A 54,291-nucleotide genomic window follows, 5' to 3' on the forward strand; every position below is an offset into this window, starting at 1 on the left:
GCCGGCGCGTGGGCGCGCCGCCGCAGCGCCGTACGGCGGCCTCGCCGACGCCCGACGTTCCGGGCGGGCCTGGGGGTCCCGGCGGCCCGCCGCGCACGGGTGGCGGTGGGCGCGGCCCGGGTGGTCCAGGAGGACCCGGTGGCCGCGGTCCGGGTGGCCCCGGCGGCGGGCGTGGTCCCGGTGGTCCGGGTGGCCCCGGTGACGGTTTCTGGGACGAGACCGAGAAGCAGCCCCGGCGCGGCAAGGGCGGCAAGAGTGGCAAGGGCGACAAGAAGCCGTCCGCCAAGGAGGGCTGGCGTCGCTACGTCCCGTCCTGGAAGGTCGTGGCGGGCGTCTTCGGCGTGCTGGTGCTGGCCGGGTTCACGCTCCTCATCGTCGGCTACGTGATGACGCCCGTGCCGGAGAAGCCGCAGGACGGCGTCACGGCGCAGGGCTCGACCGTCATGTACAAGGACGGCACGCCGATCATCCGCATGGGCGCGCGCCGGGAGTCGGTGCCGCTCAGCAAGGTTCCCCCGCACGTCCAGGACGCCGTGCTGGCGGCCGAGGACCGCGACTTCATGAACAACTCGCTGGGGGTCTCGCCCAAGGGCCTGGCGCGCGCGGTCGTGAAGACGGCGACCGGCGGCGACGTCGAGGGCGGCTCGACCATCACCCAGCAGATGGCCCGCAACTACTACAAGGGCCTCAGCAAGGACCGCACGATGAGCCGCAAGTTCAAAGAGATCATGATCTCGGTGAAGCTGGGGCGCAGCGGCAACAAGAAGGACATCCTTGAGAAGTACCTGAACACCATCTACTTCGGTCGCAACGCCAACGGCGTCCAGGCGGCCTCGCGCGCCTACTTCGGCAAGGACATCTCCAAGGTCAACAAGGCCGAGGGCGCGCTGCTGGCGGCGATGATCCAGCGTCCCGCCTACTTCGAGACCAAGGGGAACGGTCCGAAGGCCCGCGCGTTGCAGGAGCGCTGGAACTACGTGCTCGACGGCATGGTCAAGATGGGCAAGATGACCGCGGCCGAGCGGCAGCAGGTGGGGCAGAAGTTCCCCACCACGACCACCAACTGGGACGACACCGCCGACAACCAGACCACCCAGACCGGCTTCGTCCGCGAGCGGGTCAAGTCCGAGCTCGGCCAGATCGACCCGGAGCTGGCCAACCTGGCCGAGTCCGAGGGCGGCATCCAGATCACCACCAGCCTGGACGCCGGCTGGATGCGCGACGCCTACATGGCGATGCGCGACGCCGGGGCCGGCAGCTGGCCCAAGAACATCAACGGCGGGCTGATCGCCGTCGATCCGCGCAACGGCGAGATCAAGGCGTTCTACGGCGGCAGCCCCAAGCGCAGCCAGGTGGACACCGTCTTCCACCCCGGCGCGCAGGTCGGCTCCTCGTTCAAGCCGTACGTGCTGGCCACGGCCCTCAAGGAGGGCCAGAGCATCAAGTCCACGATCACCGGCAAGTCGCCGCTGTGCATCAACACCAGCACCGGCGAGGCGCAGGCCAAGGGCACCGGCTGCTACGTCGTCAACAACGACGAGGGCGACCCGCCGATGAACGTCATCAACCTCGCGACGGCCACCGAGAAGTCGGTCAACACCTCCTACGTGAAGCTCGGCGTGAAGCTCGGCCTGGACAAGGTCGTCAAGACCGCCGAGGACTTCGGCGTCCCGCACGAGGACCTGAAGCCGCACCTCGGCAACGCGTCGTTGTCGCTGGGCGTGGCCAACATCTCGCCGGCCGTCCAGGCGGCGGGCTACGCGCCGTTCGCCAACGGCGGCCACACCGTCATGCCGCACCTGATCACCAAGGTCCAGAAGCGCAAGGGCGACAAGTGGGAGACCCTCAAGCTCCCCTGGGACAAGAAGGGCGCCCAGAAGCAGGTCCTGACCAAGGACCAGGCCGCGCAGGCCACCTACGCGCTGCGCCGGGTCGTCACCAGCGGCACCGCGCGCAAGGCGGCGCTGCCGGACGGCCGCCCCGTCGCCGGGAAGACCGGCACCACCGAGAAGAACGCGGCCGCCTGGTTCGTGGGGTACGTGCCGCAACTCTCGTCGGCGGTGACGATGTACAACATGAAGGGCGGCCAGCCCATCGCCAACATCCCCGGCTTCCAGGGCAACAGCATCTACGGTGGCACGATCCCGGCGCAGATCTGGAAGAACTTCATGGAGCGCGTCATCAAGCGCTCCAACATGGAGCAGCAGCAGTTCGACCTGCCGACCTACAGCGACACCCAGGCCAAGGCGTGGGACGCGCCGGTGCAGACCGAGCGGCCCGAGACGCCGACGCCGACCGAGACCGCGACGTGCACGCCGACCGAGCCGGGCGCCCCGCAACAACCCGGCCAGAACTGCCCGTCGGCGACGCCCACCGCACCCGCCACGCCGACCGCGCCGGCCACACCGACGACCCCGCCGACCGGCGGCAACCAGCCCTGCACCAGTCCCGGCGTTCCGGCGGGCTGCGATCCGAACATCCCGCCGACCGACAAGGACGCCCTGGAGCGTTGGTGCATCTCGCATCCGAACCATGCGGCCTGCCGGAAGCCCGGTGACGGCGAGGGCCCGAACGAGCCGAACCAGCCCAACAACCGGCAGCCCGCCCGCGAGGTCGACGGCAACTGACGCGGCGGCGCCCGAGCCCCGGTCCCGCCAGGACCGGGGCTCACGCCTTCGCCGACCGGAACGCGGCGGCCAATAGTGTGGTGACCATGCCGCCGCCCTCTTCCGCCACCGACGAAACCGCCGACGCCGGAAGCGCGCCCGGCCGCCTGGCCCGCCTGGCGCCGGTGCTGGCGGGCGTGACCGCGCTGGTGTGCCTGCTGGGCTGGTTGCAGAAGCAGCCGTGCGCCACCGCCGGGTTCGACTTCGTGAAGACGACGACGCGGGCCTGCTACACCGACATCTACCCGCTGTACTACGTGCGGGGGCTGAAGGACGGCCTGGTGCCGTACTTCGACTCCTTCCCGGGCGGCGGCGACCTCCGGTACGTGGAGTACCCGGTGCTCAGCGGCTTCTTCATGCAGCTGGTGGGCTGGCTGGTGCGGCCGTTCGGCGTCGAGGCGCGCGGCATGGCCTTCTACAACGTCACCGCGCTGCTCCTGGCGGTCCTGGCGATCGTGACGGTGCTGGCCACGGCGTACGTTGCCGGGCGGCGGTCGTTGCGCACCGGGCTGATGGTGGCGCTGTCCCCGGCGCTGCTGCTGACCGCCTACATCAACTGGGACCTGCTGGCGGTGGCGCTGTCGGCGCTGGCGCTGGCGGCGTGGTCGTCGCGGCGGCCCGCGCTGGCGGGCGTGCTGCTGGGGCTGGCGATCGCGGCGAAGTTCTACCCGTTGCTGTTCCTGGGGCCGCTGTTCCTGCTGTGCCTGCGCGCCGGGCGGTGGAGGGCGTTCGGACGTCTGCTCGCGGGGGCGGCGGGCGCGTGGCTGGTGGTCAACCTGCCGGTGATGGTGTTCGCGTGGGACGGCTGGGTCGAGTTCTACTCCTTCAGCCGGAAGCGCGGCATCGACTGGGGCTCGGTGTTCTTCTTCCTCCAGGACCACGGTGTGTCCGGCACGGCCGACACCGACAGGCTCAACCTGTACGGCACCGGAACGTTCCTGGTGCTGGCGCTGGGCATCGCGGTGCTCGCGCTCACCGCGCCGCGCCGCCCCCGGCTGCCGCAGCTGATGTTCCTGGTGCTGGTGGCGTTCATGCTGCCGAACAAGGTCTGGTCGCCGCAGTACGTGTTGTGGCTGCTGCCGCTGGCGGTCCTGGCCCGGCCGAAGCTCCCGGCGTTCGTGGTGTGGCAGGCCGGCGAGGTCGTCTACTTCTTCGGGATCTGGTGGTACCTGCTCCAGGTGTCGCTGGGCGGGATGGGCGGCGGTGGCGGCGCGTCCCTGCGCGAGACGGTGTCGGACGTGCTGAGCCTCAACGCGCCGGACGGCGGGATCAGCGTGGGCGTCTACCACCTGGCGCTGCTCGCCCGGTTCGGGACGGTGCTGCTGATGGCGCTGCTGATCGTGTACGAGATCCTGCGGCCGTCGGCCGACGCGGTCCGCGAGGACGGCGCGGACGACCCGGCGGGCGGCGTGCTGGACGGCGCACCCGACACGTTCGCGCTGACGCGGTGGCGCGCGGACCGGCGCACCGCGCCCGCCTGAGCGAGCAAGGTCAAGAACGCGGCGGGGCCGCATGAAACGCCAGGTCGCCGGGGTAGTCACCGATCATGCGGATGATCCTCGCCCTGCTCGTGCCGCCCGTCCTCCTGGCGTCCCTCCTGGCCCCGCCCGCCACCGCACAGACCGGTACGCAGCCCGTGGCCACGTCGCCCGCCACCGCGCCGACCGCCCCGCGCGGCGTCCAGGCGCGCGCCGCCTACCTCGCCGACGCGGGCACCGGCGCGGCGTTGTGGTCGCGGAGCCCGGACGTCCGCCGCCCGATCGGCAGCATCACCAAGGTGATGACGGCGCTGGTCGTTCTACGCGAAGGCGACCTGGACCGCCAGATCCGCATCAAGCGCAGCCACCTCGCCATCGCCGCCGCCAACGACGGTTCCACCGCCGGGTTGCGGCCCGGCGACCGCATCCGCGCCCGCGACCTGCTGAACGCCCTGATGTTGCCGTCCGGCTGCGACGCGGCCGACGCGCTCGCCGACGCCTACGGCCCCGGCCGCCGCGCGTTCGTGCGGAAGATGAACCTCACCGCGCAGTCGCTTGGCCTGCGGCGCACCCGGTACGCCGAGGCGTCCGGCCTGCCGAGCAAGACGGGCCGCTCCACCGCCCGCGACCAGGTCGCCCTCGGCCGGTACGCGCTGCGGCAGCCGGAGTTCGCGCGGATCGTGAAGCGGTCCCGGTACGTGCTGCCCGCCGGGGACGGCCACCGCCGCTACGTGTGGCGCACCACCAACCACCTGCTGCGCCAGCGCCCCGAGACGCTCGGCATCAAGACCGGCTACACGCGGGCCGCCGGGTACAGCCTGCTGTTCGCCGCGCGCCGGAACGGGCGGACGCTGGTGGGCGTGGTGCTGGACAGCTCCAAGACCCGGAACTCCGCCCGCTTCAAGGACGCCGCCCGGCTGATGAGCTGGGGCTTCGGCTGGTAGATATGACGGGACGAAAGGGGTGTCCGTGGATCTGCCGGACGACTGGGACGACCGTGTCCGCACCGTGCTCGCCACCGTGTCGCCGGACCTGGTGGACGCCCGGCTGAGCCCGCTGGGGGCCGGGCTGGACAGCGTCGCGCTGCTCGCCGAGACGCCGTCCGGCGCGTACGTGCTGCGGCTGCCCAAGGAGGAGGACGGCGCGGAGGGCATCGAGCGCGAGGCCCGGCTGCTGCCGGAACTGTCGCTGGACCTGGCCGTCCCGCGCTTCGCGTTCACCGCGCCCAACCCGCTGGGCCCCGGCCGCTTCTGCTGCTACCCGGTCGTCCCCGGCGAGTCGCTGACGCCCGACGAGTGGGCGGCGCGCGGTCTGCTGGAGGCGGACGCGCCGCCGCGCCAGATCGCCGCCGCCGTCGAGGCGATCCACGCCTTCCCCGTCGAGCGCGCCCGCGCCCTCGGCGTCCTCGACCGGGACCTGCGCGCCGACTACGCCGACGGCCTCGCGGAGACCCGCGCCGAGGTCGCGCCGCTGCTGCCGCCGGACGAGGCGTCCGCCCTGCTCACCGCCTGGGCGGACTACCTCGCCGACGACGCGAACTTCACCTACGAGCCCACGTTCACCCACGCCGACCTCAGCCTGGACCACCTGCTGGTGACCGGCGACCGGATCAGCGGCCTCATCGACTTCGGCGACATCGAGATCGGCGATCCCGACTACGACCTGTGCTACCTGTGGGCCGAGGCGGGTCCGGCGTTCGTCCGCCGCGTGCAGAAGCATCGGGGACGCGCCCTGACCCCGCGCCAGGAAGCGAAGCTGCGCTTCTGGGCGCTGGCGGAGCTGGCGCTGGACGTCGCGCACGGCATCGAGAACGACCTGCCGACGCTGCGCGACGACTCCCTGGCCGAACTCCGCGCCCTGCTCAGGAGCGGGCGCGCAGCGCCGCGATGAACCACTCGAACAGCGGCGTCCGTGTCGGGACGGGCGGCCAGCCGTTGATCGTCCCCAGCAGCTGCCAGTAACGCTCGGCGCGCCGGTCGTTGCCGATCTCCAGTCGGCCCAGCAGGTCGCGCCGGAACTCCGGCCCGTCGGCCTGCCCGAACGCCGCCGCGTACGCGCCCACCAGCTCGTCCAGCAGCGGCGCGGCCTCCGGCGAGTCCGGCCCGATCCCGGCCGCCAGCGCCCGCCCCACGACCTCGCCCGTGGTGTCCGCCAGGGCGGGCATCCCCTCGGGCATCTCGCCCTTGGCGACGGCCTCGGCCTGGTACTCGGCCATCTGCCGGACCCGGGCGCGGAAACCGGCGTCGCGGACCAGCTCGGCCAGCTCCACCCACGCCTCCACCTGCTCGGGCTCGGGGTCGTCGGGCAGCTCGGGCATCCCGGCGCGCATCTTCGCGACGAAGCCCGGGTCGGCGTCCAGGCCGCCGAACACCTCGTCCACGAAGTCGTTGATGATGTCTCGGCGCTCCTGGTCGGAGAGCCGGGCCAGCTTGTGCATCAGTTCCATCTCCCTGGGTCCGCTTCCGCGTTTGGCGACGGCCCGCAACACCGCCCGGCGCAGTCGCAACGTGCTGATCTGCACGTCCACCGCCTCCGCGTGCGCCGCCGCGACCTGCGCGAGCGTGGTCTCCCGCGCCAGCACCCGCTGGATCGTCGCGAGGTCCACGCCCAGGTCGCGCAGGGTGCGCACCAGGTCCAGGCGCGCCAGCGCGGCCAGGTCGTACAGCCGGTAGCCCGCGTGGGTGCGGCCGGTCGGCGGGACCAGGCCGGCGTCGGAGTAGAAGCGGATCGTGCGGACCGTCAGTCCGGTCCGCCGCGCCAGCTCTCCGATCGTGTAGAGGGTGTCGCCGTCCATGCGCCTCACTCTGCGGTCTCCAGTCACTGGAGACTCAAGCGGCTTTTCCCGGCGGAGGCCAGCGGCCACCCGGCGGGGCGGGTCATCACGAGGTCACCGCCATCGCCGGGTACGGCCCCAGGCCAGCGCGTCGCGGCCGCGCGCGGCGCACGCTGTGCCACCATCCCGCTCGGGAGGGATGCCGAGATGACCGCCACCACGAGGACGCTGCGAACGCTGGCGGCGTGCGTTCTGGGGCCGCTGCTCCTGCTGCCCGCGCTCGCCGGATGCACCGGCGGGGACCGGACGGCGGCCTCGCCCACCGTGACCGTCACGGTCACGGCGCCCGCCCCGACCGCGAGCGGGCCCGGGGCGACGGCCTCGCAGGGGAGCATCGGCGAGATCCCCGAGTCGCGGCTGCCCGCGGAGGCCCGGGAGACGTTGCGGCTGATCGAGGCGGGCGGCCCGTTCCCCTACCGCCAGGACGGAACCTACTTCCGCAACCGTGAGGGACTGCTGCCCCAACGGAAACTCGGCTACTACCGCGAGTACACCGTCCCCACGCCGGGCGCGAAGACCCGCGGGGCGCGGCGCATCATCGGCGGTGAGAGCGGGGAGCGGTACTACACCGCCGACCACTACCGCAGCTACGCGCGGGTGACCGAAGGATGAGACGGCCGGGGGACGACGAGATGGACGCTGACCGAGCGCTGACCGGACTGCTGACCGGACGGCTCAAGCCCGGCCTCTACCAGTGGCGCGCCCCGGCGACGGCCGCCGCGGGCTGGTGGGAGCGGGCCGCCGAGGAGGGCTGGCGGTCGTTCGACCTGGACGCCGGGAGCGTCCACGACAAGGAGGGCTTCCTGCGGCTGTGCGCCCGGGTGTTCGACTTCCCCGAGTACTACGGGGAGAACTGGGACGCCCTGGAGGACTGCCTGACCGACCTGTCCTGGGCGCCCGCCCGCCGGGGGCACCTGGTGGTGTTCCGGGGCTGGGACGGCCTGGCCGAGGCCGACCAGGCGTCGTTCCGCACGGCGCTGGACGTGTTCGCCGAGGCCGTGGAGTCGTGGCGGGACACCGGCACCCCCATGGCGGTCCTGCTGCCCACGGCGGGCGTGGAGGTCGCCGGTATCCCCCGGCTCGGCTGACCCGCCCGGCGGACGGCGGGCCAGCGGACCGGCGGGCTCGCTAGTAGGAGCTGGACGAGCTGCTGCTGAGCAGGGCCGCGAACAGGCCGAAGTAGATCAGCATGATGACCACCATGAAGACCGTGACGATGTAGCCGAGGATCAGGCCCGCCACCGCCATGCCCGAGCCGCCCTCGCCGGTGCGCTTGATCTGGCTCTGCGCCATGTGCCCGAAGATGATCGCCAGCGGGGCCGCGATACCGCAGAAGAACCCGGCGATGCCGCAGATCAGCGCCGCGGTGGCCATGCCGTTGGTCGGCGGGGCCATCACCGGGGCCGCGCCGTAGTAGTGGTGCTGGACCGGCGCGGGCTGGATGCCGTAGGGCTGCTGGCCGTAGGGATCGGCCTGACCGTAGGGGTCGTAGGGCGGTTGTGCCATGGGCTTCCCGATCGGTTCGCGCGCCCGCCGCCGCGTAGGATCGCGCGTGCGCTTGGGGGGTAAGGACTCCGGATTATGCCAGTGTGGCGCTATCAGGGGCATTTGCTCGGTGTGCCGAGCAGCGTCACGGAGTTAGATGCCGCCGCGGCCGTCCGGGTTCCCCAGCAGGCCGGACACACTGCGGACCGGCCACGGCGTATCCGCGATCCGGCCGACACCGGCCCCGATCGGGCCGGGAGCAAGCCGGGATCAGGCCAGGGTCAGGCCGGGATCAGGCCAGGTTCTCCCGCAACCAGGCGATGTCGGCCGCCTGCCCGTCGCCCGGCGTCTCCACCACCACCGGCGCGCCCGCCGACCGCACCACCGACAGGATCAGCTCCGGGTCGATCTCGCCGCTGCCCAGGTTGGCGTGCCGGTCGGCGCCCGACCCGAACGCGTCGCGGCTGTCGTTGCAGTGCACCAGGTCGATCCGCCCGGTGATCGCCTTGATGCGGTCCACCGCGTCGACCAGCTCCTCGCCCGCCGCGTGCGCGTGGCAGGTGTCGAGGCAGAAGCCGAGCTTGCCGTCCAGCCCCGGCACCCCCGACAACACCTCCCACAACCGCTCGATGCGGTCGAACCGGCGCGCCATCGCGTTGTCGCCGCCCGCGGTGTTCTCGATGTAGACCGGGACCGGGAAGTCGAGCCGCTCGAACACCTTGCGCCAGTTCTCGAACCCCGACTCGGGGTCGACGTCCTTCAGCACGTGCCCGCCGTGCACGATCAGCGCCTTCGCCCCGATCGACGCCGCCGCCTCCAGTTGCTGGGCGAGCAGCTTGCGGCTGGGGATCCGGATGCGGTTGTTGGAGGTCGCCACGTTGATCACGTACGGGGCGTGGACGTAGACCTCCACCCCGCCGCCGGCGGTCGCCGCCGCGCCCTCGGGCACCACGGGCTTCTTCCAGCCCTGCGGATCGCCCAGGAAGAACTGCACGACCTCGGCGCCCTTCTCGCGGGCGCTGTCGAGCGGGCTGGTCTGGTCGACGTGGGCTCCGATGCGCATGCCGACGAGCCTAGCCGCGCCCTACGACGAAATCCGCCGCGCTCAGATCGAGAACCCGCCGTGCCGCAGCGCGAACGCCGCCCCGACGAACGAGGCCACCATCCCGACGACGTTGAGCCAGCGCTCGTTGGTCGAGATCGACACCAGCTGCGAGTACAGGCCGAGCGGCAGCCCGATCACCCCGGCGACCGCGCCGAAGAAGTGGGTGGCCGGGATGAACCCCAGGACCAGGGCCGCCAGGCCGATCACCGCCGCGCCGACGGCCAGGACGCCGCCCCGGGCGCGCGTGCGGGCCCCGGCGTCGGCACCGAGGGCCCCGGCGTCGGCGCCGACCGCCCTGTGGCTGCTCCCCGCTGCGTGCTCGGGCATCGGGACACCCCTTCCGTCAGGTGGCTCGTGTCATGGTCGCGCGTGGTGTCCGCGCTGCTGGTGGCGCTGGTACGGGCCGTGCCCGCACCCCGTCCCCCAAGGGATTCCCGGGACCGCTGATGATCAATCAGGGGCGGCCGGGCGGAAATGTCGGCGCCACCCGGTAACGTCGAACATCGATTCGAGGATCGTCGCCTCGGATCGCCCCGAGGGGAAGCGGGGAGAGGCAGGAGGTGCCCGGTGAGGGAGAGCGAACTCGCGGTCATCGGCGACGCCGAGCTCGTGGAAGAGCTGTCGCTGCTGACCACCCAGGCCGCCCGGATGCGCGCCCGGATGGCCGACATCATGGCCGAGCTGGAACGCCGGCGCCGCACCGCGCGGCAACCCCCGGCGGCGTCCCGGCGGTGCTTCTGAGCCCGGCCCGACGCGACCGGCCGCGCGGCCGGTCCCGGCGCCGGACCCGGGAGCGGCCGTGACGCCGGTCGCGACGCCGTGCGTGACGCCGGTCGTGACGTCGGCCAACGCCGACCAACGGGGCCGCAACAGTTGGTAGTCTGTATCGGTCTCGCGGCCGGTGCCTCCGAAGATCGGGTGGTCACGGCCGCGACGGACGCAAGAGCCCTCCTGTCACGGAGAGACCGTGACCGCATCAGTCCAGAGGAGGTAGGGACACAGCATGCGTCGTTACGAACTCATGGCCATCCTCGACCCGGCCATCGACGAGCGCACCGCCGGCGCGGCCCTGGAGCCGTTCCTGAAGGTCGTCAAGGACGACGGCGGCAGCGTCGAGAAGGTGGACGTCTGGGGCCGGCGCCGCCTGTCCTACGACATCCAGAAGAAGTCCGAAGGCATCTACGCGGTGGTCGACCTGTCGGCTGAGCCTGCCACGGTCAAGGAGCTCGACCGTCAGCTCAACCTGAGCGAGTCGATCCTCCGCACCAAGGTCATCCGCCCCGAGGTCCACTGAGCCAGGCTCAGCCCTCACAGCAGCCGGAGCGAGCCCCATGGCAGGCGACACCGTAATCACGATCGTCGGGAACCTCGTCGAGGACCCGAATCTGCGCTTCACCTCCAGCGGCCAGGCGGTCGCTTCCTTCCGCATCGCCTCGACCCCGCGGTACTTCGACCGCCAGTCGAACGAGTGGAAGGACCGCGAGGCCCTGTTCCTGACCTGCAACGTGTGGCGGCAGGCGGCGGAGAACTGCGCCGAGAGCCTCACCCGCGGCATGCGCGTCATCGTCCAGGGACGCCTTCAGCAGCGCTCCTACGAGACCCGCGAGGGCGAGAAGCGCCAGGTCTACGAGATCGAGGTCGACGAGGTCGGCCCGTCGCTGCGCAACGCCACCGCCAAGGTCAACAAGACCCAGCGGCAGGGTGGCGGCGGCTTCGGCGGCGGTGACCAGGGCGGCTTCAGCGGCGGCCAGCAGGGCGGCGGTTTCAGCGGCGGCCAGCAAGGCGGCGGCGGTTTCGGCGGCGGCCAGCAGCAGGGCGGCGGCCAGCCCGCAGGCGACCCCTGGGCCACCAGCGGAAGCGGCGGGGGCGGCGGGTTCTCCGACGACCCGCCGTTCTAACCAGCACCACTGACAGACATCACGTCCATTCCCGCGTGAGCGGGGCTCTCATCAAAGGAGCACCACGATGGCGAAGCCACCTCCCCGCAAGCCCAAGAAGAAGGTTTGCGTGTTCTGCCAGGAGAAGATCTCCTACGTCGACTACAAGGACACCGTCCTGCTGCGGAAGTTCATCTCCGACCGCGGCAAGATCCGTGCCCGTCGGGTGACCGGCAACTGCACCCAGCACCAGCGTGACGTCGCCACCGCGATCAAGAACGCTCGTGAGATGGCGCTGCTGCCCTACACCAGCACCGCGCGCTGAGTAAGGGGGACAACAGATCATGAAGCTCATCCTCACTCAGCAGGTCTCCGGCCTCGGTGAGCCCGGCGACGTCATCGAGGTCCGCGACGGCTACGGCCGCAACTACCTCGTGCCGCGCGGGTTCGCGATCCGCTGGACCCGGGGCGCCGAGTCCCAGATCGAGTCGATCAAGAAGGCGCGTTCGGCCCGCGAGATCGCGACCGTCGAGCACGCCAAGGAGATCGCCGGGCGGCTGCAGGCCCTGAAGGTGACCCTGCGCACCCGCACCGGCAGCAACGGCCGACTGTTCGGCGCCGTCACGGCCGCCGACATCGCCGAGGCGGTCAAGGCCGCCGACGGCCCCGACCTGGACAAGCGGCGGATCGAGATCGGCAACCCGATCAAGACCGTCGGCACCCACCGGGTCAGCGTGCGGCTGCACACCGACGTCAGCGCCACGATCGACGTGGACGTCGTCGAGGGCTGACCGGCACGACCGGTGTGAGCGGCCGGGTCCCCGTCACCGGGGGCCCGGCCGTTCGCCTTTTCCGGGAACGCCCCCGAACCGCCCGGTCCTTGGTGATCCACTCGCCGACCACTACGTTCCGTGAGGAGGCGAAAACGATCCGAAGGGGGCGGGGTTGTCCGGGCACGCGGGGAGAGGACCCAGGCTGACGCGTCGCACGCTGCTGGGCGGGGCGCTCGGCTGGGGGCTGCTGGAGACGCTGGCCGACAATGAGGCCATGGCCGCCCCGCTCGCATCCGCAGCCGTGCAACAGCCGCGCGTCCACACCCGCCGGGAGTGGGCGGCGAAACCCGCCCGCAGGCCCGCGCGCGTCCTGCTCCGGGCCCCCGACCACATCGTGGTGCACCACACCGCCAGCCCCAACATCACCGACACCTCGCTCGCGCAGGCACGCGACCTGTCGCGCGCCATCCAGCGCTTCCACATGCGCACCCGCGGCTGGGACGACACCGGCCAGCAGCTCACCATCAGCCGCGGCGGCCACGTCATGGAGGGCCGCAACCGCAGCCTGGCGGCGATCCTGGCCGGCCGGCACGTCGTCGGCGCGCAGGCCCTCAACCACAACGAGCACACCATCGGCATCGAGAACGAGGGCACCTACAGCGCCGCCAACGTCCCCGAGGCGCTGTGGGAGTCGCTGGCGGACACCTGCGCCTGGTTGTGCGAGGCGTACCGGCTCAACCCCTACGACGCGATCGTCGGGCACCGCGACTACGTCGACACCACCTGCCCCGGCGACGTCCTGTACTCCCGCCTGCCCGAGCTGCGCCACCACGTCGCCCAGCGCCTGGGCCTGCCGCCGCAGCCGGACGACGGGCTCGCCAGCAAGGGCAGGCGCGTCGCCAAGCTCGCCCCGGCGGACCCGTACGAGGCCCCCGACCTGAGCGGCATCATGCCGGGGCGCGACCACCGGTAGGGCCTTAAGGCGGAGCGAAGTGCCGTCCAAAGTCGGTACCGGGCCCCTACCAGGGCATCTGGTGACGGCCGCCCGCACCGCGCCAGCATGGGAAAGGGCGACGGCACGACTCGGGGGCGATGATGAAGACGACGCGCAAGCTGCTGGCGACCGGCATCGTGGCGGCCGCCGCCGTGGGCCTGCTCACCGCCGGACCGGCGGCCAGGGGCGGCCACGCCTGCGGCTTCCACGAGCTGGGCGGCCAGTCCTGGTACACCGGCTGCGGCGACCGCCGGGAGGTGTACGTGCGCTACCGCTTCCAGCCCAACGGGCACCTGTGCGTGGGCGCCGGGGAGACCCGCCGCCTAGGCTGGACGGGCAACGTCGCCGGAGCGCGCCCCGTCGCCGCCTGCTGACCCCCGCTCAGTTCTCCGGCGGGCTGGACCGGGTGCGGCGCCGCGCCACCTCCAGGTCGATGCCCTCGACCAGCGACCAGATGCCCGTCACCCGTTCCACCAGGGTCTCCGGCGGCAGGCCGGCCAGCCCCTCGGCCGCCAGCTCGTCGATCGCCTGGGACAACCGGGCCAGCCGCTCACCATGAATGGAACACATGTTCGAATAGTAGCGCCCGGGGCCCCGGTGGCGCAGGAGGTCGCGCCTATCAGTGCCGAACGGCCCCCGTCACCAGCCACGCCTCGCCCCGCGCCCGCAGGCCCAGCGTCAGCAGCCGCGTCCCCATCCACAGGCCGATGGCCAGCCACAACCAGACCAGCCCGCCGCCCGATGTGTACACCAGTAGGGCCGCCGGGAGGAACACCACCGTCGCCACCAGCGTCGTCCACGCCAGATAGCGGCCGTCCCCGGCACCGATCAGGATGCCGTCCAGCACGAACACCACCCCCGCGACCGGCTGCAACAGCGCCACGACCAGCAACGACGCCAGCAGCAGGTGCCGCACCTGGTCGTCCTGGGTGAACAGCCCCGGCAACCACGGCCGCACCGCCACGATCCCCAGTCCGAACACCACGCCGCAGCCCACGCCCCAGCGCACCATCCGCCGGGTGGCCTCCCGCGCCCCCACCGGATCGGACGCCCCCAGGTAGCGCCCCGTGATCGCCTGGCCCGCGATCGCGATCGCGTCCAGCGCGAACGCCAGCAGCGTCCACACCTGGAACCCCACCTGGTACGCCGCGATCTCCGGATCGCCCATCCGCGCCGCGATCGACGTCCCGACGATCAGCACCGCGCGCAGCGCCGCCGTCCGCACCAGCAGGCTCACCCCGGCCGTCGCCGACGTCCGCAACCCCGCGAGATCCGGCCGCACCGCCGCCCCGTGCCGGCGCGCCGCCCGCAGCACCACCGCCACGTACACCGCCGCGCTCGCCGTCTGCGCGATCACCGTGCCCCACGCCGACCCCGCGATGCCCCACTCGAACCACAACACGAACACCACGTTCAGCAGCAGGTTCAGCCCGAACCCGCCGATCGACACCACCAGCGGCGTCCGGGTGTCCTGCAAGCCGCGCAACACGCCCGTCCCGGCCAGCACCACCAGCATTCCGGGAATGCCCAGCAGGCTCACCCGCAGGTACGTCTCCGCGAACGGCGCGACCCCGGCCGAGGCCCCGAACAACTCCACCAGCCACGACACCAGCGGCCAGCCCGCCACGATCAGCAGCGCGCCGATCGCGACCGCCAGCCACATGCCGTCGACGCCCTGCCGCACCGCGGCCCGCAGATCGCCCGCGCCCACCCGCCGCGCCACGCCCGCCGTCGTCCCGTACGCCAGGAACACGCACAGGTAGACCAGCGTGCCGAGGATCTGCCCGGCCACGCCCAGCCCGCCGAGCGGGGCCGTGCCGAGATGCCCGATGATCGCCGAGTCCGACAGCAGGAACAGCGGTTCGGCGACCAGCGCGCCGAAGGCGGGGACCGCCAGGCGCAGGATCTCCCGGTCGCGGGGGGAGGAAACGAGCTTCACTCCCGCCACGCTACCAACCGGTAAGCGATATAGGTACTTTGTCGCTTACATGGCTTCTGTGCCCTCCGCGGGCCAACTTTCTTTCCCACACACCCCGTGGATGAAGTTTCCCCAGCTCAAGGATAGGCTTTCCCGGCACGGCCGGTGAATATCCACAAGGTTGTCCACAGCTCGTGCACAACCGAACCGGCGTGTCTGCACAGCGACTCCACACCCTTGTCCACAGTTCCCTTTGCGTGGCACCGCAGAATGTCAGACCCTTCGGATAGACGTGGGATGAACGATCGGCGACGTGGCGGACGGGGACGCCGGTGGCCGAGTTGAAGGGGGTGCCAAGGTGAGCGTGACCGATCTCGGGCAGCACGAGCAGGAGTTCGAACGCACCCCACCGCACGACATCGCGGCGGAACAGGGCGTGCTCGGCGGCATGCTGCTGTCCCAGGACGCCATCGCCGAGGTCGTCGAACTGCTGCGCACCGGCGACTTCTACCGCCCCGCCCACCAGATCATCTGGGACGCCGTCCTGGAGATGTACGGCCGCGGCGAACCCGCCGACGCCGTCACCATCTCCGGCGAGCTCACCAAGCGCGGCGAGATCACCCGCATCGGCGGCGCCCCCTACCTGCACACCCTGATCTCCTCGGTCCCCACCGCCGCCAACGCCGGCTACTACGCCAAGATCGTCCGAGAACGCTCGGTCCTGCGCAAGCTCGTGGAGACCGGCACCCGCATCGTCCAGATGGGCTACGCCGCCGACGGCGCCGACGCCGACGACATCCTCGACCGCGCCCAGGCCGAGGTCCTCGCCATCGCCGAGAAGCGCGCGGGCGAGGACTACGTGCCGCTGAGCGAGATCATGCCGGGCGCGCTGGACGAGATCGAGGCGATCGGCTCGCGGGGCGGCCAGATGACCGGCGTCCCGACCGGCTTCGCCGACATGGACGCCCTGACCAACGGCCTGCACCCGGGCCAGATGATCGTCGTGGCCGCCCGCCCCGCGATGGGCAAGGCATTGGATCTGTCCACTCTCGTCCCAACCCCTACGGGTTGGACGACGATGGGAGAGATCCAGGTGGGCGACCACGTCATCGGCGCGGACGGCAGGCCGACCCGCGTCGTCGCCGCCACCGAGGTGATGCGCGGCCGCCCCTGCTACGAGGTCGAGTTCTCCGACGGCGAAGTGATCGTCGCCGACGCGCAGCACCAGTGGCACACCACCACCCGCGCCGACCGTCACCGGCAGACGGGAAACAAGGCGTCCTCGCACTCCTGGCCCCAGGAGGCGATGGCCGAGGTCGGAGCCGGATTTATAGACGCGCTCCACACGATCACCAGGGAGCTGGGCCACCGAGGCACAGCAGACCAGGCCATCCCCAAGCGCCGACCCCGCCACGAGCCCACCAGCCCCTACCGGGGCCTACTGGGCCGCGCCGCCCATCCCAAGAACGCCGCGACCAAAGCCCAGCACCGCCCCATCAAGACGACCGAGCAGATCGCCGCGACCCTGCGCTGCGACGGCGACAACCGCCCCAACCACGCCGTAGCGGTGGCCAAGCCCTTCCAACTGCCCGAACGTGACCTGCCGATCGACCCCTACGTCCTCGGCACTTCACTGGGCGACGGCGGCAGCGCCGATGAGCACATCCCCGCCGCCTACCTGCGCGCCTCCGAGCCCCAGCGCCGGGCGCTCCTCGCGGGCATGCTCGACACCGACGGCCACGTCTCCGAGATCGGTCAGCTCCAGCTCGACTTCGTCAACAAGCGACTGGCCGACGACGCCCACGAGCTGATCCTGAGCCTGGGCCACCGGGCGACGATGACGACCAAGCCGGTCGAGGGCCGTTCGCCGGTCCATCGGATCGACTTCACGGCGGCCGAGCCGGTGTTCCGCCTGCCGCGCAAGGCGGCGCGGCAGCGTAAGGCCGTGGACCCGAAGGCCAAGGTCCGCCACATCGTGGACGTGCGCCCGGTCGAGAGCGTGCCGGTCCGGTGCATCCAGGTGGACAACGCCGACCACATGTACCTGGTCGGCCGCTCCTGCATCCCCACGCACAACTCGACGCTCGCGCTGGACTTCGCGCGCGCGGCGTCGATCAAGCACGGCCTGACCTCGGCGTTCTTCAGCCTGGAAATGGGCCGCAACGAGATCACGATGCGCCTGCTGTCGGCGGAGGCGCGGGTGGCGCTGCACGCGATGCGGTCGGGCACGATGCAGGACGAGGACTGGACGCGGCTGGCGAGGCGGATGAGCGAGGTGGCCGAGGCCCCGCTGTTCATCGACGACTCGCCGAACATGTCGATGATGGAGATCCGGGCCAAGTGCCGCCGGTTGAAGCAGCAGCACGACCTGCGGCTGGTCGTGATCGACTATCTGCAGCTGATGACGTCGGGCAAGCGGGTGGAGAGCCGCCAGGTCGAGGTGTCGGAGTTCTCCCGGTCACTGAAGCTGCTGGCGAAGGAACTCCAGGTCCCGGTCATCGCCCTGTCCCAGCTCAACCGTGGCCCCGAGCAGCGGACCGACAAGAAGCCGATGGTGTCGGACCTGCGCGAGTCGGGTTGTGTGCCGGCCGGAACGCGGCTCATGCGGGCCGACACCAACGAGGAGATCACCGTCGGCGAGCTGATCGAGAGCGGTGCCCGGGACGTTCCGGTGTGGGCTCTCGACGATCGGCTCAAGTACGTGCCGAGGACGCTGACCCATGCCTTCTCCAGCGGCCGCAAGGAGGTTTTCCGGGTCACGCTGGCATCGGGCAAGCAGGTGGAGGCGACCGCCAACCACCCCTTCCTGACCTACTCGGGCTGGACGGCTCTGGGTGAGCTGGGGCCGGGCTCGCGAGTCGCGTCGGTCCGCCATGTGCCGCCGCCGCTGGAGATCAAGCCTTGGCCGGAGGAGCGCGTCGTCATGCTGGCGCACCTCATCGGCGACGGTTCGTTCGTGAAGCGCCAGCCCATCCGTTACGCGAGCAAGGACGAGGCGTGCCTGTCGGCGGTGACCGAGGCCGCCGAGCACTTCGGCATCACGGCGGTGCGCGACGAGTACGAGGCGGCGCGCGTCACCACGCTTCGCCTTCCGGCGCCTTACCGGTTGACGCACGGCCGCCGGAACCCGATCGCCGCCTGGCTCGACGAGCTCGGCCTCTTCGGGCTGCGGTCACATGAGAAGTTCGTGCCCGGCCCCGTCTTCGGTCTGCCCAAGGAGCAGGTGGCGCTCTTCCTGCGTCACCTGTGGGCGACCGACGGTTGCGTGTACTGGGACGCCAAGCAGGGGCAGTGCCGCGTCTATTACGCCTCCACCAGCCGTCGGCTGGTGGAGGACGTCTCCCGGCTGCTGGCGCGGTTCGGCATCCTGTCCAGGATCAAGACCGTGAACAAGGCGGGTTACCGGCCCGGATACCAGCTTCATCTGACCGGGGCGGAGAACCAGTTGGCGTTCTTCGAGGCCGTTCAGGTGCACGGCGCGCGCGGGGTGATCGCGGCCGCGGCGGTGGAGAAGCTGCGCGGCCTGCGTTCCAACACCAACGTGGACACCATTCCGCGTGAGGTGTGGGACGACGTCCGGCAGATCCTCGCCGACAAGAAGATGCCCCACCGGAAGTTCCAGGAAGCCATCGGCACCAAGTTCTGCGGCAGTACGTTGTGGAAGGCCGCGCCGAGCCGGGCGCGGCTCGGGAGGGTGGCCACGGTGCTGGACAGCGCCGAGCTGGAGATGCTGGCCACCAACGACGTCTTCTGGGATGAGATCGTCTCTGTGGAGAGCGTCGGGGAGCAGGAGGTCTACGACGCGACCGTCCTCGGCCTGCACAACTTCGTGGCGAACGGCATCTCGCTCCACAACTCGATCGAGCAGGATGCGGACATGGTCATTCTGCTGCACCGGGAGGACGCCTACGAGAAGGAGTCGCCTCGGGCGGGTGAGGCGGACCTGATCGTGGCCAAGCACCGTAACGGTCCGACCGCGACGGTGACGGTGGCGTTCCAGGGGCACTACAGCCGATTTGTCGACATGGCGCAGTAGGCGTTCGGGCGTTTTGTAGGGTCTCGAAGCGGCTGAGCCAACCACGCTGAACGTCCGGCACGGTGTGGTGTTCGCGGGGGTCGGTGCTCGCGCTGGTCGCTTTGGGCATCGCGAGTGGCTAATGCTGGTGTGCCGAAACTTGTGCAGCGCTGCACAACCGATCAACCTAGATAGGGTCGCTCGCGTTGTTCCATAAAGTGCTGCAAGCGCAGACGCTGTGTGTGATGCATGGGCAGCTTGTCTATCTCGTCCGGGGCGATGAAACGTAGGTCCGTGGATTCGTCGGAGATCCGCAGTTTTCCACCGACGATGCGTGCGGTAAAGCATATGTTGAATTGCTGGCGAACCTCTCCATTGGTGTACTCGATCACGTGGCGGGGATCGGTGTACATGCCCACCAAACCCGTTATCTCGACGTCGAGGCCGGTCTCTTCGCGGACCTCGCGGACGGCCGTGGCCGGGAGCGATTCCCCCAGATCCATACCGCCACCGGGAAGCGCGTACAGCCCGTTGTCCGTTCGCCGCTGTAGCAGGATGCGCCCCGCGTCGTCCGTGACGACGGCGGAGGCCGCGACTACCAGACTGTTCGGGCGGGGCGCGTCCGGATCATTGAAGTGCTCTGTCCGTGCCACGAGTTCAGTTCCCTTCCACGGGGCGTGCGGTTGTCCATACGGCGTCGAAGCTTGCCGCGTAGGTGTCGAACAGGCCGCCGTCGCCGTTGCGGCGGAGATGCCACACGGGAGCCCCGTAGGCGTTCACGCCCCACACGTGCGCGTTAACGAGCATTTCGCCGTCCGCCCGGTACAGGCTGTTGTAAAGCGTCGTCTCATGCGTCCGGACTTCAACCCCGGGCGTGCCGACCAACGGTCGGTAATGCATCACTGCGAGCCGGCAACGCGACTCGATGCCGTGCCCGAACCTTTCCTCTCGCCCCCGCTGCTGAACGTTGGTGCTGTCGGCGTCGCCTACCGCGACGCGCACCGCGCAGCCTTCCGCCGCGCGCTCGCGGAGAAGGTCATTCAGCCGGGGGTATGCCTCGTGCAGAAATACAGCCGCGTACACCAGTACATCAATCCGCTCGTGCGCCTGTTGGAAGAGAGACACAAAGGCCGACACGGGAACGTCTGCGCGTTGTTCGTACAAGGCCGCGAGATCGGGACTGACGGCGCGGGTCGCCCGCCCGCGCCGCAGGCTTGGCCATAAGGCGAACACATCCTCTCCGAGCGTTTCGGCCGTGCGTACGGCTGTTGCGCGGTGCGGCGTGCGGTCGCGGTTAACCCACCGCGCCACTGACTTGGGATCAACGCCCGTGGCTTCCGCGAGTGTGGCGTACGTCCAGCCGCCCGCCTGCATGACCGATCTGAGCCGTTCGTTGGGCATGTCCACTCCCGAACCTGGGGGACGCTCCAAGGGACACTTTGCCCCACGTAGGACGTCCCGAAGTGTGGTTCTGGGGAGGTTCCGGTGTCCCGGGTGTCCGCGTGACGCTCGGGGGATGGACGCCACGCAGACAGCGGGACAGCCCGTAGCCAAGCCGGACCCGTTCGCCGAGTCGCGGGCCGCGCTGGATGAGCTACGGGCGGCCCTGGACGCGGCGGGCATCGCGCTCCCGTCGCTCGGACTCGACGCCGCCGCGACGATCGGGCCGACCGTGCTCGTGGACCTGGGGCGGTGCAATCCCGCGACGGCCCGCCGACTGGCGGCCGTGATCCGCCGGGAACCCGCGTCGTGACCGGCGCTTGGACGGCGGACCAGGCGGACGCGGCGGACGCGCTCGCGTGGCTGCGCGCGGAGTTCCCAGCGGTCGGCTTCGTAGCCGACCCGCGCGCCGGGACGTGGTTCGCCGTGAAGGGGGCGGGGTTGTTCCTGCGGGCTCCATCCGGTGTGGTCCTGAGGGACCAGTTGCTTGCCGCCGTGCCGAACGAGCGGCGGTCGGCATGACCGCGACGCGGGACCAGGACCAGGCGCGCGCGCTGGCCCGCGCGGTCGAGCTGGTGTCGGCCGCGTACGTCGAGGCGATGCGCGAGCACGGGCTACTTGCGGGCACGGCTCTTGTGATCCGGACGGCCGCCGAGTCGAAGCTTGCCGAGGTGCTCGACGCGGATGACCCGCCCGCCGACGCGGGCCCCTAGCGGGCCGCCCCGGTGGGACCTGTCCATCTGGACGGCCACGACGACACCGGGGGCGGTTCACCGAACCCCCGCCCGACTCCCCAGAGTTGGGCGGGGTTCTTCTATGTCCATACGTGCCCGCCATGGGCGGAGAGCGGGCCGGTCGAGTTCGCCGCGCAGTAGGGCGAGGCGGACATCCCGCAGGCCGTCGACGAGCGCGGCGGCGGGGACGGGATGGCCCGTGTCGAAGGCGAGCTGGGCCGGCAACATGCGCAACCGGATACCGCCGATCTCGACGGGCGTCGCGTCGTCGGAGAAGGTGCTGACCGGGCCCAGCAGAACGACTCACTTTCCCGAAATCCGCCGGAAACGTGCGGGTCAGCGGTAGCCGGTGGTGTCGGCCGGTTTTCCGGTCTCCTGCACTTCCACGAGATAGCGCCAGGCGTCGGGGCGGCTGCCGTCGAGGTCGGTGAAGCCGTAGACCTGGGCGAGGCCGCCGCTGGACAACGACTGACCGTTCCAGCGGTGCACGTCGGGGTCGGCGGCGAGGGCGGCGACGGCGCGGCCGGTGTAGGCGGGCGTCTCGGAGATGGCGAAGTGCGGCTCCCGCTCCAGCGCGTCGCGCCAGCTCTCCTCGGTGACGCCGAACGTGTCCAGCATGATCTCCGACCGCATCCAGCCGGGGGTGAGGGCGACGGCGGTCGCGCCGTGCGGGGCGAGTTCCTGCGCCTGCGCGTAGGCCATGCGGATCACCGACGTCTTGGCCAGGTCGTAGAAGAACGAGGTGCGGTAGTGGTCGGCGTTGTACTCGGCGGTGCCGTCGGTCATCTCCACGACCAGGCCGCCGGGATTCTTGATGAGCAGGGGCAGCGCGTGGTGGCTGGTGATGATGTGGGTGTCGATGGCGAGCCGCAGGATGCGCAGGCCCTTGTCGAGGTCGTGCTCCCAGAGCGTGTCGTCCCAGGAGAAGAGCAGCTCGCCGCCCCAGATGTTGTTGACCAGCAGGTCCAGCCGCCCGTGCTCGCGGTCGATGCGCTCGACCAGCGCGCGGACCTGCGCGGGGTCCAGGTGGTCGACCTGGACCGGGACGCCGTGGCCTCCGGCGGCGGTGACCAGGTCGGCGGTGTCCTCGATGTTCTCGGTCCGGTCCATCTCCGACCGGTGCGCGCGGGTGCTGCGCCCGGTGACGTAGACGGTGGCGCCCGCCGCGCCGAGCTGCTCGGCGATGCCGCGCCCGGCGCCGCGCGTCGCCCCGGCCACCAGGGCGGTCTTTCCTTCCAGGGTGTGCGTCATGGGAACGAGTCTGGCCGGGATACCTGACAATCCATGTCAGGTATCCCGGCGGCGTCGGGATGTTTCACGTTGAACGCGGCTACGCCGTGGGGCGACCGCTGATCTCCGCGATGAGGGGCGGCAGGACGGAGGTGTGCCCGGCCGACACGATCTGCCGCATCATCGTCAGCAGGTGCACCTCCAGCTCGCGCGGCACGTTCTCGCCCCGGCTGGCCCGCACGATGTTGTCCAGCGCGGCGGCCTGCATCCCCAGCGGCGAGTCGGCCTCCATGTCGGCGGCGGCCGGCCCGGCGAAGACCCCGGCCATGGCCTGGAGCCACGGCACCAGCAGCTCGGCGCCGAACGCGGCGGCGCGCTCCGCCCCGACCATCGCGAAGGCGTGCTCGACGCCCGCCGCCAGCCCGTACATGCCGCTGAGCAGCGCCATGTCGTAGAGCGGCGCGGTGCCCGGGTCGGCGTCGAGGTACTTGGCGTCGCCGAGCACCTTCAGCGCGCCTTCGTGCTGCTCGAAGGCGGCCCGGTCGCCGCTGTAGAGCACGAACGACGCGGGTCCGCCGATCAGCGGCGGCGTCGCCATGATGCCGCCGTCCAGGTAGGAGGCTCCGAGGCCGGTGGCCCAGGCGGCGGTCTCGCGGGCCTGGGCGGGCGTGCCGTTGGTGAGGTTGGCCAGCACCCGGCCGGGCAGGGCGTCGGCCGCCGACCCCAGGACGCCGCGCGCCACCGCGTCGTCCAGCAGGACGGCGATCACCAGCGGGCTTGCGGTGACCGCCTCGGCGGCGGTGGCGGCCTCGGTGGCTCCGGCGGCGACCAGGTCGGCGGCCTTGCCGGGCGTGCGGTTCCAGACGGTGGTGGGGTGGCCCGCCTTGACGAACGCGCTGGCCAGCGCGTGGCCCATCGAGCCGAGTCCCAGGACGGTGACAGGAGTGAGATTCATGTCCCCGACTCTGGCCGGGCGCGGTTGCGGTCCTGTTCGGGGTGGGTTGTGGCCTTATGGTGGCGCCATGCGTTTCGGGGTGCTCGGCCCGCTGGCGGTGTGGACGGCGGGCGGCGAACAGGTGCGCGTCCCCGAGGCCAAGGTGCGGGCGCTGCTGGCCGACCTCCTGGCACATCGGGGCCGGGTCGTGCCGGTGGACCGCCTGGTGGACGACCTGTGGCGCGGCATCCCTCCCGGCAACCCCTCCGGGACGTTGCGCGCCAAGGTGTCGCAGCTCCGCCGCGCGCTGGCCGAGGCGGAGCCAGGCGGCCGCGACCTGGTGACGTTCCGGACGCCCGGATACGCGCTGCACGCCGAGGACACCGACGCCGCGCGCTTCGAGGACCTGACCCGGCAGGCACGGGAGAGCCACGCCCCGGACGCCCGCGCCGCGCTGCTCACCGAGGCGCTGGGGTTGTGGCGAGGCCCGGCGTTCGCCGACTTCACCGACGAGGAGTTCGTCCGCGCCGAAGCGCAACGGCTGTCCGAGCAGCGCCTGACCGCCCTCGAAGACCTCGCCGAAACCCGCCTCGAACTGGGCCAACACCACGACCTGGCCGGAGAGCTGGCCCCGCTGACGGAAGAGCATCCGCTTCGCGAACGGCTCCGCGCCGCGCACATCCGGGCGCTGTACCGGTCCGGCCGCCAGAGCGAGGCGCTCGCCGCCTACGACGACCTGCGCGACCGGCTCCGCGACGACCTCGGCCTCGACCCCGGCCCCGAACTGGCCGCCCTGCACCAAGCCGTCCTACGCCAAGATCCCGCCCTGACCCCTCTCTCCCGGCCCCGCACCAACCTGCCCGCGCAGCTCACCGAGCTGGTCGGGCGGGACGCGGCGGTGCAGCAGGTCCGCAGCCTGCTGACCGCCGGACGCCTGGTGACGCTCACCGGGCCGGGCGGCGTCGGCAAGACCCGCCTCGCGCTGGCGGCGGCAGATGGCTTGGCGGACGCCTTCCCCGGCGGCGTCTGGCTGGTCGAACTCGCCCCGCACCGGGCCGACCTCGCCGAGGCCGTCGCGGCGGTGCTCGGCGTCCGCGACGTCCCCGACCCCGAAGGCCGCCCGCTGACCGGCCGGATCACCGAGGCGCTGCGCGCCGCGCCCGCCCTGCTCGTCCTGGACAACTGCGAGCACGTGATCGACGCCGCCGCCGACCTCGCCGCCCTCCTGCTGCGCAGCGCCCCCGGCCTGCGCGTGCTGGCCACCAGCCAGGAGCCGCTGTCGGTGGCGGGGGAGCGGTTGTGGCCGGTGCCGCCGCTGGAGCCCGACGGCGCGGCCCGGCTGTTCACCGCGCGGGCGGTGGCCGCCGCGCCCGGAGCCGTCCTGGACGGGCACGCGGTCGCGGCGATCTGCCGCCGCCTCGACGGCGTCCCCCTGGCGCTGGAGCTGGCCGCGACCCGCCTGCGCGCCATGGACGCCACCGAGCTGGCCGACCGGCTCGACGACCGGTTCCGGCTCCTCACCGGCGGCAACCGGGGCGTCCCCGCCCGGCAGCGCACCCTCCGCGCGATGATCGACTGGAGCTGGGAGCTGCTCACCGCCGACGAACGTGTCGTGCTGGGCCGCCTCGCCGTGCACGCCGACGGCTGCACCCTCGCCGCCGCCCGGCGGGTGTGCGCGGGCGGCGGCGTCCGGGCGGACGAGGTCCCTGACCTGCTGGGACGCCTCGTCGAACGGTCCCTGGTCGTGTACGGCGACGGCCGCTACCGGCTGCTGGAGTCGGTCGCCGCCTACGGCCTGGAACGCCTCGGCGACGAGACCGAGCCCGTCCGTGCCCGCCACCTGGACCACCACCTCGACCTCGCCGAACAGGCCGACCCGCTGCTGCGCGGCCCCGACCAGCGCGCCTGGCTGGCCCGCCTGGACGCCGAGAACGCCAACCTGCGCGCCGCCCTGGACACCGCCGTCCGCCACCGCGACGCCGTGTGCGCGCTCCGGCTCGTCAACGCCCTGGCCTGGTACTGGTACCTGCGAGGCCGCTTCGGCGAGGCGCGCCGCTCGTTCACCCGCGCCCTCGCCGTCGAGGCACCCGCTCCCGAACCGCTGCGCGCCGCCGCCGAGATGTGGCGCGTCGCCATGGACCTGCTGCTCCTGGACGACTCCGAGCACGACCCCCATGAGCGAGCCCGAGCCGTCCTGGCCCGCTACGACACCGTGGACGACCCGCACGGCCGCGCCCGCGCCCGCTGGTTCCTGGGCCTGTGCCAGTACGGCTTCGGCGACATGTCGGCCGGAGGCGAGCTGGTAGAACGAGCGCTGGCCGACTTCCGGACGCTAGGCGACCGCTGGGGCACCGCCGCCGCACTGAAATCCCGCGCCGAAGTCGCGATGTACCGGGGCGACCTCGCCGCGATCCGCCGCGACGGCGAAGAGGCCCTGGCCCTGTTCCGCGAGCTGGGCGACCGCTGGGGCGAGCTCCAGGTCGTCTACCCGCTGAGCATGGCCGCCGAGGTCGCGGGCGACTACGAGCGGGCCGGGCGGCTGTGCCGGGACGGCCTGCGCATCGCCGAGGACCTCGGCCTGTCCAACGAGGTCGTCAACATGCTCGGACGTCTCGGCCGCCTCGCGCTGCTCACCGGCGACCTGGACCGCGCCGAGGAACTGCACGCCCGCGCCAAGCGCCTGGCCGCCGAACGATCCCACCGGCGCGGCGAGGAGTTCGCCGAGGTCGGCCTCGGCATGGTGGCCCGCCGCCGGGGCCGCCTGGCCGACGCCGAACGGCACCTGCGCGCCTGGCTCGACTGGTGCCGCCGCTGGGACGGCGAGGCGGGCGTCGCGTTCATCCTGGCCGAGCTGGGCTTCACCGCCGAACTGCGCGGCGACGCCGACGCCGCGCTGGCCCTGCACCGCGAGGGCCTGGAGTACGCGAACGTCACCGGCGACCCGCGCGCCCGCGCGTTGGCCTGGGAAGGTCTGGCTGGCGCGCACGCGCTGCGCGGCGACCACGAGGAGGCCGCGCGTCTGCTGGCCGAGGCCCACGCCGTCCGGGAGGCGGTGGGCGTGCCGCTGCCGTCCGCCGAACGCGGCGACGTCGAGCGCATCACCGCCGCCGTAACCCGCGCGGAAGGCTCCCAGGTGGCCACCGGCCCGCCCGCCGCCACTTAGGGTGATCTTGTAAGGGGATCGGCACGGCGAGCGGGACGGGACGGTCTGGATGACTTCGCACACGAGCGCCCCCGGCGGCGAGCGGGACTACCGTGCCATCGACCGGCACCTGCGCGACTTCTTCCCCGACGGGCACTTCCACGACTTCTCCTGGACCAAGGGCCCCATCCAGGAGGTGCTGCCGGATTTCCGCGTGCGCAGGATGAGCCCCGCCAGCCCCGACCCCGAGGACGCCTGGGTCTACGTCACCATGGGCGCGTTCGAGGGCGACCGGGGGCCGCGGCTGGAGTTCGTCATCGAGGCCCCCGCCGAGGACCCGATCCACGTGGAGTCGCTGGCCATGGTCGCGCACCGGCACGTGACCGGTACCCCCCTGGACCTCGGCCAGACCGTCGACATCGGCCGGCCGTGGATCGACGGATCGCCGCAGGACTGCTTCATGGTCGACCTGCCCCACTCCTTCGGCCCGAAGCTGGAGCAGGGACGGCTGGCCGACGGCGAGCCGGTGCGGTTCCTGTGGCTGGTGCCCATCACCCGCAGCGAGGCCGAGTACGCCCGCGCCCACAGCGCCGACGCCCTCGGTGACCTGCTGGAGCAGAAGGAGGCCGACATCCTCGACCCCTTCCGCCCGCCCGTCACCTGACCGATGGGTCTTCCGGGCTCAGCCGCCACAACGAGGTGACCTCCGCCGCCCGCGCCAGGTGGAACAGGTCGTTCGGATCGTGCGGCCGCCCGTGCACGGGCCGGGTGTCCAGCCGGTCGAGCACGCGCAGCCCCGCCGCCGCGATCATGCCGGTCAGCTCGCCGGGCGCGCGCAGCCCCAGGTGCTCGGCCAGGTCGGACATGATGAGCCAGCCTTCCCCGCCCGGCTCCAGATGGTCGGCCAGCCCGTCCAGGAAGCCGCGCAACATCCGGCCGCCCTGGTCGTAGACGGCGTGCTCCAGCGGCGTCCCGGGCTTGCCGGGCAACCACGGCGGGTTGCACACCACCAGCCCCGCGCGCGCGGGCGGGTACAGGTCGGCCTGGAACACCTCGACCTGCTCCTGGAAGCCGAGCCGCTCGACGTTCTCGCGCGCGCACGCGAGGGCTCGCTGATCCATGTCGGTGGCAACGACCCGCTTCACCCCGCGATGCGCCAGGACGGCCGCGAGCACGCCGGTGCCGGTGCCGATGTCGAACGCGGTGCCGGTCTCGGGCAGCGGCGCCCGTTCCACCAGGTTCACGTACTCGCCTCTGACCGGCGAGAACACGCCGTAGTGCGGATGCACGCGCGCCCCGCCGAGCGCCCCGATCTGCACGCCGTTGACCCGCCACTCGTGCGCGCCGATCACGCCGAGCAGCTCCCGCAGCGACACCACGTACGGCTCGTCGGACGGCCCGTACGCCTCCTCGCACGCCGCCCGCACGTCGGGCGCGCGCCGCAGCGCCACCACGTGCCCGGGATCGACGGGGATCAGCACCATCCCCAGCATCCGCGCCCGCTGGGCCCGCGCCTGCCGGTAGAGGTGGAACGCCTGCACGCCCTCGGGGACGGGCTTGGGCCGCCGGGGTTGCCGCCGGGGCCGGTCGGCGCGGCGGGCGAGGGCGTTGAGGAGCTGCCGGGCGTTCTGGTAGTCGCCGCGCCACAGCAGGGCCGTGCCCTCGCTGGCCTGCCGGAACGCCAGGTCGGCCTTGGTGTTGTCATCGGCGACCATGACGCGGCGGGGCGGCGGCGCGCCGCTCTCCGACCGCCACAACGCGGCGTGCTCGGTCCCGTCCTCGTGCCAGGTGATCGTCGCGATGATCGGCCGTCCGTTCCGCTCGCCCGGTCCGGCGGCCGTCCCCGCGCCCGCCGTGCCCCGATCGTAGGCGCTCCGGCCCCGTGGAGCGGCAGGCGCACGTCCGCGCCGAACACGAAGCGACCTAGAGCCCCGCGCGCTCGCCAGACTCCGCCTGTTCGCCCAGCTCCGCCCGTTCGCCCAGGTCCGCCCGTTCGCCCAGGTCCGCGCTGGACAGCAGGCCCGCCGACGACGCCGCCAGCTCGCGCAGCGCCGCCTCCGACGCCGAGCCCGGCTCCGCCGCGTACAACATCATCCGGCTCAGGTCCGGATCGCCCGGCAGCGTCAGCGTCTCGAACGCCAGCTCCAGCCGCCCCACCCCCGGGTGCACGATGCGCGCCACCCCGTGCGCCAGGTCCGACACGCGGTGCTCGCCCCACAGGCCCGCGAACCCCGGGCTGCGCGCCAGCAGGTCGTCGATCAGCCGCCGCAGGTCCGCGTCGTCCGGCTCCTGCCCCGACCGGAAGCGCAGGTAGGCGGCGTTCCGGCGGGCCACCGTCTCCCAGTTGCCGCCCAGCCGCCGCCGGTAGTCCTCGTTCAGGTGGATCTGGTGCGACCAGGTGCGCTCCTCCGGCGGGACGGCCGCCAGGTCCATGAACACCGCCGCCGTCATCCGGTTCCACGCCACCACGTTGGTGTGGTGCCCCACCACGTACGCGGGCGCCTGCGTGATCGAGTCCAGCAGGTGCTGCAACGGGGGCCGCAGCAGGGGCGGGTTCCGGCGGGCCGTGCGGCGCGGCGGGTGCGCGAGGTGGTGCAGGTGGGCGTGCTCGGCGGCGTCCAGCCGCAGCGCCCGGGAGATCGCGTCGAGGATCTCGGCGGAGACGTTGTCGGCGTTCCCCTGCTCCAGCCGGATGTAGTAGGCGACGCTGACCCCGGCGAGCTGGGCCAGCTCCTCGCGGCGCAGGCCGGGGACGCGGCGGCGGCCCCCGTAGGTGCGCAGGCCCGCGTCCTCGGGCCGCAGCCTGGCCCGCCGCGATTTCAGGAACTCGCCCAGTCCGTTCTGAGATGCCACAGCCTGATACTGCCAGTGGTACCAACGAGCGGGGACTGGGTGCCCCCACCGCCGCGCGGCACCGTAGTCGGCATGAGCACTCTCACCGCCGTCGCCGCCCCCGAGCGGGCGGGCATGACCGGACGGCACAAGCTGATCCTGACCCTCCTCCTGGGCGCGCAGTTCATGCTCGCCATCGACTTCTCCATCCTGAACGTGGCGCTGCCGGTCGTCGGCGAGGGCCTCGGGTTCGGGCTCGGCTCGCTCCAGTGGATCGCCACCGCGTTCGCGCTGCCCGCCGCCGGGTTCACGCTGCTGTTCGGCCGGGTCGCCGACCTGTTCGGCCGCCGCCGCATGTTGCTGATCGGCATGGCGCTGCTGGCGCTCGGCTCGCTGCTCGGCGGGCTGGCCACCTCCCCGGCGCTGCTGCTGACCGGCCGCGTCATGCAGGGCCTGGCGACCGCGCTCGCCACCCCGGCCGCGCTGTCGCTGCTGACCACCTCCTTCCCCGAGGGACCCGCGCGGACCCGGGCGCTGGGGTTGAGCGGGGCGCTGATGTCGGCCGGGTTCACCGTCGGCGCGGTGCTCGGCGGCGTGCTGACCGACCTGCTGAGCTGGCGCTGGGCGTTCCTGGTGAACGTGCCGGTCGCGCTGGTGATCCTCGTCGTCACCCCGATGGTCGTCGCCGAGAGCCGCGCGGCGGGACGCCCCCGGCTGGACGTGCCCGGCGCGATCACCGTCACCGGCGGCCTGCTGGCTCTGGTCTATGGCATCACGGCGTCGGCCTGGTGGGCGCTGGCGCTCGCGGCGGTGCTGCTGGTCGCGTTCGTCCTGGTCGAGCGGCGCGCCGCCGCCCCGCTCGCGCCGCTCGGCATCCTCACCAAGCGCACCGTCGCCTGGGGCAACGTCGGCGGGTTCATCGCCTTCGCGACCGAGACCTCGCTGGTCTTCCTGATGACCCTCTACCTCCAGGAGATCCTGGGGTACTCGCCGCTGGCGACCGGCCTGGCGCTGGGCGTGCTCGGCGCGGGCACCGTCACCGGCGGGATCGCCGCGCCGCGCATCATGGCGCGGCTGGGCGGCCGCCTCACCCTGGCCGCCGGGCTGGTCCTCCAGGCCGTCGCGACCGCCGCGCTGCTCGGCCTCGGCGAGACCCGCGACGCGCTGCCGCTGCTGCTGATCGCCACCGCCATCGGCGGGTTCGGCAACCTGGTCGCCATCGTGGCCTTCATGGGCACCGCCACCTCGGGCCTGCCGGACGGCGAGCAGGGCCTGGCGACGGGCCTGGCCACCATGACCCAGCAGGTCGCGATCACCCTCGGCATCCCGGTGATGAGCGCCATCGCCGCCACCCGCCCCGGCGTGCTGGACGGCGTCCACCTGGCCACCCTCGCCAACGCGGGCATCGCGCTGGCCGGGGCCGCCCTCATCGCGGTCATGCTGCGCCGCCGCTGACGACCACCGACCACCCGCCCCGGAAGGAGAAAGACCATGGACCTGCACCTCACCGGCACCGTCCACCTCGTCACCGGCGCCTCCGCCGGGATCGGCGAAGCCGTCATGCGCCTGCTGGCCGCCGAGGGCGCCGTCCCCGTCGGCGTCGCCCGCGACGTCACCGTCCTGGAGAAGGACGGCTTCAGCGCCGTCGCCGCCGACCTGACCGACCCGGCCGCCGCGCAGCGCGCCGTGGACACCGCCCTGGACCGCCACGGCCGCCTGGACGGCCTGGTCAACAACGCGGGCGGCCTGACCTCCCGGATCGGGTTCCTGGACGTCACCGACGAGCAGTGGCGGGCCACCTTCGACCTGAACCTGCACGCCGCCGTCCGGACGGCCCGCGCCGCCGTCCCCGCCCTGTGCGACCAGGGCGGCGGGGCCCTGGTGCACGTCTCCAGCGAGGCCGCGCGCTTCCCCGACACCCCGCTGATCGACTACGCCGCCGCCAAGACCGCGCTGCTGTCGGTCTCCAAGACCCTGGCCGGGGAGTTCGGACCGCACGGCATCCGCTCCAACGTCGTGTCGCCCGGCCCGACGCGGACGCGGCTCTGGGACGAGCCGGGCGGGTTCGCCGAACAGCTCGCCGAGCAGTACGGGCTGCCGGTGGAGGAGGCCGTCGAGCGGTTCGTGCGGGAGGAGCGCCGCCTGCCGACCGGACGCCTGGGCACGCCCGAGGACGTCGCCCGCGTGATCGTGTACCTGCTGTCGCCGCTCGCGACGCAGGTCACCGGGGCGGAGTGGGCCGTGGACGGCGGGGCGCTCCGCCAGATCTGAAACGGGCGAGCGCCGGTGCCGGGAGCCCCCCGGTACCGGCGCTCGTCGCGTTCAGCTCGGGACCTTGTCGAGGAAGCCGTGCACCTTCTCGATCCGCCCGTCCGCGCCGAACACCGCCACGTCGAACCCGACCACCGGGGCCTCTCCGCCCTCGGGGCCCAGCTCCCACGTGAACCGCGCGAGGTCGTGGTGGGCGTCCACCTCGCCCGCCAGCGTGAAGACCCAGGCGGGGAACTGCGCCTGCACGGCCGCGATCGTCGCGTCGATGGCGTCCTTGCCCTCGGCCACCGCCAGCGGGTCCACGTAGACGGGGGCGTCGCCCCAGACCGCATCGATCTCGGCGCGGCGGGCGGCGGCGTCGGTCTCGTTCCAGATGGCCAGGTAGCGCTCGATGGCCTTGTGCGCGTCGTTCATGGTGTTTCCCTTCGCTTCGTCCGTCTGACCTCTACGGTGCCGGGCCCGGGGAAGAAGATCGATTACGTGGGAGGTCATGGGGACGGTGCACCGCCCCGCCGCGTCACCGGTGACGAAACGGGCGTAGAAAGGTGTGCGCCCCACCCGTCGCCCCCGGAGACACCGTGACCACGCACCCCGACGCGCCCACCCGCACCGCGAGCCCACCCGTCGTTTCCGGGGCCTTCGGCGGCACGGCGGCGATCGGGCTCGGGCTGCTGGGCGCGTTGTTCTTCTCGTCGTCCTTCATCGCCAACCGCCTCATGGCCGTCGAGGGCGGTCCCTGGGAGTGGAGCGCGAGCCTGCGCTTCCTGCTCTCCCTGCCGATCTTCCTCGCGATCGTGGCGGCCCGGCGCGGCACCGGGCCCGTCCTCCGGGCGCTGCGCGCCGAGCCGGGCCGCTGGGTGCTCTGGAGCACGATCGGGTTCGGGCTGTTCTACGCCCCGCTCTGCCTGGCCGCCGAACTCGCGCCCGGCTGGACGGTGGCGGCGACCTGGCAGATCACCATCGTCTGCGGCCTGCTGCTGGCCCCCTTCCTCTACGACGACCACCGGCGGCGCATCCCGGCGGCGGGCGCGGTGTTGTCGGTGGTGATCCTGGCCGGGGTGCTGCTCACCCAGTTCGGCGGGCACGGCGCGCTGACCTGGACGATGGCGGCGGGCGTCGGGGCCGTGCTGGTGGCCGCGCTCGCCTACCCGGTCGGCAACCGCAAGACGATGGAGCTGGCGGGCGACGGCCTGGACACCTTCCAGCGGCTGCTGGCCATGTCGATCGCGAGCCTGCCCTGCTGGCTGCTGCTCGGCCTGCTCGGCGGCCTGCGCGCCGGGCCGCCGACCGGCGGGCAGCTCGCCGCCACCACGATCGTCGCCGTCAGCTCCGGCGTGATCGCGACGTCGCTGTTCTTCGCCGCTACCCGCCGCGTGCGGCACCACCCGGTGCGGCTGGCGGCGGTGGAGGCGACGCAGGCCGCCGAGGTGGTGTTCGTGGCGCTGCTGGAGCCGCTGTTCGTGGCGTCGGACCCGCCCGGCACGCTGGCCTGGGCGGGCATCGCCGCGATCACCGCCGGGATCGTGGCGCAGGCGTTCGCGGGCCGACGATGATGTCGTTTTCCCGCTAGTGAAGCTCGGTGGGCTTGGGCGATGCTGGAGACATGTACCAGGACGTGGAACGTTGCGTCCGGGCCGTCCAGTCCAAGGACGCCCGGTTCGACGGGTGGTTCTTCACCTGCGTGGTGACCACCGGCATCTACTGCCGGCCGTCCTGCCCCGTGGTGCCGCCCAAGCCCGAGAACATGCGGTTCCACCCCAGCGCCGCCGCCGCGCAGCAGGCCGGGTTCCGGGCCTGCAAACGGTGCCGCCCCGACACCAGCCCCGGCTCGCCCGAGTGGAACCACCGCGCCGACGTCGTCGCCCGCGCCATGCGCCTGATCGGCGACGGCGTCGTAGACCGCGAGGGCGTGCCCGGCCTCGCCGCCCGCCTCGGCTACAGCACCCGCCAGATCGAACGCCAGCTCCGTGCCGAGCTGGGCGCCGGGCCCCTCGCGCTCGCGCGGGCCCAGCGGGCGCAGACCGCGCGGCTGCTGATCGAGACCAGCGCGCTGCCGATGGGGGACGTGGCGTTCGCGGCGGGGTTCGCGAGCATCCGCGCGTTCAACGACACCGTCCGCGAGGTGTTCGCGCTCACCCCGAGCCAGCTGCGCGACCGCGTCGCCAAGGGCCACCCGGCCGCCGCCTCCGGCACGCTCACCCTCCGCCTGCCGTTCCGCGCGCCGCTGTGCCCCGACAACCTGTTCGGCCACCTCGCCGCGACCGCCGTGCCCGGCGTGGAGGAGTGGCGCGACGGCGCGTACCGCCGCACCCTGCGCCTCCCGCACGGCCACGGCGTCGCCGCCCTCAGCCCCCGCCCCGAGTACGTCGCGTGCACCCTCACCCTCACCGACCTGCGCGACCTCACCATCGCGATCAGCCGCTGCCGGTGGTTGCTGGACCTGGACGCCGACCCCGTCGCCGTGGACGAGGCGCTGCGCGCCGACCCCGCCCTCGCCCCGCTGGTCGACAAGGCCCCCGGGCGGCGGGTGCCGCGCGCCGCCGACGCCCCGGAGATGGCGGTCCGCGCCGTCCTCGGCCAGCAGGTGTCCACCGCCGCCGCCCGCACCCACGCCGCCCGCCTGGTCACCGCGCACGGCGAGCCGATCACCGACCCGGGCGGCGGCCTCACCCACCTGTTCCCGACGCCGCAGGCCCTCGCCGGACTGGACCCGGAGACCCTCGCCTTCCCGCGGACCCGACGCACCACCCTCACGACCCTGATCGACGCGCTCGCCGACGGCCTCGACCTGGGCATCGGCAGCGACTGGGACCTGGCCCGCGACCGGCTGGCCGCTCTCCCCGGCATCGGCCCCTGGACGATCGAGACCATCGCCATGCGCGCGCTGGGCGACCCCGACGCGTTCGTCCCCACCGACCTCGGCGTCCGCCACGCCGCCCGCGCCCTGGGCCTGCCCGCCACGCCCGCCGCCCTGACCCGCCGCGCCGCCGCCTGGCGGCCGTGGCGCGCCTACGCCGTCCAGTACCTGTGGGCGACCGGCGACCACGCCATCAACCACCTGCCCGCCGCCTGAGAGAGACCCCGATGCACACCGTCATCGACAGCCCCTTCGGCCCGCTCACGCTGGTCGCCATGGACGGCGCCCTGTCCGGGCTCTACATGGAGCTCCAGCGGCACCGCCCCGCCGACGAATCGTTCGGCGAGCGTGTGCCGTCCGCGCCCGTCTTCGACCCGGTCGCCGAGCAGCTCGCCGCCTACTTCGCGGGCGGGCTGACGGCCTTCGACCTGCCGCTCGACCTGCGCGGCACCCCGTTCCAGCAGCGCGTCTGGACGGCCCTGCAGAGCATCCCGTACGGCGAGACGATCACCTACGGGCAGCTCGCCGAGGAGATCGGCAAGCCCAGCGCGTCCCGCGCGGTGGGGCTCGCCAACGGCCGCAACCCGGTCGGCCTCATCGTCCCCTGCCACCGCGTCGTGGGTTCCACCGGCAGCCTGACCGGCTACGGCGGCGGCTTGGACCGCAAGCGCTACCTGCTGGACTTCGAGCGCCGCAACACCACCGCCGAGACGCTGTTCTGACCGCGCGCCGTTTTGTCGGACGCCCGAACTAGCCTGCCTGACAGGCAAGGTCAAGGATGAGGGGCAGCACATGGAGTTCCGGGTCGACCGTCAGACGCTCGCCGAGGCCGTGGCGTGGACGGCGCGCACCCTCCCGTCGCGTCCCGCCCTGCCGGTGCTGGCCGGGATGCTGATCGAGGCCTCCGCCGACGGCGGCCTGACGCTGGCCGGATTCGACTACGAGGTGTCGGCCAAGGCCCGCATCGACGCCGACGTGTCCGCGCCGGGCCGCGCGCTGGTGCCGGGCCGCCTGCTCGCCGAGATCGTGCGCAACCTCCCCGCCCAGCCCGTGGAGGTCGCGCTGAAGGGTGTGGAGGTGGTGGTGCGCTGCGGCAGCGCCGAGTTCGGCCTCCAGATGATGACGGTGGAGGACTACCCGACCCTCCCCGAGCCGCCGGACGCCGCCGGGACGATCCCCGGCGACGTGTTCGCCGCCGCCGTCGCGCAGGTCACCCCGGCCGCGGGCCGCGACGACACCCTGCCCATGCTGACCGGCGTCCGGCTCGATGTGGACGGCGACGTGATGCGCCTGGCCTGCACCGACCGCTACCGGATCGCGGCGGTGGAGGTGCCCTGGAGCCCGGCCGAGCCGGGCTTCACCGCCGGGGTGGTCGTCCCGGCCCGCACGCTGGCCGACGCCGCGCGCTCGATCCGTCCGGGCGTGGAGGTCGCGATCGGCCTGAACGGCGTCGCCGACACCCTGATCGGCGTGTCCGGCGGCGGCCGCAGCATGACCACCCGCCTGCTGGACGACCAGTTCATCAACTACCAGTCCCGCCTGACCGGCACCTGGACCTCCACGGCCCGCGTCCGCACGGCCCCGTTCGTGGAGGCGATCAAGCGGGTGGCCCTGGTGACCGAGCGGAACACCCCCGTCCGCCTGGCCTTCACCGACGACCAGGTGCAGATCCGCGCGGCCTCGGGCGACTCGGCCCGCGCGAACGAGAGCCTGAGCGCGCACCTGGACGGCGACCCGATCGACATCGCGTTCAGCCCGCAGTACCTGCTGGACGGCCTGGCGGGGGTGCACTCCCGCTACACGCGCCTGGAATGCACGGGCCCGACGAAGGCGGCCCTGCTGACGGGCATCCCCGACCCGGAAGGAGAGGACGAGGACGCAGCCTTGGACGACACAGGCGACACAGGTTTCCGCTACCTGGCGATGCCGGTCCGCCTGACCGCCTGAGCACCGCCCCGACGCCCGCAACGTTCCGGCGCCACATTCTGCGCTGCCCAACGTTCCGCAGCATCCCAGCGCCACGCCGCACCCTGACGCCACGGCACTCGTTATGCCCCAGCGCCGTAGCGTTCCTTCAGCCGACGAGCACAGAGATCAGTTGTCGGTGAAGCGGGCCGTGATGCTCGGCGCGCCATTCATCGTGCCCGTGCGGGCTAGCTGGCGCGTGCCCGCCATCCACACGGCCCCGTCCGGGCCCGTCGCCGCCGACGCCAGCCACACCGCGCTGGCCGCGAACGGCTCGGGCGAGTCCGCCATCGCCCAGCGGTGGCCGTCGAAGTGGGCCAGCTCGCCGCGCCCGCCCGCCACCCAGACGTCGCCGGGCGCCGGCGCGGCGATCGTGTTGGCCGCCGTCACCGGCGACTTCACGCGGGACCACTTGCGGCCGTTCCAGCGCAGCACCCTGTCCCGGCCCACCGCCCACGCCTCCGACGCGGACGGCGCGGCCACGCCGGTCAGCGGGAAGCGCGTCGCGGGGCTCGGCACCCGGCTCCAGGCCCGGCCGTCGTAGTGCATGACCAGGCCCTCGCGGCCCGTCGCGCCGACCGCCCACACGTCGTCGGGCGCCGTCCCCGCCACCGCCAGCAGCTTGCCCCGGGGGATCTCCGGCATGGGCGCGGGCAGCCAGTCCGACCCCGTCCAGCGCAGCGCGACCGGACCGTCGAAGGCCCCCCACGGGAAGCCGTGCCCGACCGCCCAGGCCGTGCCCTCCCCGGTCATCGCCACGGCGGTGAGCACCACGCCGCGATCGAGGCCGGGAGCGCTCCAAGCCGTCCAGGACGAGCCGTTCCAGTGCCGGATGAGCGGCACCTCGGCCCCGGCCAGCCGGTCGTAACCGCCGCCCACCGCCAGCGCCAGCGGCGGCCCCGCCGCACCACCGCGCGGGAAACGGACGACGTTGGACGCCGCCGCACCCGACGGCCCCGCCACCGCGATTCCCTGCAACCCCGCCCCCACCAGCGCCGCGTCCACCGGCGGGCCGGGCGGCAACGTCCACGACGCGCCGTCCCACCGGGCCGCCAGCGGCTGCTGCCCCGCCGTCCCGACGACCCAGACCTCGGCCGGCGACACCGCCGCCACACCGCTCAGCAGATGCGGGGACTCGACGATCGCGGGCGTCACGGCGTGCGCGCCCGACTCACCGGCCAGCGTCATCACCGCGCCGGTGACCCCGGAGCGGTCGGGGGCCTGTTCTCGGTTCACGGCTTACGACCCCTCGGCTGTGAGGCGAGTCTCATCCGGGGGATCATCGACCGCGACAGGGCGTCTTGACAAGCGTCCGCACGAACTCTCAACGAATGGATGTGGATGGCTCGTTCCATCCTGCCCGGGGGAGGCTCACAGGTCCAGAACGGCCAGGACGAAACGCAGGTCGCGGTCGGTGTCGTTGCCGTAGGAGTGCGGCCGGTCACCGGCGAACACCGCCGCCGTGCCCGTCTCGACCCGGTCGCTGCGGCCGTCCACGCGCAGCGTGAGGACCCCGTCCTCGACGTAGACGATCTCCTTGGTGCCCGGGACGTGCGCGTCGCTGTCGCGCACCTCGCCCGGCCGCAGCTCCCAGTGCCACAACTCCAGCGACGGCCGCGGGTCGCTGCCGCCCAGCAGCACGCCGCGCCCGCCGTCCGGGCCGTGCCACAGCGCGACCTGCCGCTCGGGCGGGAACAGCCGCACCGCGGGCTGCTCCTCCACCTGCACCAGCCGGGTCAGCGGGACGCCGAGCGCCTCGGAGATGCGGATCAGCGTGCCGAGGTTGGGGTTGCCGCGCCCCTGTTCCAGGCCGACCAGCACGCCCTTGCTCACCCCCGCCCGCCCGGCCAGCTCGTCCAGGCTCCAGCCGTGCCCGGCGCGCAGGGCGCGCACGGTCCGGGCCACCGCCTCGCCGATGGCCTCCTGATCGTTCAAGGTCGGTCCCTCCCGTGTCCGGTCGATAGAATGCTATACACAGTTCACTAAAATGACCGCAGCCCTTCGAGGAGCACCACCCATGCTGGACCAGATCGTCGTCGCCGAGCCCGTGCGCGCCCTGCGCCCCGACTTCGCCGTGCTCGTCATGACCGCCGAAGGGCTGGCCAACGGCCCCAGCGACGCCGCGTCCACCGGCTGGCTCGCCACCGCCGCCACCAAGGCCGACCCCGCCGACCCGCACGTCGAGTCCTGGCGCGAGGCCTACCGGGCGTTCGGCGCCAAGCCGAACCGCACCCGCCCCTCGGTGGACGCCCTGCTGCGCCGCGCCGACGCCCTGCCCGCCATCAACCGGGTCGTGGACGCCTACAACGCCGTCAGCGTCGAGTACGCCCTGCCCATCGGCGGCGAGGACATGGACGCCTACCAGGGCGCGGCCCGCCTGGTCCGGGCGAGCGGCGACGAGCCGTTCGACGTCACAGTCTCCGGCGAGCCCGCCGTGGAGCACCCGGACGAGGGCGAGGTCGTCTGGCGCGATGACCGGGGCGTCACCTGCCGCCGCTGGAACTGGCGGCAGTGCGTGCGCACCCGCATCACCGAGGACACCAAGAACGGCCTGTTCCTGCTGGAGAGCCTGGAGCCCTACCCGCTGGAGCGGCTGCGCGCGGCCGGCGACGACCTCGCCGAACGCCTGCGCGCCATCTCCCCGGACGTCCGGATCGCCACCCGGCTGATAGGCGACGGCGGATGGTGACGGCCCTCGCCCTCGCGGCCGCGTTCGGCTACGGCGTCGCCGACTTCCTCGGCGGCGCCGTCACCCGCCGCTCCTCGGTGCTGCGGACCCTGCTGTGGTGCGTGCCCGCCGGACTGCTCCTGACGCTGGCGGGCGCGCTGCTGACCGGCGGCGACCCCGCCGCCGGACCGATGGCCTGGGGCCTGGCCGCGGGCCTCGCCGGCGGCGCCGGACTGATCACCTTCTACCGGGCGCTGGCCCGGGGCCCGATGAGCGTGGTCGCGCCGGTGTCGGCGCTGACCTCCGCGCTTCTCCCGATCACGGTCGGCCTGCTGCGCGGCGAGCGCCTGGACACGGCCGTCCTGGCCGGCCTACTCCTATGCCTGGTCGCGATCGGCCTGGTCAGCATGGAGAACGACGGGACCGCCGAGAAGACCGCGTCCACCCGCGGCCTGCTGGACAACGGCCCGGTCATGGCCGCGGTCTCCGGCGCGTGCTTCGGCACCTTTTTCACAGTGGTGAAACAAGCCGGGGACAGCGCGGGCCTGTGGCCGCTGGTCGGCGCACGGATCGGCACCCTGACCGTCGTCCTGGCAGCCCTCCTGGCACTGTCCCGGCTGCGCCCCGGCCTGCTCGGCCCACCGATGCGAGGCCGCGCGCTGCTGGCCCTGGCCCTGCTGTCGGGCGCCCTGGACGCCGCCGCCAACGTCCTGTACTTCCTGGCCGCCCAGCGCGGACTGCTCAGCCTGGCGGCCGTCCTGACCTCGCTCTACCCGGCGATCACGGTGCTGATGGCCCGCATCGCCTACAGCGAGCGGCTGCGCGCCGTGCAGAGCGCGGGCCTGCTGGTGGCGGTCGCAGGCGTGGCCCTGGTCACCGTCGGCTGACGGAACGACAAAGGCCGGTGACCCTCGGGTCACCGGCCTTCAGTGCGGCGGTGGTGGTGGGATTCGAACCCACGGAAGCTTGCACTTCACACGCTTTCGAGGCGTGCGCCCTCGTCCACTAGGCGACACCACCGCGGGAGAGCCTACCCGACTCTGCGGGTGGTGAAGAACTCGATAAGCAGCGCGGCGCACTCGGCGGCCATCACTTCGGCGATCACCTCGGGCCGGTGGTTGAGCCGGCGGTCCCGGACGACGTCCCACAACGAGCCCACCGCGCCACCCTTGGGGTCGACCGCGCCGTAGACGATCCGGCCGATCCGCGCCTGGACGGCCGCGCCCGCGCACATCGTGCACGGCTCCAGCGTGACCACCAGCGTGCAGCCCGACAGCCGCCACTCGCCCCGGGCCGCGGCGGCGGCGCGCATGGCGACGATCTCGGCGTGCCCGGTGGGGTCGGCGGTGCGCTCGCGGTCGTTGCGGCCGGTGCCGATGACGGTCCCGGCCTCGTCGAGCACGACCGCGCCCACGGGGACGTCGCCCGCCTCCCTGGCCAGCCGGGCCTGCTCCAGCGCGACGCGCATCGCCGCACGGTGGAGGCCGGCGTCCGGCCAGTCGGCGTCAGGCGCAGCGGAGGCAGGCCCTGAAACGCCGGACCCAGCAGGATCGGACACAGCGGAATCGGACACAGGAGCGGACGCGGAAGGATCAGGCGCGGCGGAGCCAGGCGCGTTCACGTGTCGTTCAGTCCCGCAGCCGGTCGAACTCGTCGCCGAAGCCCACCAGCTCCGCCACGATCAGCAGCGCGTCGCCCGGCAGCGCGCTCTCGGCCAGGTCGGCGACCTGCTTGCCCGGCGCCCCCAGGTCGGCCAGCAGCGCCGGATCACCGGCGGGGTCGCCGTCGGGCGCCTCCCCGACGAGCTGGCGGAACAGTCCGCCCAGCCCGTCGTCGCGGACGGTCGAGATGAACGCGCGCGGCTCGTCCTGGCCGTCCAGGCGCACCACGGCGAACCAGTCGTCGTCCTGCTCGATCAGCAGCAGCACCGGGTCGCCGTAGGACTCGACGGCCGCCTCCCGCATCAGGTCGGCGACGTCGTCGACGCTCTCGGCCTCGGCGAGCACGGCCTCGGTGCCCACCCAGCCCTGCGGGGTCCGGGCGAAAACGGCGGCGAAGTACGACACCCGTTCATTGTGACCCACCCGGTCGCGCCGGTCACACCCTCAACGCGAGGTGGGAGGGGAAACGTGGCGGTGACGGTCAGGTGGGCGCGTCAGCCGATCGCGTCCAGGGCGCGCTCGAAGGCGGGCGCGAAGCCGAGCCGGGTGGCGATGCTCAGCAACATCTCGTCCGGGTACAGCTCCAGGTCGCCGGAGATGGCGCCGAGCTCCATCTCGTCCAGCCCGAGGTCGGAGAAGATCGACATGTCGCCGACCGGCAGCACCTGGTCCAGCTCCTCGTCCTCGGGGATCGGGATGTCCAGGTAGTCCAGCACCTGCCCGGCCAGCGCCCAGTCCACCGAGGCGGTCACGTCCGACAGGAAGACCATCACCTCGTCGCCCAGCAGCCGGGTCGCCACGAAGAAGTCGTCGCCGACCGACACCAGCCCGATCGTGCCGCCCAGGCTGGGCTGCTGGCGCAACGCGTGGACCAGCCCCGCCAGGTCCTCGGTCAGCGCGACCGGGAGGACTTCGGCCTCCCAGCGGTCGTCTTCCCGATACACCACGACGGCGAAATCCGTCGCGTCCACATCCGTCATTTCCACCCCACCGGCGCTGTTCCTGCCAGGCATGGTCGCAGATGCCGCGCGTCCTCGCGCACACCACCGCCAAACTCGGCGGCGGCACGCGGCCCGCCGGCGCCATGCCGTGTCGTCGTGCGTGCCGGACGGCGCCTCCGGGTGCGCCGCCGAACGAACCTACTCGAACCCGATCAGATGCTCCGGAACGTCCGCCGCCGCAGCGCGGCGTGGATCCGCGCCCGCCGCGACCGGTGCGGCGTCACCCGGCGCCGCAGCTCCTGGGCCTCCGCGAGCTCCCGCAGGAAGATCGCCCGCCGCCGCAGCCGTTCGCGCATCTCCTCCGGGGAGACGTCCCCGGCCGCCGCGGCCTCGGCCGAGCCGGGCTCGGGCGTCCACTCGTCGTCCGCAGAGGTCCGCGCGGTCCTGCTCATGCGTGACGGGGATCTCGCGCCACCGGGGGCGGCGCGTCCCGGGGTCCGCGGCGCGCGGTTCCCGGTAGGCGGTGTGGGGCGGTTCACGTCGGAATCGTCCTCGGAGCCGGGGGAACGGGGAGCTGACGGCGTCCCGGTGCGCGTGTCCGCAGCGTCACGGGGAGGGAACGCCCCTGGCGGGGGACCGGTGGCGCGGCCGTCGTCGGGGGGATCGGGCGCGGACTCCCCGGCCCGCGTCGCACGATCCGGCCGCGGCTTGCCGTGATCTCTGCTCATAACGGCATACTGCCCGCTCAACGGCCTTCTACCCACCGCCCGCCCGGCGGCCCGGCGACGACCGGCGGCACCACCTGTGGGTACGGTGTGGCCATGCAGACCCTTGCCGTCGATCACCCGCTGGTCGCGCACAAGCTGACCACGCTGCGCGACGTGCGCACCGACTCGCCCACGTTCCGCCGCCTGGCCGACGAACTCGTCACGTTGCTGGCCTACGAGGCCACCCGGGACGTCCGCGTCGCCGACGTCACCGTGCGCACCCCGCTCGTCACCGCCGACGGCGTGCAGCTCGCCAGCCCCAAGCCGCTGGTCGTGCCGATCCTGCGGGCGGGCCTCGGCATGCTGGACGGCATGACCCGGCTGCTGCCCACCGCCGAGGTCGGCTTCCTCGGCATGATCCGCGACGAGGGCTCGCTCCAGGCGCAGACCTACGCCACCCGCCTGCCCGACGACCTGTCGGGCCGCCAGTGCTACGTGCTGGACCCGATGCTGGCCACCGGCGGCACCCTGGCCGCCGCGATCAAGCTGCTGTTCGACCGGGGCGCCCGCGACGTCACCGCCGTGGTGCTGCTGGCCGCGCCGGAGGGCCTGGCCCACCTGGAGGAGGCGTTCGAGGGCACCGGCGCGCCGATCCGCGTGGTCACCGCCGCGATCGACTCCCACCTGAACGAGCAGGGCTTCATCGTCCCGGGCCTCGGCGACGCCGGCGACCGCCTCTACGGGGTCGTCTGACCTGCGAGGACTCGCCCCGCCCCGGAAGATCATGATGTTCGCGGGCCGTCACAGCGGGTAGGAACCCGCCACGGAACGTCAGATCGTTCCCCTCCGTCACCCCGGCATGCAAGGGGACGGTTTCGGACCGGGGCGACGCGAGCGAGCCTCTAGGAAGCGTGATGGCCCACCCAGGGGACGGCGAACTGCCGGACTACGAAGAGATCGGCGAGCACCTCGCCGAGGAGTTCGCGGGCGTGCACCAGCCCGACACGGTCACCCGCTGCGTCGCCGCCGCGCGGCACGGCGCCGAGGAGGTCACCGGCGGGGCGCCCGCCGACCTGGTCGAGCGGATCGCCCGCAAGCACCTCCAGGTGCTCGCCACGGTCGCGGCGGAGAAACGCCGCCAGGCGCCCCGCACGAGCCTGGGGAACACGTTGGGGAACACGCCCTGACGGCCTGAAGCGGCCCCCGCGCGGGGCGCGCCCCGGCGGCGGGCGCGCCATGGTCCCCCGGCGCGGGCACGACGCCGCCACACGATCGCCCGCGGGCGCGCGTCCCCTCCGAGCGCGCGCAACCCGCCAGAGCCCTTGCTTTGCCGGGGGTGCGGGCTGTGCGAAACTTGCCTGGGGTCTGAGGCTCATCGCGCTCCGGGAGGCTGTCGTGCCCGCCAAGAAGTACCTCACCTGGGCCGCCGTGGCCTTCGTGGCGCTCTACGTGTTCCAGCAACCCGAGGGGGCCGCGCGGTCGGTGCAGGACGCGGCCGGCGGCATCGCCTCGGTCGCCGACTCCCTGGCCACCTTCGTCGGCGCGCTGGCCTGAGGACGCCATGCGCCTGGTGACGCCCGGTGACTCCGCCCCGGCCTCGGTCAACAAGTATCTCCTCCCGCACGAGACGCAGGTGATCACGGTCCGGCGGCACCCCGCCGTGCTGATGGTCCCGGTTGGGCTCGTGCTCGGCGGCCTCATCGTCGCCGGCGTGCTCAGCAACACCGTGGCCGGCGGCGCCGGCGCGGTCATCAGCTGGATCTGGTGGGGCTGGCTGATCCTGCTGGCCTGGTTCGTGTGGCGGGTCGCCGAGTGGTCGGTGGACTACTTCGTCATCACCAACCAGCGCATGTTGCTGACCACCGGCCTGCTCACCCGGAACGTGGCGATGATGCCGCTGGCCAAGGTCACCGACATGAGCTTCAAGCGCTCGATCGTGGGGCGCATGCTCGGCTACGGCGAGTTCGTGCTGGAGTCGGCCGGCCAGGACCAGGCGCTGTCGACGGTGGACTACCTGCCCTACCCCGAGCAGCTCTACCTGGAGGTCTGTGAAATGATCTTCCCGAACAAGAACGCGACCGCCGACGACTGACCGGCCCGCCGCGCCCCCCGGACACGCCGCGCTTGGTTGCTCTCGATGTGCGCCAACCCGCAATGTGCAATTATGTCGGCACCCCAGCCGCCTGATTACTTCCGCTAAGTGAGTCCACATGCCGGGTCCAGGCAACGTCGGCGAACGTGTCCGCAACCTGCGGCTGACCAGACGCTTGTCGCAGGCACAGCTCGCCGGTCACGACCTCTCAGACAGCTACATCTCGTTGATCGAGTCCGGTAAGCGCACCCCCACGCCGACCGTGCTGCGGATGCTGGCCGAACGGCTCGGCTGCACGCCGGAGTACCTCGCCGAGGGCGTCGAGCCGGAGCAGCGCGCCCATCTGGAGGTGCGCGAACGCCACGCGCACCTGGCCCTGCTGGGCGGCGACGCGGCCACCGCCGAGGCGGCCTTCCAGGAGGTGATCGCGCGCAGCGACGACGCCGACCTCACCGCCCGCGCCCGCTGGGGCCGCGCCCGCGCCCTGGCGGACCTCGGCCGCATCGAGGAGGCCATCGCCTCCTTCGAGGAGCTGCGCGAGCAGGCCGAGCGCGACCCCGGCCGCGCCAGCCGGCTGCCCGCGGTGATCGCGCTGGCCCGCTGCTACCACGCCGTCGGCGACCTTGGCCAGGCCGTCGCGCTCGGCGAGCGCGCGCTGGACCGGCTGCGCAAGCTCGGCCTCACGGTGGGCGAGGAGCACACCGAGGCCGGCCGCGTGCTGCTGCTGGCGTACGTGGACCGGTCCGATCCGGCCCGCGCGCACGCCTTGGCCCGCGACCTGCTGGTCTCCGCCGACGCCGAGGTGCCGCTCGGCGTCGCCTACCAGCGCGCCAGCACCCGCGCCCTGGAGGAGGGCGCGGTGGGCGACTCGTTGTACTTCGCCGACCAGGCCCTCGCCTCCCGCTCCGGCGGCGAGCCCCGCCAGGTGCGGGCCCGGCTCCACCTGGCCGCCGCGCGGGCGCTGCTGCGGGGCGTCCCCTCGTTCAACGCGCCCCTGGTCGCCGAGGCCCCCGAACTGCGCGACCCGCAGACCAGTCCGTCCCCGCGCGCGGCCGAGGAGGCCCTGGAGCTGCTGGCGGGCACCGACTGCCTGACCGGCCCGGAGGCGACCGAGGCGACGATCGAGAAGGCCCGCGCCCTGATCCTGCTGGGCCGCACGGACGAGGCCGTCGCGCTGCTGGAGGAGTTCCTCGACACCGGGATGGCGCTGGCGGCACCGCCCACCGGCCCGGTCCACCCGGTCGTCCCGCAGCCGGGCACCGACCTGGAGTCGCGAGTCCGCAAGACGGCGCAGGCCCGGCTCGTCCTCGCCCGCGCCCGGCTGGCGCAGCAGGACCGGCAGGCGGCCCTGGTCGTCCTGAGCGCCGCCCGAGGGCAGCTGGAGACCCTGCCGAGGGGACGCGCCGCCGCGCACGTCCTGCGCGAACTGGGCGAGCTGCTCGAAACGGCGAACGAACCCGCCGACGCCGCCAACGCCTACCGGCGCGCGCTGGAGGCGGCGGGCCTGCGCCCGGGACGCCCCCAGACCGCCGCCTACGACCTGGGCAGGGTCTGAGAAGGCCCGCTCAGGGCCCCGGGCGGCCTGCGAGGGCCGGGGACGCTCCACGCGGTCGTCATAAGAGTGGCCTACGACCTCGGTGCTGAGGCGATTTGCAAGGCCGTCGCGGGCGGCACGCCGGGTAGGCGTGCCGCCCGCCTTGCCGCGCTCTCCGGTCCGCCCTCACTGAGCCACGCCCACCAGCCCGTCCTCGCGCGTCCGGAAGGCGCCGAGCCATGCCCGCAGGCCGTGTAACAACCTGCCCCTAGGGAAGGGGCGACATGTGCCACGCGTTGTGACAAGAGGTGAGCATGCTCACGTCGGTACGGAATAAAACCCGCGCTCCCGTAGTCCTAACATGGAGACATGGGATGATTGGCTGACTGAGGTCGCCACCCGCTCGTCCCCGACTCCGTCCGCTCCGAAGGGGGACCCGTGACTCTGCGCACCGCTCGCCGCTCGTCCCTGGTCGATCAAGTGATCGACCAGCTCAGGGGTGAGATCGCCACCGGTGTGTGGCCGGTCGGCGGCAAGATCCCCGCGGAGCCGGTGTTGTCGGAGACGCTCGGGGTGGGCCGCAACACCGTCCGCGAGGCGGTGCGGGCCCTCCAGCACGCCGGTCTCCTGGAGTGCCGCCAGGGCGACGGCACCTACGTCATCGCCACCAGCGAGCTGTCGGGCGCCGTCCGCCGCCGCCTGGAGACCGCCGAGCTCATCGAGATCGTGGAGGTCCGGCGCGGGCTGGAGGTGGAGGCCGCGCGGCTGGCCGCCGCCCGCCGCACCGACACCGACGTCACCGCGATCGCCGCGGCGCTCGCCGAGCGGGACGCCGCCTTCGCCGCCGGCGAGCACGCCACGTTCGTCGAGGCCGACCTCGCCTTCCACACCGCGGTGGTCGAGGCCACCCACAACCAGGTGCTGACCGACCTCTACCGCGACTTCAGCGCGGCGCTGCGCGCCAGCATCGGGGCCGCGGGCGACCTGCTGGAGCACGCCGACATCCCGCACGGCCCGATCGCCGAGGCGATCGAGGCCGGCGACGCGCCGGCCGCGGCCCGCGCCACCCACGCGTGCCTGGACGAGATCCTGCGCTCCACCGAAGAACGCACCCTCGCCGGCACCGCGCCGTCCGCCGGTGCTGCGCCGTCCGCCGGCACCGCGCGTTCCAGTGGCACTATGCCGGTCGGTGGCACCAGCCCGTCGGCTGGCACCGCGCCGTCCGGCGGCCCGGTAGCCGACGCGGGACCGCCCGCCGATCCGCCTGCCGAGCGCCCGCCCGCCGCCCCGCCGGAGCCCGTGCCCACCGCCTGACGGCGGCGCGCCCCCTGCACCGGCCCCGTTCCCCGAGGAACGCGTTTGGACCGGTCCAACATCGGGTGCCCGGCTCCCTCTCCCACGTTCCCGCAGCTCCCACGCTCGACGAAGGTCCCATGACTGCCTCCACCATGCCCACGGCCGTGCCCCGCGCCACGGCCTCCCGCGCCACCGCCGCCTGGACGCTCGCCGGCCTCATCCTCCTGACGGTCAACCTGCGCGCCGCCATCACCGGCATCTCGCCCGTGCTGGGCGAGTTGCAGGACGCCTTCGGTCTGTCCGGCGTCCAGGTGAGCGTGCTCACCACGCTGCCGGTGTTGTGCCTCGGCCTGTTCGCCTCGCTCGCCCCGGTGCTCGCCCGGCGCTTCGGCGCCGAGACCGCCATCGCGGGCGCGCTCGTCCTCATCACCGCGGGCATCCTGCTGCGCGTCGTGCCGTCCGAGGCCGCGCTGTTCGCCGGGACGGTCCTGGCGGGCGCCGGGATCGCGATGGGCAACGTGCTGATGCCCGCCGTCATCAAGCGGGTGTTCCCCGACAAGGTGGGCTCGCTCACCGGCCTCGCCATGATGCTGATGGCGGGCAGCGGCGCGATCGCCGCCGGGCTCGCCGTCCCGCTCGACAACACCGCCGGATGGCGGCTCGCGCTGGCGGTGTGGGCGGTCCCGTCGCTGGTGGCGGCCCTGGTGTGGGGCCCGCTGGCGCTGCGCGGCCGCCGCGCCGAGGCCCCGGCCCCCGCGCGCACCAACGCCGCTCCGGCCCGCGCCGACGAGGGCTCCCTGCTGCGCTCCCCGCTGGCCTGGTACGTGGCGGCCTTCATGGGCCTGGCGTCGCTGATGTTCTACGTGCTGATGTCGTGGCTCCCGGAGATCATGCGCGACCACGGCTACGCCCCGGCCACCGCCGGCATGATGGTCTCGATCATGATGGTGATCGGCATCCCGCTGGGCTTCCTGGTGCCGGTGTTCGCCGCCCGGCTGCGCGACCAGCGCGGCGTGGTCGTGGCGGTCGGCGCGGCGATGGCGGTCGGCGTCGTCGGCCTGCTGGCCGCGCCGCAGGCCGGCTGGGTCTGGGTCGCGGTCCTCGGCGTCGCCACCGGCAGCGCGTTCCCGCTGGCCTACACGCTGCTCAGCCTGCGCTCGCCGAGCCCGGCGGTGGCGGCGCGGTTGTCGGGCATGGCGCAGACCGGCGGCTACCTGCTGGCCGGGTTCGGGCCGCTGGCGGTCGGGGTGCTGCACAGCGCCACCGGCGGCTGGGAGGTCTCGCTGGGGCTGCTGCTGGCGCTGGTCGTGCCGGAGGTCGTGTTCGGCCTGCTGGCGGCGCGGCCCGGGTTCGTCCGGCCGAGCACCGCGCACCGCGAGGGCCCGATCGAGCAGCTCATCGAGCCCAAGGACGGCATCGTCGCCTCCGCCGTCCGCGAGTCGGCCGCCTCGCGCTGACCCGCGCTACCGTGGGGCGATGAACGACCATCCCTTCGTCCCGGCGGACTTCGCGGTGCCCGAGGAACTGGCGGGCGAGGGATTCCGGCTGGAGCCCCTGCGGGCCCGGCACAACGTGGCCGACTACGCGGCCTGGACCTCCAGCGTCGAGCACATCCGCGCCACGCCGGGCTTCGTCGGCGGCCGGTGGCCGCACGAGATGAGCGAGGCCGGCAACCTGGCCGACCTCGAACGGCACGCCGCCGACTTCGCCGCGCGCCGCGGCTTCACCTACACCGTGCTGGACGCCGCCGACGAGGTGGTCGGCTGCCTGTACGTCTACCCGCCGCGCGAGGGCGAGCCCGGCGACGCGGCGGTGCGGTCGTGGGTGCGCGCCGACCACGCCGACCTCGACCCGGTGCTGCACGAGGCGGTCACCGCGTGGCTGGCGCGCGAATGGCCGTTCCGCGACCCCCGCTACGCGCCGCGCGTCAGCCCCCGCTGAGGTCGACCGAATCGAGGTCCAGGACGCGGGCGTGCAGTACGAGCCGCTGGTGCAGGGCGGCGCGCAGCGCGCGGTGCAGGCCGTCCTCCAGGTACAGCTCGCCCTGCCACTGCACCACGTGCGGGAACAGGTCGCCGTAGAAGGTGGAGTCCTTGGCCAGCAACGACCGCAGGTCGAGCTCGCGCTTGGTGCTGACGAGCTGGTCGAGGCGGACCTGGCGCGGCGGGATCTTGGCCCAGTCCCGGGACGAGAGCCCGTGGTCGGGATAGGGCCTTCCTTCTCCCACCGCCTTGAAGATCACCCTTGGAGTCTACGGGCTCAGATGGAGCCCGAGAAGGTGTCGCAACTGCGCGGATCACCTGACTGATAACCGGTGGTAAACCAGCGGCGGCGCTGCTCGGAGGTGCCGTGGGTGAACCCGTCGGGGTCGACGCGGCCCTGGCTGCGCTGCTGGATGCTGTCGTCGCCGACCGCCTCGGCCGCGCTCAGCGCCTGCCGGATGTCGGTCTCGGTGAGCTGGGTGAGGAAGCCGGTCGACACCGCGTTCTTGGCCCACGTCCCGGCGTAGCAGTCGGCCTGCAACTCCAGCCGCACCGAACCGCTGGTGGCGCCCTTGGCGCCCGCCTTGGCCTTGTTCATGTCGCCGAGCAGGTTCTGGATGTGGTGGCCGTACTCGTGGCCCACGACGTACGCCTGCGCGAACGGGCCGCCCTCAGCGCCGAAGCGCTGCTGGAGCTCGTTGAAGAACGTCAGGTCGAGGTAGACCTTCTGGTCGGCGGGGCAGTAGAAGGGGCCGACGTCGGAGGTGGCGTACCCGCAGCGCGTCTGGGTGGCCTGGCTGAACAGCTGGGTCTTGGCGGGCGTGTACCGCCGCCCGTCGCTGGTGAACTGCTTGTTCCAGTAGCTCTGGATGCTGTTGACGGTGCCGACGATGCGGCAGTCCTGCGACTGGTCGGCGTCGGCGCCCGAGCGGCACTGCGCCGACAGGTTCGTCCCGGACCCGACCTGCCCGGCGGGCTGCTGCTGGTCGGAGCCGCCGGTGAGGTCGAGCCCGAACACCAGCGCCACGATGGTCGCGAGCAGGCCGACCGCGCCGCCGCCGATCATCATGCCGCCCGGCCTGCGGCCACCACCGCCGCCCCGGGCGTCCTCCACCTGTGAGGCGTCGAGCTGCGCGTCGTCTCTGAAGTCCATAACGGCGTTCCCCTCCGGGCCTGGCCCGTCCGCCGAATCCCCTGGTCACCGGCTTTCCCCGGGGAAAGCCGGGCTAACCCGGAGGTGAGGGCCGCCGGACGGAGCACCTTCGGACGCCCGTTACCCGATGAACGGCGAAAAGCACCTGACCGCCGCCCGAGGTGGGCGAACTAATGCGCCGTCATGACCACTGATCACCTGTCCCTGCGCCCGGTGGGAGAAGCGGAGGCCGCCGCGGCCCGTTCGAGTGGCAGGGCTGGTGGGACCTCTGAGAGAAAGACCATTGACCACGCCCCGTCCCGGGCGAGACCCTTCAAGTTAGGTTTGCCTTACCTAACTTGAAGGGGCGCACGATGGCGAAGACCAACATGAACACGGTCCGGATCAAGCCCGAGGTCAGCGAGCCGCTGACCCTGCACGTGCTGCGCAGCGAACGCCTCTCGCCGCACTTCCTGCGCGTCACCCTCGGCGACGGCGACGTCGCGCGCTTCACGCCGATGGGCTACGACCAGTGGTTCCGCCTGTTCATCCCGGTGGCCGACGACTCCCTGTCGCGCCTGCCCGACAAGTTCAACACCCTCGCCTACGCGAAATACCTGACGATCTCCAAGACGTCCCGCCCCATCCTGCGCAACTACTCCGTGCGCGCCTTCCACAAGGACGCCAAGGAGTTGGACGTGGACTTCGTCCTGCACGACACGTCCGCAGGTCCCGCCGCCGAATGGGCCCAGAAGTGCAAGCCCGGCGACAAGGTGGCCATCCTGGACGAGGGCATCTCCTTCAACCCGCCCCCGGACGTCCGCCACACCCTGCTGGTCGCCGACGAGAGCGGCCTGCCCGCCGCAGCGGCGATTCTCGCCTCCCTGCCCGACGACTTCCAGGGCAAAGCCCTGCTGGAGATCCCCGCCCCCGAAGACGAACAAGCCCTGACCACCCCGCCCGGCGTCGAACTGACCTGGATCAGCCGCAAGGACGCCCACGACACCCCCGGCCGCGCCGCCCTGAGCGCCGCCCTGGCCCTCCCCCTCCCCGAAGCCCCGTTCTTCGGCTGGGTGGTCGGCGAACAGACCCTCCCCACCACCCTGCGCCGCCACTGGGTGAAGGCAGGCGTCCCCAAGGACCACATCATGTTCTGCGGCTACTGGCGCCACCGCAGTTAGGGCTGCACCTCTTCAGGCGTGGCCTCATGCCCCCGCCGCCCCTTGCTGCGACGCTCCCGCTTGAGCTGCGCCTCGTGGAGATGCCGCCGCCCACCGGCCAGATCATCGCGCACCCGCCGCTCCAGCTCGCGGAACGGCTCGTAGTACAGCTCCTCGAACTCCTCGATGATCTGGAAGGTCCACCGCCCCTCAAGGACGTTGCGCCCGACCAGCTCGTCCCGGATCTCATCGGCCCACCCCTTGTGCCCGGCCGCGGCCAGCTGATCGGCCGCGTCCCCGAGCGTGAAGTCGGTGGTCCCCAGAAGCTGATGGAAGGAGTAGAGATGCCCCCGAGCCCGCTCCAGGGTCTCCAGCGCCTTGCTCAACTCCCCGACGGCCTCCACGGTCTCCCCGTTGAACTGCCCGGCGTCCTGCTTGGGATCATTCGGCATGAGACCCCACTACCCCGCAACCGGGCTTCTGCACAGGTCAGAGCCAACGCCCACCCCTCGAAGAGGACGAAACGCAACAAGGGCGGCACCGACCGGTGCCGCCCTCGTGGATGCGGAGGATACGAGATTCGAACTCGTGAGGGGTTGCTCCCACCACGCTTTCCAAGTTCGCGCGTTGGTGGTCGAAACCCCTGCTGAACTGAGGATCCGCTTCAAGCGGACGCGCCTGAACGCCTGAGGGCATGCGCGAATGCACCCAGAACTGCAACGGCTGAGACAGGAATGAGACTTTCTCTGGATGGGGCGGTCGTTCAGATCTGGCCGTAGAGAGTGGGCAGGTCGATGAGGTGGAGGTCGGGGGAGGATATGGCTGCTTGGTGGGCCTTGTCGCTGAAGCCTGCTCCGCTGAAACAGATGAGTTTCGTGTGGGAGGTGTCGTAGCGGCTGGCCTGGGTGATGAGGTCGCGGATGTGCTGGAGACGGTCGATGTGTGCGGTGCCCATGGTGTCGTTCCATTTGGCCTCGCCGATGGCCAGAAGAGGGGGCTTGCCGCCGTCGGCGATGCCGATGACCGCTACGTCGATCTCGTGGCCGGTGCGGGCGGTGGGATCGTGGACGGTGCCGTAGCCGACGCGGGCGGGCAGGCCGCCGAGGAGGTCGGGGTCGGCGTGGCGCAGGGACCAGTCGCGGCAGACCTGTTCGAAGTGGGGGCCGAGGACGTTGCCGGTGAAGCGGCGGCGGCTGGCCTGCCAGACCCGGCCTGCGTGGCAGACGGGGTGAGATTCGCCAAGGCGGCGAGAGGCGAGGCGCACACCCAGTCGGCTCGGTGATCGGGTGCCACAGAACCCGCTGCTAGCCGTCGTCGGGGCCGGGAAGGTCTCAGGCTCTCGATCAGATCTTCCTGGTTTCGGGCGATACCCGAGGCTCTCCGATGAATTTCGGAGAATTCATCGCCAAGTCCTGACTAGTGATATTTGATCTAGCGGGAGGGGGTCGAGTGCTGGATCGCAACAACCATCAGGGGAAGTTCGCCGAGGACTACGTCCGGGCGCTCGCGTCGGCGGCGGGGCTGCTGGTCTTCAAGGACGACGCCGATCACGACGGGGTCGACCTGGGATTCAAATATCCGGGACGGGCCGGACTGATCGCCTCGCCCGCGATCGAGGTCCAGGTGAAGTCGTGGTCGCGGCCCCACGTCAGCGGGACGGACTACGTCTATCCGGAACTGAACGAGGTGCAGTACAACAAGCTGGTCCACGGGCCGTTCCTCGTCCCGCGCTACCTGTTCCTGGTGATCGTCCCGCCGGACCAGGACCGGTATGTCAGGGTCGAGACCGACGGGCTGATGTTCAGCCGGCTCTGCTTCTACCGCGGATTCGAGGGCGCCGACCATGTCGCCGAGCCGAGCACCAAGCGCCGAACCTCTGTGCGCATCCCCATGGGGAACGTCCTGACGGTGCGGGCGCTGCGCGAACTCGTCGGAGCGCCGCGACTGTGACGGGCGAACTGTCGGCCGCCGACATCACGGGCTACTTGGACACGTCCGGCTGGATCCGTCAGCCCGAAATCTGGCGGACGGCCTCGGTATGGGTCTACCAGGGCGAGCACGAGGTGATCGTCCCGGAGTTCGACGGGTTCGTCGACGGACCGCGCCGTGTGCAGGAGCTCGTGAGCGTCCTCGCGCGGATCGAGGGAAGGCCGCAGGAACTGGTCGCCGCCGACATCGCTACGCCGAGGGCCGACCTCCAGTGGTACAGGGCGTCCTCGGTCGCGTTGGGCGGCCAGATCGGCCTCGTCGAGGCGGTCACCGCGCTGACCGGAGCCCGAGACGTTCTGTTGGCGGCGGCGCGGGCCGCGCATGTGGGACCACGGCCGGTGTTCCACGGCCCCGCGCCCGCGCCCGTCCGCGAGCTGCTTCAGGCGGTGCGCGTCGGGCCCATGGTCACGGCCGAAGAGACGGTGCTGGTTCGGGTTCCGTTGGACGGGCCAGGCGACCCGCCACTTGGGCGACGTGCGCTTCTCCTGCTGCGCCGGGTACTCCCGCTGCTGAGCGACGCCACCCGGGACGCGATCCAGACCAAGGACTTCGGCCTTTTCGACGAGCTTACGGCTGAAGG

General features: G+C 72.5%; 60 protein-coding genes, 1 tRNA gene and 1 pseudogene (1 of these 62 only partly in view). 38 read left to right on the forward strand and 24 right to left on the reverse strand.

The annotated features are described in order from the left end of the window. The 4 genes from AH6_RS29840 to AH6_RS29855 form a co-directional block, all read left to right on the forward strand. Positions 1–2,627, forward strand: a 2,627-nt coding sequence (locus AH6_RS29840) for a transglycosylase domain-containing protein (RefSeq protein WP_157431810.1), incomplete at its 5' end; no start/stop codon positions are given. Between the two features lie 86 nt (positions 2,628–2,713). Beyond that, positions 2,714–4,147, forward strand: a complete 1,434-nt coding sequence (locus tag AH6_RS29845) for a glycosyltransferase family 87 protein (protein WP_067486707.1) — start codon at positions 2,714–2,716, stop codon at positions 4,145–4,147. 65 nt (positions 4,148–4,212) lie between these two features. Beyond that, entirely contained in the window at positions 4,213–5,088 is an 876-nt protein-coding gene (locus AH6_RS29850) for a D-alanyl-D-alanine carboxypeptidase family protein (protein WP_067486538.1), read from the forward strand. 25 nt (positions 5,089–5,113) lie between these two features. Then, the gene (locus tag AH6_RS29855) at positions 5,114–6,034 is read left to right on the forward strand and encodes a phosphotransferase (protein WP_169807940.1); all 921 of its coding nucleotides are present in this window, start codon (positions 5,114–5,116) and stop codon (positions 6,032–6,034) included. Here the strand turns inward: AH6_RS29855 and AH6_RS29860 are convergent. Continuing rightward, positions 6,006–6,938: a MerR family transcriptional regulator gene (locus AH6_RS29860; RefSeq protein ID WP_067486544.1), complete on the reverse strand. Its 933-nt coding sequence runs from the start codon at positions 6,936–6,938 to the stop codon at positions 6,006–6,008. The genes AH6_RS29855 and AH6_RS29860 overlap by 29 nt on opposite strands. Positions 6,939–7,124: 186 nt before the next feature. On the opposite strand from AH6_RS29860, the gene AH6_RS29865 reads away from it, so the two are divergent. Then, positions 7,125–7,589 (forward strand): guanyl-specific ribonuclease, encoded by a 465-nt coding sequence (locus AH6_RS29865; protein WP_067486547.1) that lies wholly within the window; start codon positions 7,125–7,127, stop codon positions 7,587–7,589. 20 nt (positions 7,590–7,609) lie between these two features. Continuing rightward, on the forward strand, positions 7,610–8,065 hold the full coding sequence (locus AH6_RS29870; protein ID WP_067486549.1) for a barstar family protein: 456 nt from the start codon (positions 7,610–7,612) through the stop codon (positions 8,063–8,065). 40 nt (positions 8,066–8,105) lie between these two features. Here AH6_RS29870 and AH6_RS29875 read toward each other — a convergent pair whose 3' ends face one another. From AH6_RS29875 to AH6_RS45070, 3 genes are all read right to left on the reverse strand, one after another. Then, positions 8,106–8,483: a DUF4190 domain-containing protein gene (locus AH6_RS29875; protein ID WP_083983611.1), complete on the reverse strand. Its 378-nt coding sequence runs from the start codon at positions 8,481–8,483 to the stop codon at positions 8,106–8,108. Between the two features lie 271 nt (positions 8,484–8,754). Further along, positions 8,755–9,525 (reverse strand): deoxyribonuclease IV, encoded by a 771-nt coding sequence (locus AH6_RS29880; RefSeq protein WP_067486552.1) that lies wholly within the window; start codon positions 9,523–9,525, stop codon positions 8,755–8,757. A 42-nt stretch (positions 9,526–9,567) separates the two neighbouring features. Continuing rightward, on the reverse strand, positions 9,568–9,894 hold the full coding sequence (locus tag AH6_RS45070; protein WP_067486556.1) for a hypothetical protein: 327 nt from the start codon (positions 9,892–9,894) through the stop codon (positions 9,568–9,570). 240 nt (positions 9,895–10,134) lie between these two features. Here AH6_RS45070 and AH6_RS44840 point away from each other — a divergent pair, with 240 nt between their 5' ends. The 7 genes from AH6_RS44840 (at position 10,135) to AH6_RS29915 (ending at position 13,585) form a co-directional block, all read left to right on the forward strand. After that, positions 10,135–10,308 carry a hypothetical protein gene (locus AH6_RS44840; RefSeq protein ID WP_169807941.1) on the forward strand — a complete coding sequence of 58 codons (174 nt, stop codon included), beginning with the start codon at positions 10,135–10,137 and terminating at the stop codon, positions 10,306–10,308. Positions 10,309–10,570: 262 nt separating this feature from the next. Next, entirely contained in the window at positions 10,571–10,861 is a 291-nt protein-coding gene (rpsF, locus tag AH6_RS29890) for a 30S ribosomal protein S6 (RefSeq protein WP_067486559.1), read from the forward strand. Between the two features lie 37 nt (positions 10,862–10,898). Further along, complete coding sequence (locus AH6_RS29895; RefSeq protein WP_067486562.1) at positions 10,899–11,465, forward strand: single-stranded DNA-binding protein; 567 nt, start codon at positions 10,899–10,901, stop codon at positions 11,463–11,465. A 67-nt stretch (positions 11,466–11,532) separates the two neighbouring features. Next, the gene (gene rpsR / locus AH6_RS29900) at positions 11,533–11,769 is read left to right on the forward strand and encodes a 30S ribosomal protein S18 (protein ID WP_026403973.1); all 237 of its coding nucleotides are present in this window, start codon (positions 11,533–11,535) and stop codon (positions 11,767–11,769) included. Positions 11,770–11,788: 19 nt separating this feature from the next. Next, positions 11,789–12,235 (forward strand): 50S ribosomal protein L9, encoded by a 447-nt coding sequence (rplI, locus tag AH6_RS29905; RefSeq protein ID WP_067486565.1) that lies wholly within the window; start codon positions 11,789–11,791, stop codon positions 12,233–12,235. 154 nt (positions 12,236–12,389) lie between these two features. Beyond that, positions 12,390–13,190, forward strand: a complete 801-nt coding sequence (locus tag AH6_RS29910) for a peptidoglycan recognition protein family protein (protein WP_373861813.1) — start codon at positions 12,390–12,392, stop codon at positions 13,188–13,190. A gap of 119 nt (positions 13,191–13,309) precedes the next feature. Continuing rightward, positions 13,310–13,585: a DUF6355 family natural product biosynthesis protein gene (locus AH6_RS29915; RefSeq protein WP_067486571.1), complete on the forward strand. Its 276-nt coding sequence runs from the start codon at positions 13,310–13,312 to the stop codon at positions 13,583–13,585. A 7-nt stretch (positions 13,586–13,592) separates the two neighbouring features. Here AH6_RS29915 and AH6_RS29920 read toward each other — a convergent pair whose 3' ends face one another. Both AH6_RS29920 and AH6_RS29925 read right to left on the reverse strand, forming a co-directional pair. After that, positions 13,593–13,781 (reverse strand): hypothetical protein, encoded by a 189-nt coding sequence (locus AH6_RS29920; protein WP_067486574.1) that lies wholly within the window; start codon positions 13,779–13,781, stop codon positions 13,593–13,595. A 49-nt stretch (positions 13,782–13,830) separates the two neighbouring features. Then, complete coding sequence (locus AH6_RS29925; RefSeq protein WP_373861815.1) at positions 13,831–15,150, reverse strand: MATE family efflux transporter; 1,320 nt, start codon at positions 15,148–15,150, stop codon at positions 13,831–13,833. A gap of 337 nt (positions 15,151–15,487) precedes the next feature. On the opposite strand from AH6_RS29925, the gene AH6_RS29930 reads away from it, so the two are divergent. Next, positions 15,488–19,165, forward strand: coding sequence for a replicative DNA helicase (locus AH6_RS29930; RefSeq protein WP_067486580.1), 3,678 nt, complete (start codon positions 15,488–15,490; stop codon positions 19,163–19,165). Positions 19,166–19,326: 161 nt separating this feature from the next. Here the strand turns inward: AH6_RS29930 and AH6_RS29935 are convergent, their stop codons facing one another. Beyond that, the gene (locus tag AH6_RS29935) at positions 19,327–19,797 is read right to left on the reverse strand and encodes an NUDIX domain-containing protein (protein ID WP_067486582.1); all 471 of its coding nucleotides are present in this window, start codon (positions 19,795–19,797) and stop codon (positions 19,327–19,329) included. Between the two features lie 4 nt (positions 19,798–19,801). Next, positions 19,802–20,545 (reverse strand): DUF5919 domain-containing protein, encoded by a 744-nt coding sequence (locus AH6_RS29940; protein WP_067486713.1) that lies wholly within the window; start codon positions 20,543–20,545, stop codon positions 19,802–19,804. Positions 20,546–20,660: 115 nt separating this feature from the next. Between AH6_RS29940 and AH6_RS29945 the strand changes: the two genes are divergently transcribed. Further along, positions 20,661–20,897: a hypothetical protein gene (locus AH6_RS29945; RefSeq protein WP_067486585.1), complete on the forward strand. Its 237-nt coding sequence runs from the start codon at positions 20,661–20,663 to the stop codon at positions 20,895–20,897. A 205-nt stretch (positions 20,898–21,102) separates the two neighbouring features. After that, complete coding sequence (locus AH6_RS29955; protein ID WP_067486591.1) at positions 21,103–21,297, forward strand: hypothetical protein; 195 nt, start codon at positions 21,103–21,105, stop codon at positions 21,295–21,297. A 357-nt stretch (positions 21,298–21,654) separates the two neighbouring features. Here the strand turns inward: AH6_RS29955 and AH6_RS29960 are convergent, their stop codons facing one another. Both AH6_RS29960 and AH6_RS29965 read right to left on the reverse strand, forming a co-directional pair. Then, entirely contained in the window at positions 21,655–22,569 is a 915-nt protein-coding gene (locus tag AH6_RS29960) for an SDR family oxidoreductase (protein ID WP_067486594.1), read from the reverse strand. 79 nt (positions 22,570–22,648) lie between these two features. Further along, entirely contained in the window at positions 22,649–23,503 is an 855-nt protein-coding gene (locus AH6_RS29965; protein ID WP_067486597.1) for an NAD(P)-dependent oxidoreductase, read from the reverse strand. A gap of 67 nt (positions 23,504–23,570) precedes the next feature. Between AH6_RS29965 and AH6_RS29970 the strand changes: the two genes are divergently transcribed. Both AH6_RS29970 and AH6_RS29975 read left to right on the forward strand, forming a co-directional pair. Continuing rightward, positions 23,571–26,645: an AfsR/SARP family transcriptional regulator gene (locus AH6_RS29970; protein WP_067486600.1), complete on the forward strand. Its 3,075-nt coding sequence runs from the start codon at positions 23,571–23,573 to the stop codon at positions 26,643–26,645. A 49-nt stretch (positions 26,646–26,694) separates the two neighbouring features. Then, positions 26,695–27,288: a suppressor of fused domain protein gene (locus tag AH6_RS29975; RefSeq protein WP_067486604.1), complete on the forward strand. Its 594-nt coding sequence runs from the start codon at positions 26,695–26,697 to the stop codon at positions 27,286–27,288. On the opposite strand, the gene AH6_RS29980 is transcribed toward AH6_RS29975, so the two are convergent. Continuing rightward, positions 27,281–28,339, reverse strand: coding sequence for a methyltransferase (locus AH6_RS29980; RefSeq protein ID WP_083983612.1), 1,059 nt, complete (start codon positions 28,337–28,339; stop codon positions 27,281–27,283). The genes AH6_RS29975 and AH6_RS29980 overlap by 8 nt on opposite strands. On the opposite strand from AH6_RS29980, the gene AH6_RS46145 reads away from it, so the two are divergent. Further along, positions 28,338–28,493 (forward strand): hypothetical protein, encoded by a 156-nt coding sequence (locus tag AH6_RS46145; RefSeq protein ID WP_157431811.1) that lies wholly within the window; start codon positions 28,338–28,340, stop codon positions 28,491–28,493. The genes AH6_RS29980 and AH6_RS46145 overlap by 2 nt on opposite strands. A gap of 54 nt (positions 28,494–28,547) precedes the next feature. Here AH6_RS46145 and AH6_RS29985 read toward each other — a convergent pair whose 3' ends face one another. Further along, positions 28,548–29,477, reverse strand: a complete 930-nt coding sequence (locus AH6_RS29985; protein WP_067486610.1) for a helix-turn-helix domain-containing protein — start codon at positions 29,475–29,477, stop codon at positions 28,548–28,550. Positions 29,478–29,549: 72 nt separating this feature from the next. On the opposite strand from AH6_RS29985, the gene AH6_RS29990 reads away from it, so the two are divergent. Both AH6_RS29990 and AH6_RS29995 read left to right on the forward strand, forming a co-directional pair. Further along, a complete protein-coding gene (locus tag AH6_RS29990; RefSeq protein ID WP_067486613.1) occupies positions 29,550–30,911 on the forward strand; it encodes an MFS transporter in 1,362 nt (453 codons plus the stop codon). A 36-nt stretch (positions 30,912–30,947) separates the two neighbouring features. Then, complete coding sequence (locus AH6_RS29995; RefSeq protein WP_067486618.1) at positions 30,948–31,727, forward strand: SDR family NAD(P)-dependent oxidoreductase; 780 nt, start codon at positions 30,948–30,950, stop codon at positions 31,725–31,727. A 51-nt stretch (positions 31,728–31,778) separates the two neighbouring features. On the opposite strand, the gene AH6_RS30000 is transcribed toward AH6_RS29995, so the two are convergent. Continuing rightward, positions 31,779–32,141 (reverse strand): nuclear transport factor 2 family protein, encoded by a 363-nt coding sequence (locus AH6_RS30000; protein ID WP_067486621.1) that lies wholly within the window; start codon positions 32,139–32,141, stop codon positions 31,779–31,781. 164 nt (positions 32,142–32,305) lie between these two features. On the opposite strand from AH6_RS30000, the gene AH6_RS30005 reads away from it, so the two are divergent. The 4 genes from AH6_RS30005 to dnaN all read left to right on the forward strand — a co-directional run bounded on the left by AH6_RS30005 (position 32,306) and on the right by dnaN (position 36,531). Beyond that, positions 32,306–33,280, forward strand: a complete 975-nt coding sequence (locus AH6_RS30005; protein WP_083983613.1) for a DMT family transporter — start codon at positions 32,306–32,308, stop codon at positions 33,278–33,280. Between the two features lie 50 nt (positions 33,281–33,330). After that, positions 33,331–34,800 carry an AlkA N-terminal domain-containing protein gene (locus AH6_RS30010; RefSeq protein WP_067486624.1) on the forward strand — a complete coding sequence of 490 codons (1,470 nt, stop codon included), beginning with the start codon at positions 33,331–33,333 and terminating at the stop codon, positions 34,798–34,800. Positions 34,801–34,811: 11 nt separating this feature from the next. Beyond that, a complete protein-coding gene (locus AH6_RS30015; RefSeq protein WP_067486627.1) occupies positions 34,812–35,306 on the forward strand; it encodes a methylated-DNA--[protein]-cysteine S-methyltransferase in 495 nt (164 codons plus the stop codon). 70 nt (positions 35,307–35,376) lie between these two features. Continuing rightward, positions 35,377–36,531: a DNA polymerase III subunit beta gene (gene dnaN, locus AH6_RS30020; RefSeq protein ID WP_067486630.1), complete on the forward strand. Its 1,155-nt coding sequence runs from the start codon at positions 35,377–35,379 to the stop codon at positions 36,529–36,531. Positions 36,532–36,678: 147 nt separating this feature from the next. Here dnaN and AH6_RS30025 read toward each other — a convergent pair whose 3' ends face one another. Next, a complete protein-coding gene (locus AH6_RS30025; protein ID WP_067486633.1) occupies positions 36,679–37,785 on the reverse strand; it encodes a beta propeller repeat protein in 1,107 nt (368 codons plus the stop codon). 135 nt (positions 37,786–37,920) lie between these two features. Further along, positions 37,921–38,484, reverse strand: a complete 564-nt coding sequence (locus AH6_RS30030; protein WP_067486636.1) for a helix-turn-helix domain-containing protein — start codon at positions 38,482–38,484, stop codon at positions 37,921–37,923. A gap of 82 nt (positions 38,485–38,566) precedes the next feature. On the opposite strand from AH6_RS30030, the gene AH6_RS30035 reads away from it, so the two are divergent. Together AH6_RS30035 and AH6_RS30040 are read left to right on the forward strand one after the other, a co-directional pair. Continuing rightward, a complete protein-coding gene (locus tag AH6_RS30035; protein WP_067486639.1) occupies positions 38,567–39,238 on the forward strand; it encodes a B3/B4 domain-containing protein in 672 nt (223 codons plus the stop codon). Continuing rightward, positions 39,232–40,104: an EamA family transporter gene (locus tag AH6_RS30040; RefSeq protein ID WP_067486643.1), complete on the forward strand. Its 873-nt coding sequence runs from the start codon at positions 39,232–39,234 to the stop codon at positions 40,102–40,104. The genes AH6_RS30035 and AH6_RS30040 overlap by 7 nt, the downstream gene beginning before the upstream one ends. A 48-nt stretch (positions 40,105–40,152) precedes the next feature. On the opposite strand, the gene AH6_RS30045 is transcribed toward AH6_RS30040, so the two are convergent. The 5 genes from AH6_RS30045 to AH6_RS30065 all read right to left on the reverse strand — a co-directional run bounded on the left by AH6_RS30045 (position 40,153) and on the right by AH6_RS30065 (position 42,271). Beyond that, positions 40,153–40,237, reverse strand: a tRNA-Ser gene (locus tag AH6_RS30045). Positions 40,238–40,247: 10 nt separating this feature from the next. Next, entirely contained in the window at positions 40,248–40,685 is a 438-nt protein-coding gene (gene tadA, locus AH6_RS30050; RefSeq protein WP_067486646.1) for a tRNA adenosine(34) deaminase TadA, read from the reverse strand. A 160-nt stretch (positions 40,686–40,845) separates the two neighbouring features. After that, positions 40,846–41,283 carry a tRNA adenosine deaminase-associated protein gene (locus AH6_RS30055; protein WP_067486648.1) on the reverse strand — a complete coding sequence of 146 codons (438 nt, stop codon included), beginning with the start codon at positions 41,281–41,283 and terminating at the stop codon, positions 40,846–40,848. A gap of 89 nt (positions 41,284–41,372) precedes the next feature. Then, entirely contained in the window at positions 41,373–41,858 is a 486-nt protein-coding gene (locus AH6_RS30060; RefSeq protein WP_067486651.1) for a tRNA adenosine deaminase-associated protein, read from the reverse strand. 173 nt (positions 41,859–42,031) lie between these two features. Beyond that, positions 42,032–42,271 (reverse strand): hypothetical protein, encoded by a 240-nt coding sequence (locus tag AH6_RS30065; RefSeq protein ID WP_067486654.1) that lies wholly within the window; start codon positions 42,269–42,271, stop codon positions 42,032–42,034. A 369-nt stretch (positions 42,272–42,640) separates the two neighbouring features. Between AH6_RS30065 and upp the strand changes: the two genes are divergently transcribed. The 8 genes and pseudogenes from upp (at position 42,641) to AH6_RS30100 (ending at position 49,389) form a co-directional block, all read left to right on the forward strand. After that, positions 42,641–43,279 carry a uracil phosphoribosyltransferase gene (gene upp / locus AH6_RS30070; protein ID WP_067486658.1) on the forward strand — a complete coding sequence of 213 codons (639 nt, stop codon included), beginning with the start codon at positions 42,641–42,643 and terminating at the stop codon, positions 43,277–43,279. A 161-nt stretch (positions 43,280–43,440) separates the two neighbouring features. Next, a complete protein-coding gene (locus AH6_RS30075; RefSeq protein ID WP_067486661.1) occupies positions 43,441–43,713 on the forward strand; it encodes a hypothetical protein in 273 nt (90 codons plus the stop codon). A 208-nt stretch (positions 43,714–43,921) separates the two neighbouring features. Then, positions 43,922–44,080 carry a hypothetical protein gene (locus tag AH6_RS44845; protein WP_169807942.1) on the forward strand — a complete coding sequence of 53 codons (159 nt, stop codon included), beginning with the start codon at positions 43,922–43,924 and terminating at the stop codon, positions 44,078–44,080. Positions 44,081–44,087: 7 nt separating this feature from the next. After that, positions 44,088–44,618 carry a PH domain-containing protein gene (locus AH6_RS30080; RefSeq protein WP_067486664.1) on the forward strand — a complete coding sequence of 177 codons (531 nt, stop codon included), beginning with the start codon at positions 44,088–44,090 and terminating at the stop codon, positions 44,616–44,618. A gap of 118 nt (positions 44,619–44,736) precedes the next feature. Then, positions 44,737–46,173, forward strand: a complete 1,437-nt coding sequence (locus AH6_RS30085; RefSeq protein WP_067486667.1) for a tetratricopeptide repeat protein — start codon at positions 44,737–44,739, stop codon at positions 46,171–46,173. Between the two features lie 417 nt (positions 46,174–46,590). After that, positions 46,591–47,259 (forward strand): annotated as a pseudogene (locus AH6_RS30090) (FadR/GntR family transcriptional regulator); the annotation flags it as partial. A 326-nt stretch (positions 47,260–47,585) separates the two neighbouring features. After that, positions 47,586–48,905, forward strand: coding sequence for a CynX/NimT family MFS transporter (locus AH6_RS30095; RefSeq protein ID WP_218005964.1), 1,320 nt, complete (start codon positions 47,586–47,588; stop codon positions 48,903–48,905). Between the two features lie 19 nt (positions 48,906–48,924). Next, positions 48,925–49,389 carry a twin-arginine translocation pathway signal protein gene (locus AH6_RS30100; protein ID WP_067486670.1) on the forward strand — a complete coding sequence of 155 codons (465 nt, stop codon included), beginning with the start codon at positions 48,925–48,927 and terminating at the stop codon, positions 49,387–49,389. On the opposite strand, the gene AH6_RS30105 is transcribed toward AH6_RS30100, so the two are convergent. Then, positions 49,376–49,690: a type II toxin-antitoxin system VapB family antitoxin gene (locus tag AH6_RS30105; RefSeq protein ID WP_067486673.1), complete on the reverse strand. Its 315-nt coding sequence runs from the start codon at positions 49,688–49,690 to the stop codon at positions 49,376–49,378. The two genes, AH6_RS30100 and AH6_RS30105, sit on opposite strands and share 14 nt — an antisense overlap. A 17-nt stretch (positions 49,691–49,707) precedes the next feature. After that, the gene (gene ypfJ, locus AH6_RS30110; RefSeq protein WP_067486676.1) at positions 49,708–50,583 is read right to left on the reverse strand and encodes a KPN_02809 family neutral zinc metallopeptidase; all 876 of its coding nucleotides are present in this window, start codon (positions 50,581–50,583) and stop codon (positions 49,708–49,710) included. A gap of 353 nt (positions 50,584–50,936) precedes the next feature. Between ypfJ and AH6_RS30115 the strand changes: the two genes are divergently transcribed. Beyond that, a complete protein-coding gene (locus AH6_RS30115; RefSeq protein ID WP_174555135.1) occupies positions 50,937–51,743 on the forward strand; it encodes a siderophore-interacting protein in 807 nt (268 codons plus the stop codon). Here AH6_RS30115 and AH6_RS30120 read toward each other — a convergent pair. Both AH6_RS30120 and AH6_RS30125 read right to left on the reverse strand, forming a co-directional pair. Continuing rightward, positions 51,740–52,174: a hypothetical protein gene (locus AH6_RS30120; protein WP_067486679.1), complete on the reverse strand. Its 435-nt coding sequence runs from the start codon at positions 52,172–52,174 to the stop codon at positions 51,740–51,742. The two genes, AH6_RS30115 and AH6_RS30120, sit on opposite strands and share 4 nt — an antisense overlap. 311 nt (positions 52,175–52,485) lie before the next feature. Continuing rightward, positions 52,486–52,986 carry a hypothetical protein gene (locus AH6_RS30125; RefSeq protein WP_067486682.1) on the reverse strand — a complete coding sequence of 167 codons (501 nt, stop codon included), beginning with the start codon at positions 52,984–52,986 and terminating at the stop codon, positions 52,486–52,488. Between the two features lie 185 nt (positions 52,987–53,171). On the opposite strand from AH6_RS30125, the gene AH6_RS30130 reads away from it, so the two are divergent. Together AH6_RS30130 and AH6_RS30135 are read left to right on the forward strand one after the other, a co-directional pair. Then, on the forward strand, positions 53,172–53,672 hold the full coding sequence (locus AH6_RS30130; RefSeq protein WP_067486686.1) for a DUF4365 domain-containing protein: 501 nt from the start codon (positions 53,172–53,174) through the stop codon (positions 53,670–53,672). Next, a protein-coding gene (locus AH6_RS30135; protein WP_067486689.1) for a hypothetical protein crosses the window boundary here: on the forward strand, positions 53,669–54,291 show its 5' portion. It continues 466 nt past the right edge of the window; only the first 623 of its 1,089 coding nucleotides appear in the window; it begins with the start codon at positions 53,669–53,671; its stop codon lies beyond the right edge, outside the window. The genes AH6_RS30130 and AH6_RS30135 overlap by 4 nt, the downstream gene beginning before the upstream one ends.

The organism is Actinomadura hibisca NBRC 15177 (assembly GCF_001552635.1).
In the GTDB taxonomy this organism is placed as follows: Bacteria; Actinomycetota; Actinomycetes; order Streptosporangiales; family Streptosporangiaceae; genus Spirillospora; species Spirillospora hibisca.

Bases quoted from the DNA above. Each gene is read 5' to 3' on its own strand.
- AH6_RS30000 (WP_067486621.1), bottom strand. From the start codon at position 32,141: ATGAACGACGCGCACAAGGCCATCGAGCGCTACCTGGCCATCTGGAAC.
- AH6_RS29880 (WP_067486552.1), bottom strand. From the start codon at position 9,525: ATGCGCATCGGAGCCCACGTCGACCAGACCAGCCCGCTCGACAGCGCC.
- AH6_RS30010 (WP_067486624.1), top strand. From the start codon at position 33,331: ATGTACCAGGACGTGGAACGTTGCGTCCGGGCCGTCCAGTCCAAGGAC.
- AH6_RS30120 (WP_067486679.1), bottom strand. From the start codon at position 52,174: ATGCCGAATGATCCCAAGCAGGACGCCGGGCAGTTCAACGGGGAGACC.
- AH6_RS29975 (WP_067486604.1), top strand. From the start codon at position 26,695: ATGACTTCGCACACGAGCGCCCCCGGCGGCGAGCGGGACTACCGTGCC.
- AH6_RS29845 (WP_067486707.1), top strand. From the start codon at position 2,714: ATGCCGCCGCCCTCTTCCGCCACCGACGAAACCGCCGACGCCGGAAGC.
- tadA (WP_067486646.1), bottom strand. From the start codon at position 40,685: ATGCGCGTCGCGCTGGAGCAGGCCCGGCTGGCCAGGGAGGCGGGCGAC.
- AH6_RS30080 (WP_067486664.1), top strand. From the start codon at position 44,088: ATGCGCCTGGTGACGCCCGGTGACTCCGCCCCGGCCTCGGTCAACAAG.
- AH6_RS30095 (WP_218005964.1), top strand. From the start codon at position 47,586: ATGACTGCCTCCACCATGCCCACGGCCGTGCCCCGCGCCACGGCCTCC.
- AH6_RS30065 (WP_067486654.1), bottom strand. From the start codon at position 42,271: ATGAGCAGGACCGCGCGGACCTCTGCGGACGACGAGTGGACGCCCGAG.
- rpsR (WP_026403973.1), top strand. From the start codon at position 11,533: ATGGCGAAGCCACCTCCCCGCAAGCCCAAGAAGAAGGTTTGCGTGTTC.
- AH6_RS29865 (WP_067486547.1), top strand. From the start codon at position 7,125: ATGACCGCCACCACGAGGACGCTGCGAACGCTGGCGGCGTGCGTTCTG.
- AH6_RS30060 (WP_067486651.1), bottom strand. From the start codon at position 41,858: ATGACGGATGTGGACGCGACGGATTTCGCCGTCGTGGTGTATCGGGAA.
- AH6_RS29940 (WP_067486713.1), bottom strand. From the start codon at position 20,545: ATGCCCAACGAACGGCTCAGATCGGTCATGCAGGCGGGCGGCTGGACG.
- AH6_RS29965 (WP_067486597.1), bottom strand. From the start codon at position 23,503: ATGAATCTCACTCCTGTCACCGTCCTGGGACTCGGCTCGATGGGCCAC.
- ypfJ (WP_067486676.1), bottom strand. From the start codon at position 50,583: ATGGACTTCAGAGACGACGCGCAGCTCGACGCCTCACAGGTGGAGGAC.
- AH6_RS29850 (WP_067486538.1), top strand. From the start codon at position 4,213: ATGCGGATGATCCTCGCCCTGCTCGTGCCGCCCGTCCTCCTGGCGTCC.
- dnaN (WP_067486630.1), top strand. From the start codon at position 35,377: ATGGAGTTCCGGGTCGACCGTCAGACGCTCGCCGAGGCCGTGGCGTGG.
- AH6_RS30115 (WP_174555135.1), top strand. From the start codon at position 50,937: ATGGCGAAGACCAACATGAACACGGTCCGGATCAAGCCCGAGGTCAGC.
- rpsF (WP_067486559.1), top strand. From the start codon at position 10,571: ATGCGTCGTTACGAACTCATGGCCATCCTCGACCCGGCCATCGACGAG.
- AH6_RS29860 (WP_067486544.1), bottom strand. From the start codon at position 6,938: ATGGACGGCGACACCCTCTACACGATCGGAGAGCTGGCGCGGCGGACC.
- AH6_RS29945 (WP_067486585.1), top strand. From the start codon at position 20,661: ATGGACGCCACGCAGACAGCGGGACAGCCCGTAGCCAAGCCGGACCCG.
- AH6_RS29870 (WP_067486549.1), top strand. From the start codon at position 7,610: ATGGACGCTGACCGAGCGCTGACCGGACTGCTGACCGGACGGCTCAAG.
- AH6_RS30015 (WP_067486627.1), top strand. From the start codon at position 34,812: ATGCACACCGTCATCGACAGCCCCTTCGGCCCGCTCACGCTGGTCGCC.
- rplI (WP_067486565.1), top strand. From the start codon at position 11,789: ATGAAGCTCATCCTCACTCAGCAGGTCTCCGGCCTCGGTGAGCCCGGC.
- AH6_RS30075 (WP_067486661.1), top strand. From the start codon at position 43,441: ATGGCCCACCCAGGGGACGGCGAACTGCCGGACTACGAAGAGATCGGC.
- upp (WP_067486658.1), top strand. From the start codon at position 42,641: ATGCAGACCCTTGCCGTCGATCACCCGCTGGTCGCGCACAAGCTGACC.
- AH6_RS29920 (WP_067486574.1), bottom strand. From the start codon at position 13,781: ATGTGTTCCATTCATGGTGAGCGGCTGGCCCGGTTGTCCCAGGCGATC.
- AH6_RS29955 (WP_067486591.1), top strand. From the start codon at position 21,103: ATGACCGCGACGCGGGACCAGGACCAGGCGCGCGCGCTGGCCCGCGCG.
- AH6_RS29980 (WP_083983612.1), bottom strand. From the start codon at position 28,339: ATGGTCGCCGATGACAACACCAAGGCCGACCTGGCGTTCCGGCAGGCC.
- AH6_RS29990 (WP_067486613.1), top strand. From the start codon at position 29,550: ATGAGCACTCTCACCGCCGTCGCCGCCCCCGAGCGGGCGGGCATGACC.
- AH6_RS30040 (WP_067486643.1), top strand. From the start codon at position 39,232: ATGGTGACGGCCCTCGCCCTCGCGGCCGCGTTCGGCTACGGCGTCGCC.
- AH6_RS29970 (WP_067486600.1), top strand. From the start codon at position 23,571: ATGCGTTTCGGGGTGCTCGGCCCGCTGGCGGTGTGGACGGCGGGCGGC.
- AH6_RS45070 (WP_067486556.1), bottom strand. From the start codon at position 9,894: ATGCCCGAGCACGCAGCGGGGAGCAGCCACAGGGCGGTCGGCGCCGAC.
- AH6_RS29995 (WP_067486618.1), top strand. From the start codon at position 30,948: ATGGACCTGCACCTCACCGGCACCGTCCACCTCGTCACCGGCGCCTCC.
- AH6_RS29875 (WP_083983611.1), bottom strand. From the start codon at position 8,483: ATGGCACAACCGCCCTACGACCCCTACGGTCAGGCCGATCCCTACGGC.
- AH6_RS30035 (WP_067486639.1), top strand. From the start codon at position 38,567: ATGCTGGACCAGATCGTCGTCGCCGAGCCCGTGCGCGCCCTGCGCCCC.
- AH6_RS30085 (WP_067486667.1), top strand. From the start codon at position 44,737: ATGCCGGGTCCAGGCAACGTCGGCGAACGTGTCCGCAACCTGCGGCTG.
- AH6_RS29915 (WP_067486571.1), top strand. From the start codon at position 13,310: ATGATGAAGACGACGCGCAAGCTGCTGGCGACCGGCATCGTGGCGGCC.
- AH6_RS29960 (WP_067486594.1), bottom strand. From the start codon at position 22,569: ATGACGCACACCCTGGAAGGAAAGACCGCCCTGGTGGCCGGGGCGACG.
- AH6_RS30100 (WP_067486670.1), top strand. From the start codon at position 48,925: ATGAACGACCATCCCTTCGTCCCGGCGGACTTCGCGGTGCCCGAGGAA.
- AH6_RS46145 (WP_157431811.1), top strand. From the start codon at position 28,338: ATGACGCGGCGGGGCGGCGGCGCGCCGCTCTCCGACCGCCACAACGCG.
- AH6_RS29895 (WP_067486562.1), top strand. From the start codon at position 10,899: ATGGCAGGCGACACCGTAATCACGATCGTCGGGAACCTCGTCGAGGAC.